General features: G+C 63.1%; 58 protein-coding genes and 1 pseudogene (2 of these 59 cut by a window edge). 39 read left to right on the top strand and 20 right to left on the bottom strand.

Going from position 1 to position 54,707, the window contains the following annotated elements; all coding sequences use genetic code 11:
• The 5 genes and pseudogenes from NKJ67_RS24220 to NKJ67_RS24200 form a co-directional block, all read left to right on the top strand.
• On the top strand, positions 1-321 hold the 3' portion of the coding sequence (locus NKJ67_RS24220) for a branched-chain amino acid ABC transporter permease (protein ID WP_352583525.1). Its footprint begins 600 nt before the window's first position; the window shows 321 of its 921 coding nt (coding positions 601-921); the start codon falls outside the window, past its left edge; its stop codon occupies positions 319-321.
• An 8-nt stretch (positions 322-329) separates the two neighbouring features.
• A complete protein-coding gene (locus tag NKJ67_RS24215) occupies positions 330-1,301 on the top strand; it encodes a branched-chain amino acid ABC transporter permease (RefSeq protein ID WP_256745579.1) in 972 nt (323 codons plus the stop codon).
• Positions 1,294-2,043 (top strand): ABC transporter ATP-binding protein, encoded by a 750-nt coding sequence (locus NKJ67_RS24210; protein ID WP_127321152.1) that lies wholly within the window; start codon positions 1,294-1,296, stop codon positions 2,041-2,043. Before NKJ67_RS24215 ends, NKJ67_RS24210 begins: the two co-directional genes overlap by 8 nt.
• Positions 2,040-2,726 (top strand): ABC transporter ATP-binding protein, encoded by a 687-nt coding sequence (locus NKJ67_RS24205; RefSeq protein WP_127271619.1) that lies wholly within the window; start codon positions 2,040-2,042, stop codon positions 2,724-2,726. Before NKJ67_RS24210 ends, NKJ67_RS24205 begins: the two co-directional genes overlap by 4 nt.
• Before the next feature lie 33 nt (positions 2,727-2,759).
• Positions 2,760-2,894, top strand: a pseudogene (locus tag NKJ67_RS24200) (iron chelate uptake ABC transporter family permease subunit); the annotation flags it as partial.
• Between the two features lie 37 nt (positions 2,895-2,931).
• Here the strand turns inward: NKJ67_RS24200 and NKJ67_RS24195 are convergent.
• The 6 genes from NKJ67_RS24195 to NKJ67_RS24170 are packed head-to-tail and all read right to left on the bottom strand — an operon-like array spanning position 2,932 to position 8,729.
• Positions 2,932-3,867 (bottom strand): phosphatidate cytidylyltransferase, encoded by a 936-nt coding sequence (locus tag NKJ67_RS24195; protein WP_127267053.1) that lies wholly within the window; start codon positions 3,865-3,867, stop codon positions 2,932-2,934.
• Entirely contained in the window at positions 3,867-4,529 is a 663-nt protein-coding gene (locus NKJ67_RS24190; protein WP_127267052.1) for a lysophospholipid acyltransferase family protein, read from the bottom strand. Before NKJ67_RS24190 ends, NKJ67_RS24195 begins: the two co-directional genes overlap by 1 nt.
• A complete protein-coding gene (locus NKJ67_RS24185) occupies positions 4,526-4,969 on the bottom strand; it encodes a hypothetical protein (RefSeq protein ID WP_352583521.1) in 444 nt (147 codons plus the stop codon). The genes NKJ67_RS24190 and NKJ67_RS24185 overlap by 4 nt, the downstream gene beginning before the upstream one ends.
• Positions 4,966-6,291: a phosphatase PAP2/dual specificity phosphatase family protein gene (locus NKJ67_RS24180; RefSeq protein ID WP_352583519.1), complete on the bottom strand. Its 1,326-nt coding sequence runs from the start codon at positions 6,289-6,291 to the stop codon at positions 4,966-4,968. The genes NKJ67_RS24185 and NKJ67_RS24180 overlap by 4 nt, the downstream gene beginning before the upstream one ends.
• Before the next feature lie 5 nt (positions 6,292-6,296).
• Positions 6,297-8,081 (bottom strand): bifunctional alpha/beta hydrolase/class I SAM-dependent methyltransferase, encoded by a 1,785-nt coding sequence (locus NKJ67_RS24175; RefSeq protein ID WP_502905234.1) that lies wholly within the window; start codon positions 8,079-8,081, stop codon positions 6,297-6,299.
• A gap of 39 nt (positions 8,082-8,120) precedes the next feature.
• Entirely contained in the window at positions 8,121-8,729 is a 609-nt protein-coding gene (locus NKJ67_RS24170; RefSeq protein WP_127381491.1) for a CDP-alcohol phosphatidyltransferase family protein, read from the bottom strand.
• 194 nt (positions 8,730-8,923) lie between these two features.
• Here NKJ67_RS24170 and NKJ67_RS24165 point away from each other — a divergent pair, with 194 nt between their 5' ends.
• The 3 genes from NKJ67_RS24165 (at position 8,924) to NKJ67_RS24155 (ending at position 12,420) form a co-directional block, all read left to right on the top strand.
• Positions 8,924-9,403, top strand: coding sequence for a MarR family winged helix-turn-helix transcriptional regulator (locus NKJ67_RS24165; RefSeq protein WP_027038640.1), 480 nt, complete (start codon positions 8,924-8,926; stop codon positions 9,401-9,403).
• Positions 9,400-10,581: an HlyD family secretion protein gene (locus NKJ67_RS24160; RefSeq protein WP_127271614.1), complete on the top strand. Its 1,182-nt coding sequence runs from the start codon at positions 9,400-9,402 to the stop codon at positions 10,579-10,581. The genes NKJ67_RS24165 and NKJ67_RS24160 overlap by 4 nt, the downstream gene beginning before the upstream one ends.
• A gap of 306 nt (positions 10,582-10,887) precedes the next feature.
• Positions 10,888-12,420 (top strand): DHA2 family efflux MFS transporter permease subunit, encoded by a 1,533-nt coding sequence (locus NKJ67_RS24155; protein ID WP_127269394.1) that lies wholly within the window; start codon positions 10,888-10,890, stop codon positions 12,418-12,420.
• A gap of 2 nt (positions 12,421-12,422) precedes the next feature.
• Here NKJ67_RS24155 and NKJ67_RS24150 read toward each other — a convergent pair whose 3' ends face one another.
• Positions 12,423-12,896, bottom strand: coding sequence for a CAP domain-containing protein (locus NKJ67_RS24150; RefSeq protein WP_352583514.1), 474 nt, complete (start codon positions 12,894-12,896; stop codon positions 12,423-12,425).
• A 206-nt stretch (positions 12,897-13,102) separates the two neighbouring features.
• Between NKJ67_RS24150 and NKJ67_RS24145 the strand changes: the two genes are divergently transcribed.
• On the top strand, positions 13,103-13,675 hold the full coding sequence (locus NKJ67_RS24145) for a GNAT family N-acetyltransferase (RefSeq protein ID WP_127269392.1): 573 nt from the start codon (positions 13,103-13,105) through the stop codon (positions 13,673-13,675).
• On the opposite strand, the gene NKJ67_RS24140 is transcribed toward NKJ67_RS24145, so the two are convergent.
• Positions 13,672-14,034 carry a winged helix-turn-helix transcriptional regulator gene (locus tag NKJ67_RS24140; protein ID WP_256745576.1) on the bottom strand — a complete coding sequence of 121 codons (363 nt, stop codon included), beginning with the start codon at positions 14,032-14,034 and terminating at the stop codon, positions 13,672-13,674. The genes NKJ67_RS24145 and NKJ67_RS24140 overlap by 4 nt on opposite strands.
• Positions 14,035-14,140: 106 nt before the next feature.
• On the opposite strand from NKJ67_RS24140, the gene NKJ67_RS24135 reads away from it, so the two are divergent.
• Positions 14,141-14,857 carry a glutathione S-transferase family protein gene (locus NKJ67_RS24135; protein WP_256745575.1) on the top strand — a complete coding sequence of 239 codons (717 nt, stop codon included), beginning with the start codon at positions 14,141-14,143 and terminating at the stop codon, positions 14,855-14,857.
• 136 nt (positions 14,858-14,993) lie between these two features.
• Here the strand turns inward: NKJ67_RS24135 and NKJ67_RS24130 are convergent, their stop codons facing one another.
• Positions 14,994-16,217, bottom strand: coding sequence for a TadE/TadG family type IV pilus assembly protein (locus NKJ67_RS24130; RefSeq protein WP_256745574.1), 1,224 nt, complete (start codon positions 16,215-16,217; stop codon positions 14,994-14,996).
• A 300-nt stretch (positions 16,218-16,517) separates the two neighbouring features.
• Here NKJ67_RS24130 and NKJ67_RS24125 point away from each other — a divergent pair, with 300 nt between their 5' ends.
• Positions 16,518-17,342: a DUF2189 domain-containing protein gene (locus NKJ67_RS24125; protein WP_256745573.1), complete on the top strand. Its 825-nt coding sequence runs from the start codon at positions 16,518-16,520 to the stop codon at positions 17,340-17,342.
• A gap of 10 nt (positions 17,343-17,352) precedes the next feature.
• Here the strand turns inward: NKJ67_RS24125 and NKJ67_RS24120 are convergent, their stop codons facing one another.
• On the bottom strand, positions 17,353-17,985 hold the full coding sequence (locus NKJ67_RS24120; protein WP_256745572.1) for a LysE family translocator: 633 nt from the start codon (positions 17,983-17,985) through the stop codon (positions 17,353-17,355).
• Positions 17,986-18,116: 131 nt separating this feature from the next.
• Positions 18,117-20,102 (bottom strand): pilus assembly protein TadG-related protein, encoded by a 1,986-nt coding sequence (locus tag NKJ67_RS24115; protein ID WP_352583510.1) that lies wholly within the window; start codon positions 20,100-20,102, stop codon positions 18,117-18,119.
• Between the two features lie 230 nt (positions 20,103-20,332).
• Here NKJ67_RS24115 and NKJ67_RS24110 point away from each other — a divergent pair, with 230 nt between their 5' ends.
• Positions 20,333-21,193, top strand: a complete 861-nt coding sequence (locus NKJ67_RS24110) for a TIGR01459 family HAD-type hydrolase (protein WP_352583508.1) — start codon at positions 20,333-20,335, stop codon at positions 21,191-21,193.
• Between the two features lie 6 nt (positions 21,194-21,199).
• Positions 21,200-22,180: a bifunctional riboflavin kinase/FAD synthetase gene (locus NKJ67_RS24105; protein ID WP_256745570.1), complete on the top strand. Its 981-nt coding sequence runs from the start codon at positions 21,200-21,202 to the stop codon at positions 22,178-22,180.
• A gap of 18 nt (positions 22,181-22,198) precedes the next feature.
• Here NKJ67_RS24105 and NKJ67_RS24100 read toward each other — a convergent pair whose 3' ends face one another.
• Positions 22,199-22,753, bottom strand: coding sequence for an HdeD family acid-resistance protein (locus NKJ67_RS24100; RefSeq protein ID WP_352583506.1), 555 nt, complete (start codon positions 22,751-22,753; stop codon positions 22,199-22,201).
• A 194-nt stretch (positions 22,754-22,947) separates the two neighbouring features.
• Between NKJ67_RS24100 and NKJ67_RS24095 the strand changes: the two genes are divergently transcribed.
• From NKJ67_RS24095 to NKJ67_RS24085, 3 genes are all read left to right on the top strand, one after another.
• Entirely contained in the window at positions 22,948-23,754 is an 807-nt protein-coding gene (locus NKJ67_RS24095) for a MipA/OmpV family protein (RefSeq protein WP_127331538.1), read from the top strand.
• A 233-nt stretch (positions 23,755-23,987) separates the two neighbouring features.
• A complete protein-coding gene (ileS, locus tag NKJ67_RS24090; RefSeq protein ID WP_352583504.1) occupies positions 23,988-26,948 on the top strand; it encodes an isoleucine--tRNA ligase in 2,961 nt (986 codons plus the stop codon).
• 205 nt (positions 26,949-27,153) lie between these two features.
• Positions 27,154-27,834: a hypothetical protein gene (locus NKJ67_RS24085; protein ID WP_127271160.1), complete on the top strand. Its 681-nt coding sequence runs from the start codon at positions 27,154-27,156 to the stop codon at positions 27,832-27,834.
• 36 nt (positions 27,835-27,870) lie between these two features.
• Here NKJ67_RS24085 and NKJ67_RS24080 read toward each other — a convergent pair whose 3' ends face one another.
• Positions 27,871-28,320 (bottom strand): nucleoside deaminase, encoded by a 450-nt coding sequence (locus NKJ67_RS24080; RefSeq protein ID WP_292631799.1) that lies wholly within the window; start codon positions 28,318-28,320, stop codon positions 27,871-27,873.
• Positions 28,321-28,601: 281 nt separating this feature from the next.
• Between NKJ67_RS24080 and NKJ67_RS24075 the strand changes: the two genes are divergently transcribed.
• The 5 genes from NKJ67_RS24075 (at position 28,602) to NKJ67_RS24055 (ending at position 35,502) form a co-directional block, all read left to right on the top strand.
• Positions 28,602-30,707 carry a pseudouridine synthase gene (locus NKJ67_RS24075; protein ID WP_352583502.1) on the top strand — a complete coding sequence of 702 codons (2,106 nt, stop codon included), beginning with the start codon at positions 28,602-28,604 and terminating at the stop codon, positions 30,705-30,707.
• A complete protein-coding gene (rsmD, locus tag NKJ67_RS24070; RefSeq protein ID WP_352583500.1) occupies positions 30,707-31,261 on the top strand; it encodes a 16S rRNA (guanine(966)-N(2))-methyltransferase RsmD in 555 nt (184 codons plus the stop codon). The genes NKJ67_RS24075 and rsmD overlap by 1 nt, the downstream gene beginning before the upstream one ends.
• A gap of 139 nt (positions 31,262-31,400) precedes the next feature.
• Complete coding sequence (locus NKJ67_RS24065) at positions 31,401-32,789, top strand: M16 family metallopeptidase (protein WP_352583498.1); 1,389 nt, start codon at positions 31,401-31,403, stop codon at positions 32,787-32,789.
• 190 nt (positions 32,790-32,979) lie between these two features.
• The gene (locus NKJ67_RS24060; RefSeq protein WP_502905233.1) at positions 32,980-34,359 is read left to right on the top strand and encodes a M16 family metallopeptidase; all 1,380 of its coding nucleotides are present in this window, start codon (positions 32,980-32,982) and stop codon (positions 34,357-34,359) included.
• Between the two features lie 273 nt (positions 34,360-34,632).
• Positions 34,633-35,502: a patatin-like phospholipase family protein gene (locus NKJ67_RS24055; protein WP_352583494.1), complete on the top strand. Its 870-nt coding sequence runs from the start codon at positions 34,633-34,635 to the stop codon at positions 35,500-35,502.
• A 71-nt stretch (positions 35,503-35,573) separates the two neighbouring features.
• Here the strand turns inward: NKJ67_RS24055 and NKJ67_RS24050 are convergent, their stop codons facing one another.
• Positions 35,574-36,086 (bottom strand): dihydrofolate reductase family protein, encoded by a 513-nt coding sequence (locus NKJ67_RS24050; RefSeq protein ID WP_352583493.1) that lies wholly within the window; start codon positions 36,084-36,086, stop codon positions 35,574-35,576.
• A gap of 173 nt (positions 36,087-36,259) precedes the next feature.
• Between NKJ67_RS24050 and NKJ67_RS24045 the strand changes: the two genes are divergently transcribed.
• From NKJ67_RS24045 to NKJ67_RS24025, 5 genes are read left to right on the top strand one after another with little or no spacing between them, the layout of a single operon-like run.
• A complete protein-coding gene (locus NKJ67_RS24045) occupies positions 36,260-36,448 on the top strand; it encodes a hypothetical protein (protein WP_352583491.1) in 189 nt (62 codons plus the stop codon).
• Positions 36,445-37,503 carry a DNA cytosine methyltransferase gene (locus tag NKJ67_RS24040; protein WP_352583489.1) on the top strand — a complete coding sequence of 353 codons (1,059 nt, stop codon included), beginning with the start codon at positions 36,445-36,447 and terminating at the stop codon, positions 37,501-37,503. Before NKJ67_RS24045 ends, NKJ67_RS24040 begins: the two co-directional genes overlap by 4 nt.
• Positions 37,500-38,702, top strand: a complete 1,203-nt coding sequence (locus NKJ67_RS24035; RefSeq protein ID WP_352583487.1) for an ATP-binding protein — start codon at positions 37,500-37,502, stop codon at positions 38,700-38,702. Before NKJ67_RS24040 ends, NKJ67_RS24035 begins: the two co-directional genes overlap by 4 nt.
• Positions 38,644-39,507 (top strand): hypothetical protein, encoded by an 864-nt coding sequence (locus NKJ67_RS24030; RefSeq protein ID WP_352583485.1) that lies wholly within the window; start codon positions 38,644-38,646, stop codon positions 39,505-39,507. Before NKJ67_RS24035 ends, NKJ67_RS24030 begins: the two co-directional genes overlap by 59 nt.
• Positions 39,504-39,950 carry a very short patch repair endonuclease gene (locus NKJ67_RS24025; RefSeq protein WP_352583483.1) on the top strand — a complete coding sequence of 149 codons (447 nt, stop codon included), beginning with the start codon at positions 39,504-39,506 and terminating at the stop codon, positions 39,948-39,950. Before NKJ67_RS24030 ends, NKJ67_RS24025 begins: the two co-directional genes overlap by 4 nt.
• Here the strand turns inward: NKJ67_RS24025 and NKJ67_RS24020 are convergent.
• Entirely contained in the window at positions 39,943-40,515 is a 573-nt protein-coding gene (locus NKJ67_RS24020; protein ID WP_352583481.1) for a hypothetical protein, read from the bottom strand. The two genes, NKJ67_RS24025 and NKJ67_RS24020, sit on opposite strands and share 8 nt — an antisense overlap.
• A gap of 157 nt (positions 40,516-40,672) precedes the next feature.
• Positions 40,673-41,242, bottom strand: a complete 570-nt coding sequence (efp, locus tag NKJ67_RS24015; protein ID WP_027038615.1) for an elongation factor P — start codon at positions 41,240-41,242, stop codon at positions 40,673-40,675.
• 117 nt (positions 41,243-41,359) lie between these two features.
• Between efp and epmA the strand changes: the two genes are divergently transcribed.
• Positions 41,360-42,400 (top strand): EF-P lysine aminoacylase EpmA, encoded by a 1,041-nt coding sequence (gene epmA, locus NKJ67_RS24010; RefSeq protein ID WP_352583478.1) that lies wholly within the window; start codon positions 41,360-41,362, stop codon positions 42,398-42,400.
• Between the two features lie 113 nt (positions 42,401-42,513).
• Positions 42,514-43,764 carry an NAD(P)/FAD-dependent oxidoreductase gene (locus NKJ67_RS24005; protein ID WP_352583476.1) on the top strand — a complete coding sequence of 417 codons (1,251 nt, stop codon included), beginning with the start codon at positions 42,514-42,516 and terminating at the stop codon, positions 43,762-43,764.
• A 23-nt stretch (positions 43,765-43,787) separates the two neighbouring features.
• Here the strand turns inward: NKJ67_RS24005 and NKJ67_RS24000 are convergent, their stop codons facing one another.
• A complete protein-coding gene (locus NKJ67_RS24000) occupies positions 43,788-44,204 on the bottom strand; it encodes a VOC family protein (protein ID WP_013532348.1) in 417 nt (138 codons plus the stop codon).
• Between the two features lie 167 nt (positions 44,205-44,371).
• On the opposite strand from NKJ67_RS24000, the gene NKJ67_RS23995 reads away from it, so the two are divergent.
• From NKJ67_RS23995 to lpxK, 6 genes are all read left to right on the top strand, one after another.
• A complete protein-coding gene (locus NKJ67_RS23995) occupies positions 44,372-45,715 on the top strand; it encodes a TldD/PmbA family protein (protein ID WP_352583474.1) in 1,344 nt (447 codons plus the stop codon).
• Positions 45,702-46,517 carry a 3'(2'),5'-bisphosphate nucleotidase CysQ gene (locus NKJ67_RS23990; protein WP_352583473.1) on the top strand — a complete coding sequence of 272 codons (816 nt, stop codon included), beginning with the start codon at positions 45,702-45,704 and terminating at the stop codon, positions 46,515-46,517. Before NKJ67_RS23995 ends, NKJ67_RS23990 begins: the two co-directional genes overlap by 14 nt.
• A 103-nt stretch (positions 46,518-46,620) precedes the next feature.
• Positions 46,621-46,866: a DUF4170 domain-containing protein gene (locus NKJ67_RS23985; protein WP_127257990.1), complete on the top strand. Its 246-nt coding sequence runs from the start codon at positions 46,621-46,623 to the stop codon at positions 46,864-46,866.
• 5 nt (positions 46,867-46,871) lie between these two features.
• Positions 46,872-47,663 (top strand): lysophospholipid acyltransferase family protein, encoded by a 792-nt coding sequence (locus NKJ67_RS23980; protein ID WP_013532344.1) that lies wholly within the window; start codon positions 46,872-46,874, stop codon positions 47,661-47,663.
• Positions 47,660-48,976 (top strand): lipid IV(A) 3-deoxy-D-manno-octulosonic acid transferase, encoded by a 1,317-nt coding sequence (gene waaA / locus NKJ67_RS23975; RefSeq protein ID WP_027038607.1) that lies wholly within the window; start codon positions 47,660-47,662, stop codon positions 48,974-48,976. Before NKJ67_RS23980 ends, waaA begins: the two co-directional genes overlap by 4 nt.
• A 1-nt stretch (position 48,977) precedes the next feature.
• On the top strand, positions 48,978-50,003 hold the full coding sequence (gene lpxK, locus NKJ67_RS23970) for a tetraacyldisaccharide 4'-kinase (protein ID WP_352583470.1): 1,026 nt from the start codon (positions 48,978-48,980) through the stop codon (positions 50,001-50,003).
• Positions 50,004-50,101: 98 nt separating this feature from the next.
• On the opposite strand, the gene NKJ67_RS23965 is transcribed toward lpxK, so the two are convergent.
• The gene (locus NKJ67_RS23965; protein ID WP_031213688.1) at positions 50,102-50,335 is read right to left on the bottom strand and encodes a DUF2093 domain-containing protein; all 234 of its coding nucleotides are present in this window, start codon (positions 50,333-50,335) and stop codon (positions 50,102-50,104) included.
• Positions 50,336-50,460: 125 nt separating this feature from the next.
• On the opposite strand from NKJ67_RS23965, the gene NKJ67_RS23960 reads away from it, so the two are divergent.
• Entirely contained in the window at positions 50,461-51,048 is a 588-nt protein-coding gene (locus NKJ67_RS23960; RefSeq protein WP_352583468.1) for a hypothetical protein, read from the top strand.
• 42 nt (positions 51,049-51,090) lie between these two features.
• On the opposite strand, the gene NKJ67_RS23955 is transcribed toward NKJ67_RS23960, so the two are convergent.
• The gene (locus NKJ67_RS23955; RefSeq protein WP_127320850.1) at positions 51,091-52,017 is read right to left on the bottom strand and encodes a LysR substrate-binding domain-containing protein; all 927 of its coding nucleotides are present in this window, start codon (positions 52,015-52,017) and stop codon (positions 51,091-51,093) included.
• Between the two features lie 91 nt (positions 52,018-52,108).
• Between NKJ67_RS23955 and NKJ67_RS23950 the strand changes: the two genes are divergently transcribed.
• The 4 genes from NKJ67_RS23950 (at position 52,109) to NKJ67_RS23935 (ending at position 54,599) form a co-directional block, all read left to right on the top strand.
• Positions 52,109-53,002 (top strand): DMT family transporter, encoded by an 894-nt coding sequence (locus tag NKJ67_RS23950; protein WP_292659481.1) that lies wholly within the window; start codon positions 52,109-52,111, stop codon positions 53,000-53,002.
• Positions 53,003-53,087: 85 nt separating this feature from the next.
• Positions 53,088-53,963 (top strand): alpha/beta fold hydrolase, encoded by an 876-nt coding sequence (locus NKJ67_RS23945; protein WP_352583465.1) that lies wholly within the window; start codon positions 53,088-53,090, stop codon positions 53,961-53,963.
• Between the two features lie 57 nt (positions 53,964-54,020).
• Entirely contained in the window at positions 54,021-54,347 is a 327-nt protein-coding gene (locus NKJ67_RS23940) for an antibiotic biosynthesis monooxygenase family protein (RefSeq protein ID WP_352583555.1), read from the top strand.
• Positions 54,348-54,359: 12 nt separating this feature from the next.
• Entirely contained in the window at positions 54,360-54,599 is a 240-nt protein-coding gene (locus NKJ67_RS23935) for a hypothetical protein (RefSeq protein ID WP_127398926.1), read from the top strand.
• Positions 54,600-54,625: 26 nt separating this feature from the next.
• Here the strand turns inward: NKJ67_RS23935 and mutL are convergent, their stop codons facing one another.
• Positions 54,626-54,707: the final stretch of a DNA mismatch repair endonuclease MutL gene (gene mutL, locus NKJ67_RS23930; RefSeq protein WP_352583553.1), read on the bottom strand. It continues 1,787 nt past the right edge of the window; only the last 82 of its 1,869 coding nucleotides appear in the window; the start codon falls outside the window, past its right edge — the gene reads right to left on this strand; it ends in the stop codon at positions 54,626-54,628.

Here is a 54,707-nt window from a genome sequence, read left to right as displayed (position 1 = left end):
GCCCTTGCCGGCCTTGCCGGCGCGCTGGTCGGTGCGCTGCAATCGGTGCAGGTCGGCATGGGCGAGCCAGCACTCATCCTCGCCTTCGTGGTCATCGTCATCGGCGGCATCGGCTCGATCAAGGGCGCGCTGTTCGGTGCCATCTTCGTCGGCCTCGTCGACACGATGGGCCGCTTCCTCCTGCCCAAGGCGCTGGCGTTGATGATGCCGACGGCACAGGCCGGGCTGATCGGTGCCTCACTCGCCTCCATGCTGATCTACATAGTCATGGCCCTGATCCTCGCTTTCAGGCCAAGCGGCCTGTTTGCGGCGCAGTCGTAAGGGCCACCATGAGCCGCGAAACCATCATCAATATACTGCTGGCACTTCTGCTGCTAGCGATCCCGTTCAGTGCGTCTGCAATGGGCGAGCAATTCTACGTCACGCTTGCCACGCGCATTACGATCCTTGCGCTCGCTGCTGTCGGGCTCAACATCGCGCTTGGTCTTGGCGGGCTGGTATCCTTTGGCCACGCCGCCTTCTTCGGCCTTGGCGGCTATGCCGCCGGCATCCTGGCGACCCATGCCTTCAACGCCGAACCGCTGTTGTTTGGCCTGCAAGGCACGACCTCGATGCCGGTCATCTGGTCGGTGGCTATCCTGGTTTGCGGCCTTGTCGCCTTGCCGATCGGCGCGATCAGCCTGCGCACGACGGGCGTCTATTTCATCATGATCACGCTCGCTTTCGCGCAGATGATCTACTACTTCGCCATCTCCTGGCCGGCCTATGGCGGCGAGGACGGGCTGTCGATCTATGTCCGCAATGGCTTTCCCGGTATGAACACGGCGCAGTCCCTGACCTATTTCCTGATCTGCTATGTCGTGCTGATGGCAGCACTTGGTCTGTTCTGGCTGCTGCGCGGATCGCGCTTCGGTGCCGCATTGCAGGCGGCACGGCAGAACGCGACCAGGCTGTCCGCCGTCGGCATCGCACCCTTCAACATCAGGCTCGTTGCCTTCGCCATCTCTGCCATGGTCACAGGCCTCGCCGGCGCGCTGTTTGCCGATCTCAACCGCTTCGTCAGCCCCTCGATGCTGTCCTGGCACATGTCGGGCGAGCTGATCGTGCTCATCATCCTTGGCGGCAAGGGTCGGCTGTTCGGCCCGGTTGCGGGCGCGATGCTTTACGTGCTGTTCGAATTCGCGCTTGGCGGCTTCACCGAACGCTGGCAGTTCTTCCTTGGCCTGATCCTGCTCGGCGTCGTTTTGTTCGCGCGCGGCGGGCTGCTTGGCCTTTTGGCTGGAGAGGCGCGTCATGGCTGAGCTGGTCCTCGAAATACGCGATCTCAAAAAGACTTTCGGCGCGCTGAAGGCCACCGACGGCGTCAGCCTCGATCTCAAGCCGGGCGAAATCCACGCGCTGATCGGCCCCAATGGAGCCGGCAAAAGCACGCTGATCCACCAGATCTCGGGCTCGCTCCGGCCAGACAGCGGCAGTATCCGCTTTCTCGGCCAGGATATGGCCGGGCTCGACATGGCGGCCCGCGGGCGGCTTGGGCTCGGCCGCAGCTTCCAGATCTCATCACTCGCGCAGGAGTTTTCCGCGCTGCGCAATGTGATGCTGGCGGTGCAGGCACGCCAGGGAACGAGCTTCCGCTTCTTACGCCCCGTGATGAGCGACAAGAGCCTGACAGAACCGGCGATGGCGATGCTGGAGCGCGTCGGCCTTGCCGGGCGCGCCTACGTGCCAGCCGCTGAGCTGTCGCATGGCGAACGCCGTCAACTCGAAATCGCCATTGCGTTGGCCCTTGGATCGAAGGCCTTTTTGTTCGACGAGCCGATGGCCGGCATGGGGCCAGACGGATCGAAAGCGTTGACGAAATTCCTCGACGGCCTGCGCCACGAAGCGCCGATCCTGCTCGTCGAGCACGACATGGATGCCGTCTTCGCGCTTGCCGACCGTATCTCGGTCCTCGTCTATGGCCGCGTCATCGCCACCGGCACGGTGGACGAGATCCGCAACGATCCCGAAGTGCGCCGGGCCTATCTCGGAGAAGCTGCGTGAGCCTGCTGGAACTCAACGGCGTCGAAACCTTCTACGGCGCATCGCAGGCGCTGTTCGGCGTCTCGCTCGACGTCAGGGCGGGTGAGGTCGTGGCGCTCATGGGCCGCAACGGCATGGGTAAGACGACGACGATCAATTCCATTCTCGGCCTCGCGAAACCGCGCTCAGGCTCGATCAGCTTTGGCGGCCGCCAAGTCGCCGGCATGCGCCCGCACCGCATCGCGCGCCTTGGCCTGGGTCTGGTGCCGGAGGGAAGGCGCTGCTTTCCCAATCTGACCGTACTGGAGAACCTGCTGGCCGCAGCACGCGGCAGCGCGTGGACATTGGAAAAAGTTGTCGAGCTGTTTCCGCGTCTCGGCGAACGCCGCGACCAATATGCCGGTACACTGTCGGGCGGCGAGCAGCAGATGGTAGCCATCGGCCGCGCGTTGATGACCAATCCGAGCCTGCTCATTCTGGACGAGGCGACCGAGGGTCTGGCACCTGTGATCCGCCAGGACATCTGGGCAGCAATCCGCAAGCTCAAGTCGAGCGGACAGTCGATCCTTATCGTCGACAAGACGCTTGCCGAGCTTCTACCTGTGGCCGACCGCTGCTTCGTTCTGGAAAAGGGCATGACCGTCTTCGAAGGCACGCCCGAGGCGCTGACGCCAGAAATTCAGGACCGCTATCTCGGGGTATGAAAAAAGGGTGTCAAACGGCTTCCAAACTGACCCGGCGCGGTGCTGTTGCTGGCCAGCGATCTTCTGGCCCGAACGCTGCTGCTGCCGCAGGAGCTGCCGATCGGCATCATAACCAGCTCCGTCGGCGCGTTCTTCGTCGTCACCATGCTGATCCACAACCGGCTCTGAGCGCGCCAATGAACCGCTCTTGCAACAGGCCGCCGGCTCAGACCGTCCAGAAATAGCGCACGATGTGGAAGAACACCGGGGCGGCGAAGACCAGGCTGTCGGTGCGGTCCATCATGCCGCCATGGCCTTCGATCAGATGGCCCCAGTCCTTGACGCCCTGGTCGCGCTTGATGGCCGAGGCGACCAGCCCGCCGAGAAATCCCATCGAGCAGGCGACGAAGGCCACGGCTGCTGCCTGCAGCGGCGAGAAGGGTGTCACGAACGATAGCAGCGCGCCGAGCAGGCTCGCCGACACCAGTCCGCCGATCAGCCCTTCCCAGGTTTTCGACGGCGAGACGTTCGGCGAAAAACGGTGTTTTCCAAACAGCTTGCCGAAGATGTATTGCAGCACGTCGCTGCCTTGCACAACGATGATCAGGAACGCGATCAGCAGCAGGGTGCGGCCTTCGAAGCCCGGCACCTCGAGTGTCAGCAGGGCAGGCACATGGCTGACGCAATAGACCGAGATCATCACCGCCCATTGCTGCGCGGCGATGCGCTCGAGGAAGCGTTCAGTGTCGCCATGCAGCGCCGTGATGGCCGGCATCAGCAGGAAGCAATAGACCGGAATGAAGATGACGAAGAGCCCGTACCAGGCGGTCCACACCAGCCAGTATTGAAACGGTATGATGATGCCGAACATGCCGAGCAGCACCCAATGGTCGCTGCGGCGGGTGTGCGTCAGCGTCACGAATTCGCGCAGCGCGGCGAAGGAGATCAGAGCGAACAGGATGGTCATCCCGTAACGCCCGAAGAAGAATGCGACCGTCATCAGCGCCACCATCACCCACCAGGCGTTGATCCGCTGGCTGAGATTGACCAGCGTCGAACTAAGCGGCTTCGGCGCTCGCGCCGAAAGGATGGTCGCGACGATGCTGGCGGTGGTCAAAACCGCCAGCAGGCCGATGATCAGGATGGAGATTTCGTGGCGCATCAATCGTCTCGCTCGGGACGCGGGTTGAGCGCCAGAAGCGCGGCGTGGGCGCGTTCGAGGAAGGCGCGGCGTTCTTCGCCCGGACCGATCGCCACCGGTGCGCCGAAGACGACGCGGCACAGCAGCGGCACCGGCAGGAACTGGCCCTTGGGCAGCACGCGCGACATGTTCTCGATCCAGCACGGGATCAGCTCGACCTGAGGCCGCGCCGTCGACAGATTGTAGAGCCCGGAGCGGAATGCCAGCAGCGGCTCTTCGGTCATGTTGCGTGTGCCTTCGGGAAACAGGATCAGCGAGTGGCCCTGGTCGAGAACCGACAGCATGATCTCGATCGGGTTTTCCTCAGGTCTCGTCCACTGCCGGTTGATGAGCACCGACGACAGCATGTCCTGCGCGATGAAGCGGCGCAGCCGCGACTTCCCCCAATATTCGCCTGCGGCAACAGCATGGGTGATCGCGCGCTCGCTTTCGCTGAGACAGGCCGACAGCAGGATAAAGTCGCCATGGCTGGTGTGGTTGGCGAAATAGATGCGCTGGCGGTCGGAGGGCAGGCTGCCGTTCCAGATCGGACGCACGCCCGTCACCATCCGGGCCAGCGCCGAGAGGCCGACGGAGGTTACCGTCTGCAGCAAGGTGAAGGTCTTGAGCGAAAGCCTGTTCATCGCGGCGCCCAAAACCCTGACGCCAGAAGTGCTGCGGCAAACAGAGCCAGGGCGGCGCGCTGCTTGAACAGCAGGCGACGCGTGCCGGCGATGCGGTCATCGAGCGAGCGTGTCGCGGGCGGGGCCATTTTCAGGCGCATGCGCGCCAGCATGTCGTCCACCGCGGCACCGCCGGAAGCTTCGTCATCATGGCTAGCCATGACCCGGAACAACAGGGCGTCGAATGCCAGCAATGCCGACAGCGCCAGAACGGCGACAGCGCTCGCGGCTGTGATCGACAGCGCAACGGCCGCCGGCAAAGTCTCGAAGCCGCCGCGCGTCGAGGCAGCCAGCGGCGCAAGGATATTTGCCGCCACCACGATTGCGGCCGGCCACGCTGCCTGCCGCATCAGCATGCCGGCGAAGCGGTCGGTGCGGTCCTGGTAGGCATTGCCGGTCATGACGCCGCGCGCTCTATGGCCTCGGCAAGATGAACCGGCCGGCCGAGGGCCGCGAGCATTTCGCGGGCAAGCGCCGGCGTCTTGGCCCTGCCGGTCGCCACCAGCCATTCGGCGACGACGCCGGCGCTGCGCTGGAAGCCGAGCGCGCAGCACACCAGCACGGTGCCGTCGCGGCGCGCACTCTCCAGCGCGCCGGCTGCCTGTTGCCGTATCGCCACTGGCGGCGGCAACAGGTCGACCATCGGAAAGCTGATCCAGCGGCAATCGGCTGCCGCAGGCCTCTTAAGTTCGGCGGCGAGATCGATGACCGTGCCGAAGCTGCTGGCCTCGCGTGCCGTGGGAAAGCGCCCGAGAAAGACGCCGTCAGCAATCGCCACCTGAGGAGTAAGACTGCGCGTCCAGGCCCATATGTTGGCCCTGGCGCCGAGACGGTAAGGCAAGAGCAGGACACGGCTTGCGAGCGTGATGCTGCCATCGGCGGATTTCTGGAACACTTTTTCGCCTGCTCCTGCATAGGCGAAGGCGACGATGGCCAGCGCCAGCGCCGGCCAAAGCAGGAAGAGCGCGACGGCGCAGAACAAGGCGCCGAGCGCTGCACCGGCCAGCGCGAGGACCGCGCCCAGCGCGTAGAACCGCGCCAGCCGCCGCGCTTTCACATCGTTGGTCAGCCGGAAGCCTGAAAACGGCAACGCGCCGCTGCGCGGAAACAGCCACAGCGCAAAGAACCCGAGCAGCGCGCCGGTCGGAATGTCGATGAAGTGATGCTGCCAGGTCGTCAGCACCGAGGCACCGATCAGGAAGCTCCAGCCATGCCAGAGCGGCAGGAGCAACCCGCGGAGCCGGTGGCGCCAATGATCCCAGATGATCACCAAAAGGGCGATGTGCAGCGAGGGTGCCTGGTTGAACGGCTTGTCGAAACCGCCGAGCACGGCAAACAGGAAGCCCGGCAGGCCGGTCGTCGCCGGTCGCACGAATGTCGCGGTCAGCGGGAACAGGATGAAGCAGATAACGGCGACGACCTGCGCGGTGAGATAGCGCCCGGCCAGGCGGTCGACGCCTTGCCTGTCGTTGTTGAGCAGCAGCGACAGGCCGTAGAACAGGTTGATCGACCAATAGGGCACGATGGTCCAGGCGACGAAGGGAATGCTGTGTTCCCACGAGAACACGATGCTGCCGACCTCGTCGCGCCGCGAGGCCAGCCAGTTGGCGAAGCCGTAGCTGAGGTAGAAGAACGGCGCCAGGAAGGCCAGCCAGAGCGCGGCCCTGACGACCACCCGTCCATAAGGCTCGGTGCGCGCGATGGGTGCAAGCGACGAGGCCATGCTGCTCAGCGGCGCCGCGCGACCGAGACGGTGAAGATGCCCCATTGGTCGATGCGCTGGTCGAGCTTTTCGAAACCGGCGGCTTCGACGAGCTGGTCCATCTCACCCTGCGTGCGCCGCCGCATCACCCAGGCCTCGCCTCCGCGATGCGAAGTCAGGCTGCGGGCGATCATCTCGAGCTGCGGATGCCAGGGCTGGTTGGTGTAGAGCAACAGGCTTCCCGGCTGCATGGCGCTGGCCAATCCACCGAGCGAGCGGGCTATCATCGCATTGTCGGAGAACAACTCGTAAAGGCCGGAAACGATGGCAAGATCCGGAGCTGGATCGATCGAAGCGAGCATGTCGGCATCGAAGGCATCGGCGCGCTGGAATGAGACATCAGCCGGCAATTGCCGCTCGGCGATCAGCTTGCGGCCAAGCTGGACGTTGAGGTCGGAATAATCCTGCAGGCGAACGCTCGCCGGCTGATCGGGGCTCTTCACGATGGCATCGAGAACATAGCGGCCATGGCCGGCCGCGATGTCGAGAATGTGCGCCGGCCGGCCAGCGGCCTTGAGCGTCGCCAGGCAAGAGCCGATGAGCTCTTCGAGATGCAGCTTGCGCTGGCGGATGCCGCGCCAGCCAATGGCCTCCAGGAAAATGCGGTCGACGACGCGGCCAAGAGGCGTAAGCCCGCGCGCATTGTTCTCGTAGACGTAGTCCAGCGTCGAGCCGGAATCGAAGCCGGTGGTCACGCCGGCCTTCATACCTTGCGAGACCCAGGCGCCCATGCGGATGGAGGCACGGCTGAATGCCCAATAGAGGCCCTTTGGCGACATCAGAGCGAGCGGCGAGGCAAGCCTATCGGCCTCGTCGCGTGTGTAGCCGGCAATGTCCGCCTGCTTAAGGTCGACCGGCGCATCGGGTGCCTCGAACTGCCTGGCCAGGAATGGCCGGATCAACTCGAGGGCCTTTGCCCGGTCGCGCTCGCCCAGCGTGTCGTGGAAGAAACCAGGCAACACATGGCGTTCCTTGGTGCGGCTGCCGAGATTGACGAAGAACTCGTGCTGCGGGCCGTGGCGCACCACCCAGTCGCTGCCCGAAAGCAGAAGCTGGGTCGGCACGGTGATGGCGCGGGCGTCACTGACGATGCGGGCGGCATGCTGATAGAGTTCGACCAGTATGTTGGAAGCGATCGGCCGCGTGATCAGCGGATCGCTCTCGAAGGAGGCGATGCGCACTGGATCGTGGGTCAGGAATTTCGCCTTGACGTAGGAATTGACGAAGAAGCGGCCCTTGATCTTCTGCCAGAGCGCGATGCCCTCCTTGGCGAAGGGCACGTAGAGTTTTACCGAGAAGGCCGGTGAGGCCACCACCATGGCGCGCAGCTTCGGCGCATAGTCATGCACCCAGGCGGCAGCCAGCACGGCGCCGAAGGATTGTGCGATCAGCGCGATATCCCGAGTGGCAAAGCCATCCCTGGCAGCGATCTCGCGCATGAAGCAGTCGATGTCGCGCACCAGCGCCGAGAAGGAGGGCGCATAGCCGCGCTCGCCGGACGAGCGGCCATTGCCGCGGGCATCCCAGGCATAGAAGGCGTGGTCCGGCATCTGCAATTCATCGACAAGATGGGCCATGCGACCGCCATGCTCGTGGCCGCGGTGGAAGAGCACCACCGCGCCCTTGGCATCGGCGGAGGCCGCCGGCCAGAATCGGTAGAAGATCTCCGTCCCGTCATGGCTGCGGAAAACCCGCTCCTGTGCTTGCCGCGCAAGGCTTTCCGTGGCCGCGGCGGCGATCGGTTCGTGCATCATGGTCTTCCCCTCTGGCGGCATGGCGAGCCTCGATGCTCAGCTGGCGCTGCCAATAATGCCGGCGCGTATCCGGTTTATGGCGGTCAGCAGCGAAAGCGTTGCCATGGCCGGAAACACAAACGGCGTTATCGATGCCGGCCACAGCCCGGCGGCACACAGCGTGGCGACGACGCCGAGCGCCAGCGCCCTGTCGCTCTTGCCGAACGGCCCGGCATAATTACGCCCGACCTTGGCAGCGATGCCGAGCACGCCGGCGAACTCGGTCAGCACGGCCGATATCGCGAAGGCGACGACGCCCCATGCGCCAAATTCGGGAAAGACGGCAAAAGGGAGAATCAGCGCGAGGTCTGAAACGACGTCGCACAACTCGTTCAGATACATGCCAAGCGTCGAGGCTTGGCCATGCTCGCGCGCCAGCATGCCGTCCACGGCATTCAACGCCATGCGCACGAACATCACCAAGGGGATAAGCAACAGCAGCCAGCGCCATTCGTGCCAGATCGCAATGGCCGCGCCGGCGGCTATCGACATCGCGGCCGCCAGGATGGTTATGCTGTTTGCCGTGACCCCGATTGCCGCCAACCGATTGACCAGCGGCCGCAGTCGACCCTGGAAGGCCGGCTTGAGAGCGTAAAGCGTCGGCATTGCGTTGATCCCCCGATCCTGTTCAGCGGCTGTACATCAATATGCCAGACGCGACCAGTGTAGAGGCGGCGCGGCCATCTGCGTTTGCAAATCGATAACCATGATTGGTCCGGCAAAGCTGTCATGCACATTTGCCGGCTTCTCGTGCAACGCGGCGTCTTGAATAGTGAGCACGCTTATTATATATGCCGCTCATGGTTTCCGATGGCATCGACAGATTGGGCTTCTTGATCCACGACGTGCAGCGCTTGATGCGCAAGCGCTTCGAGGCGAGGGCCAGTGGCTTGGGGCTTTCTTCGGCGCAATGGCGGCTTCTGGTCCGCGTTGCCAAGGAAGACGGTGTCGCGCAGGCGCGGCTGGCCGAACTTCTCGAAATCGAGCCGATCAGCGTTTCGCGCCTGGTCGACCGCATGGAAGAGGGAGGCTGGATCGAGCGTCGGTCCGACGCCGCCGATCGTCGCGTCCGCATGATCTTCCTGACGCCCAAGGCAAGCGATGCCTACGCCGTGATCAAGAGCATTGCCGGAGAAGTCTATGAGGAATCGCTGGTCGGCGTGAAGCCGGAAGCCCGTCGCGTCCTCATCGAAGGGCTCGAGGCGATGGTTCGCAACCTGACCGACGACGAGACGCCGTCCATTGAAAAAGTGAAGAATACAGAAGGCGCAGCAGCATGAACGCGGTAGCCAAGATAGACGAGAAAGTGACCGAACTGGACATGGAAGCGCCGGCGCAGCCGGCCGCGGCCCCGCCGGCGGTTGCTCCCCCGGTGCAGCCGGCCCCAGTGCCCGTGAAGAAAAAGCGCCGGCTGGGCCGCTTCCTGCTGATGGTCGCGCTGCCTGCGGCATTGGCTGTCGGCGGCGGCTATGTCTGGGTCACCGGCGGCCGCTATCAGGAGACCGAGAACGCCAATCTGCAGCAGGCCAAGGTGTCGATCGCTTCCGACACGGCCGGCCGCATCGTTAAGGTCGACATCTTCGATAACCAGCTGGTCAAGCAGGGTGACGAGCTGTTTGCCATCGACCCCGAGCCCTACCGGATCGCGCTGGCGCAGGCCGACGCCGCGGTTGCGGGCGCGCGTCTCAATGTCGAGCAGTTGCGCGCGGCCTATGGCCAGTCGATGGCTCAGCAAAAGTCCGATGCCAGCCAGGTCGCCTTCGCCCAGTCGCAGTTCGATCGCGCCGCCGACCTCGCCCAGAAGGGCATCAACGCCAAATCGTCGCTCGACGAAGCCAAGAACGATCTCGACAAGGCCAAGCAGCAGCTGGCGGTTGCCGAGCAAGGGATCATCAGCGCCAAGGCAGGCCTTGGCGGCAATCCCGACATCGAGACCGACAAGCACCCGACCGTGATGGCCGCGCTCGCCGCGCGTGACAAGGCGGCCTACGACCTGGCGCAGACCACGGTCAAGGCGCCGGCGGACGGCATCGTCAGCCAGGCCTCGTCGTTCAAGGTCGGTCAGTATGTCGGTTCCGGCACGCCGCTGTTTTCGCTGGTCGAGACCGGTGACACCTGGATCGATGCCAATTTCAAGGAAACGCAGCTCACCCACATGAAGCCCGGCCAGAAGGCGGAGATCGTGGTCGACACCTATCCAGGGCGCACCTTCGAGGCGACGGTCAAGGCGATCGGCGCCGGCACGGGAGCCGAGTTCTCGCTGCTGCCGGCCCAAAATGCCACCGGCAACTGGGTCAAGGTCACACAGCGTATCCCGGTTCGTCTCGAACTGATCGATGCGGACGCCAAGATGGCGTTGCGCACCGGCATGAGCGCCACCGTTACCGTCGACACCGGCGTGGCGCGTGGCCTGCCCTCGATCTTTGGTCACGCCACGGCTGGCGAGGCCGCGCAGTAACGTCAACAGATTGCCGCAGGACCAGCGGCGGAGGTGAATAGCAGGATTGGTCTGATGGGAGGAGCTGGAAGGATCAGCGTTTTGGCGCTGCCGCGTCGCGGCCTGGCCGAAATCTGAAATCTCCGAGGCAGACTCGTCGGTCCTCATGTTTCCGGGCGGCAGGCATCCGCTCATCAGAGACTTTCAGTCGATGTAACCCCCACATCGACGATCGCGTCCCACCGCGACGAGGGTCTCTCAACGGAAGGCGTTGCCGCCCGGAAACCCCTTGTACACGTTTTTGTTACCTGCTGGAAGTTCCACGCCATGAGCACGCCCGAACCCTTCAAAGAAGTGCCGCATCGCGGCCTGATCACGGTCGCGCTGATGCTGGCGACGGTCATGCAGGCGCTCGACACGACGATCGCCAACGTCGCTCTGCCGACAATGACGGGCGATCTCGGCGCCTCGCCGGACAACATCAACTGGGTGCTGACCTCCTACATCGTTGCCGCCGCCATCATGACGCCGGTCACCGGCTGGCTGGCCGACCGCTTCGGCCGCAAGGAACTGTTCCTGACGGCAGTGGTCGGCTTCACCATATTCTCGATGCTGTGCGGCATCGCCTGGAGCCTGGAGAGCATAGTGTTCTTCCGGCTGATGCAAGGCGTGTTCGGAGCGGCGATCGTGCCTCTGTCGCAAACCTTCCTGCTCGACATCAATCCCAGGGAACGCCATGGCCAGGCGATGGCCATTTGGGGCGCCGGCATCATGCTGGGGCCGATTCTGGGCCCGACGCTGGGTGGCTGGCTGACCGAGAATTTCAACTGGCGCTGGGTGTTCTTCATCAACCTGCCGGTCGGCATCGTCGCCTTTCTCGGCATGGCCGCCTACTTGCCGGCCGTTGCCCGGCGGGTGCGCGGCTTCGATTTCTTCGGCTTCGCCATGATATCGCTCGGCGTCGGCGCGCTTCAGCTGCTGCTCGACCGCGGCGGCGAGGTCGACTGGTTTTCCTCGGTCGAGATCTGGATCGAACTTGGTCTTTCGCTCACCGGCTTCTGGGTGTTCATCATTCACACCATGACTGCGGAACACCCTTTCATCGATCCCAAGATCTTCCTTGACCGCAATTTCGTGACCGGGCTGGCGTTCATCTTCGTCATGGGTGTGCTCATCCTGGCGAGCATGTCGCTGCTGCCGCCAATGCTGTCGACCATCTTCGGCTATCCGACCGTCACCATCGGCGTCGTCATAGGGCCTCGCGGTGTCGGCACCATGATTTCGATGCTGGTCGTCGGCCGGCTGATGAGCAAGATCGACGCCCGGATCCTGGTCGTTATCGGTTTCCTCCTGACCGCGCAGTCGCTCTACACCATGTCCAGCTTCACGCCGCAGATGGACAACTGGCTGATCATCAGCTCCGGCGTCATCCAGGGGCTGGGCATGGGAATGGTGTTCGTGCCGCTGTCGACCGTCGCCTTCGCCACGCTTGACGTGCGCTTCCGCACCGATGCCACGGCCCTGTTCAGCCTGGTGCGCAATCTTGGCTCGTCCATCGGCGTGTCGGTCGTGACGGTTCTGATGGTGCGCAACACGCAGGTCAACCACGCCGAGCTTTCGGCCTTCATCAACCCGTTCAACCCAAATCTTTGGGCGGTCTCTCCGGCAGCCGCGAGCGGCGATCCGACGGCGCTTTCGCAGGTCGATCGCATGGTCAATCTCCAGGCGATGATGATTTCCTACGTCAATGACTTCAAAATACTCATGGTCATGACGCTGCTTGCCATCCCGTTTGTTTTCCTGCTGCGCAAGCCCAAGCAGGCGCCTGCCGGCGGCGCGCCGGCAGCGCATATGGATTAGCTCTATTTCCCGAGCACCAGGCTCCAGTAACGGAGCTTGCTGTCGCTGCCATCGCGCACATAGGCAAGGCCGAAGCGGGTGAAGCGCGGGTCGAGCATGTTGCGGCGATGGCCTGGTGAATGCACCCAGATGTCGAACAGTTTCTCGAGGTCGAAACGACCCTCGGCGATGTTCTCCGCCGCGGCACCGGAAATTCGATTGTCCCTGACGCGCGAGGCGAAATCCTTGCCCCAGCCGGTGGTGTGGCTCATGCGGCGGCGCTGCGCCATGTAGCCGGCCTGCTGCAGGGCAGCCTGTTCGAGTTGCCGGTCGGCGACCAGCGGCGCGAGCCCCGCCGAGGCGCGGATGCTGGCCAGCGTGCTGGTGGCGGAGGAGGAGACCCCGGCGCCTTCGCCTGACGGTAGTGAAACGGTGCTGCAGGCGGCGAGGCCCGCCAAGGCTGCGAGGCCGGTCAGCACCATGCGCCTGCTCGGCATCGGGCGCGGTTCGATGGAATGGGAATGATCAATGGCCATTCCTGTCTGAATAGTCGCGATCATGGCTTTTGACGGGCAAGCGGTGAAAATTGCGCGAGAACCCATACGTTTGGTTTTTCGCAAAAAAATGCATCGCGTAATGTTGAAGTGTTGAAGCGCCCCCTTTCGGGCAATAGTCCAGGTGTCCCGAGTGAGGTGAGAATCCGATGCCAAAAACTGCCCGCACCTTCCCGACGCTCTCTACAGCCCGTCTGCTGCTGCGCGCTCCGGCCCTCGAAGATGCCGATGCCTTCCGGAATATCCTGTCGATCCCCGAGGTCACCCGGTTCTCGAACTGGCGGGATGCGCCGTCCAAGGCGGTGGCGGATCGGGCAATGAGATGGATGTGCAAGGTCTTTCCTACTGGCAAAGGCTGCGCCTGGATCATCGAGGATCGCGCTTCGAAGACCATGGCCGGTGCGATTCGCTACAATTGGTTCGTCCCTAAATCGAAGTGCGGCGAGATCGGCTACGAGTTGCATCCGGACTTTTGGGGCAGAGGTCTGATGACCGAAGCGGCTGCTGCCGTCGCTCTTTGCGGCCATCGGTTTTTCCTGCTCAATCGCATCGAGGCGTGGACGCTGCCGGGCAATACCGGATCGGACCGTGTGCTGGAGAAAGCCGGCTTCCGCTACGAGGGGACGCTACGGCAGAAAGCCCGGTTCAAGGGCGCCTACCACGACTTCAGGATGTTTGGACGACTGGCCGGCGATCATCCTGCCTCAATCGATCAGAATTAACCTGCCGCCATGCCGGCGTAAGTCTCCAGTGTCGATGAAGTCTGACGATCGTCTTCCGTATGCACCCACCAGGCGCCCAGCGCGTCGATGAGCGGTACAAGTTTGCGGCCAGGCGCCGTGAGGTCATAATCGACCCGCAACGGATAACCCGGACGCACCGTGCGCCGCACGATGCCGGCCTCTTCCAGCTTGCGCAGTTCCAGCGTCAGGATGCGATGCGACACCGTCGGGTTGTCACGTCTCAGGTCGCTGAACCGCTTGGTCCCGTCCTTCAGATAATAGAGCAGCAGTGTGGGCCAGCGACCGCTGAGCACGCGCATGGTCTCTTCGATCGGGCAGCGTGAGACGACGTCTTTCATGGGCGGATCCTGGTTACAGAATTGTGCGTAATTTACATGGGACGACAAGCGTTTAGGGTCAAGTTTCGCTGCGCGGCGTGATCCTCTCAATCACGGAAGAAAACAAATGGAACCTATCCTCCTTTACGGCTTCCCGGCGGGAAGCTCGATGGGGCTTGTCGCTGCCTTTGAACGCGTCGGGCAACCCTATCGCCTGTGCCGCGTCGACATGCTCACCGAGATGAAAAACGATGCCTATGCCAGCATCAACGACCGTCAGGAAACGCCGGTGCTGATCACCGACGAAGGCCGGGTGCTCACCGAGACAATGGCCATCGCCTCGTGGCTCGAAGCCCGCGACACACAGCGCCGCATCAGCTTCGAACCGCGCACGCCGCAAGCCGACCGCATGCACCAGCTGATGGCCTTCGTGAACACCGGTTTCACCGCCGCCTTCAGCCCGCTCTGGGTGGCATTGGAAATGGCGGCGGATGAACCGGCGCTGAAGGCGACCTTGCGGGAGTTCGGCCGCAAGGTCGTTGCGGAACGTCATGATCGGCTCGAGGCGATGATCGCCGACACGGATTTCCTGGTCGGCGACCGGCTGACGCTGGCCGATACCACGCTGATCGGCGTGGCGCGCTGGGCGGAATTTCACCAGGCTATCGACGGCGCTGCCTATCCCAAGCTGGCCGGATTGCGCCTTCGCATCGAATCCGATCCGGCCGTGGGTTATGCGCTGGCTGTCGAGGATGGCGAACAGCCCGCCGGTTCTGGCGCCTGCCTTGGCCACGTCCCCCTGACTGAGGTGATCGATCGCTTCGCGGCGGCGGCGAAATCGTAGCGACACTCTGTTTTCAACCAGGATGTGCCTTTGTGAGAGGCGCTGATCTGCCGGAGTGCGGTCGCCGCCGCACTCCGGCATTGTTAAAGGGGACCGCCATTTTTCTCAACGCTACCGCTTGGGCCGCCTGTCGTTCTCATTTCACCAGAGTGATCATCCGATCGGCGTACATTGTGCGATTTCCAAGCGCCGCCGCGCAGTCCGACTTGACGGACGAGTTTCCGGTCATCTGAATCGTATTGCCGACAAGCCTGAGACAGTCGCCCTGGGCGCTCATATCAGAGTTGCCGGCGTAGGAAATGGGCGCGTCCGGCGCGTAGATGAAACCGCTGAGCACGGAATTTGCGCCGCCATTCAATGTCAGAGCAGACGTGTTGCCGTGATCCTGGAAAATGGTGATGCCAGCATAAGGGCCGCTGGTGGGCGGGGAAAGGTTCACCTTCTCATTGGCATTTATGTAGATCTCAGCGCTTTCCATGAGGAATATAGTCACGCCCTGGCCAGCCAGGCTGCCGTTCCCCCCTGGCTTTATGGTGGTGCCGCGCATGATGTAGACGCCCGGATCAAGCGTGATGTCCCCCGACAATGTCTTGTCGCAATACGTGCCGGGCGACAGCGTGTAGGTTTTGCCGTTCGGGACAGGCAAACACAATGTGTAAGGGGGAGGAACGACGTCGGCCAATGGATCAAAGGACGCGTACCTATGTTCGTGCGGCGTTCCGCAGGCGAGACTGGCGCTGGGTGGCAACAGCCCGCTGGTGCCGCCGACGGTTGAGACACAGCCGGCTGAAACCAGTGCGGAGCCACCCCTGTTGACGGAATCGGACGCGTCCGAGTTCGCCGCGATCACGCAATTGTCCATCGAGACGTTGGTCGAGCCCTGGAGGTTCACGGCGGCGGACGCATGCGGATCGAGCGCCAGCACGCAGGCCTGTGCGCCAGGTTTTACCTTGACCGAGGCCGAGCGGGAGGCCTGCCAGGGGGCCGAGGTGCTGATGAAGCTTGGGCGGCTTATGCTGGACGACAGCGAGATAAAGTAGGCGCTTGGGCTGCCGCTTGCCGTTGCCGCGAAAGCGGAGACGCTGCCCAAATATTCCTGCTGGTCGGCCGCGCTCATATTGGCGGCGAAGAATTGCAGCCCAAGCTGCTGGACATCGCCGGCCGCCATATCGGGAGAGAACTTCGTGCCGATGGCGAGCCCCGCCGCGTCCAGCGAGTTCTGCAGTTGCGAGGCGTCATGGCTCGTGCCGATCAGATCAACGGCGCCGGCCAAACCAATCATTATCGGCAGCATCGCGATGGCGGTCGTCATGGCAAAGTTGCCGTGCTCCGAAGACCAGAAGCCTCTCAATGCGAACATGGTTCCTCGCCGAACCTCGTAAAGCTCAGGTGATACGCCAGAGATCCCTACGAGTAATTTAAGTAAATGCTAAAATACGTAAATGCTAAAATGCAGAACAATGGTTGGCTAAAACGAAAGACTGCCGAGGCACGCCATATGAGAGGCCATACGGAGAGTTGAACACTACGAGGAGTTGCGCCCCAGGCAATTGACGCGGCGACAATCGCCGCCAACTCTGCTATCATGCCTCTTGATCTTGAAGTGGCAGCTCTGGCGGCCATCCAGGCGGTGACCGCCCCGACACACGGGAGGAAGGTTATGGCCGGCTTTCATGTCATGGCGGACGCACGTGGAACGCATGTGCAGCCAACGGTGCGCCGCATCACCACGTCGGACCTTTGGGATGCGCTGCGCCTCGGCTTCGAGGATTTCTGGGCAAAACCATCGCACTACGTGTTCCTGTGCCTGATCTATCCCATCGTCGGCCTGATCCTGACGCAGTGGACGTCCGGCGCCAATGCCATCCAGCTCATCTATCCCCTGATGTCGGGTTTCGCGCTGGTCGGGCCGTTTGCGGCGCTCGGCCTTTACGAGATCAGCCGCCGGCGTGAGCTCGGCATGAACACCTCCTGGTGGCACGCGTTTGATGTGCGGCGCTCGTCCGCTGTCCCGTCGATCGCTGTCATCGGCGTCATGCTGGTGGCGCTGTTCCTGTTGTGGCTCTATACGGCGCAGTCGATCTACACCGGCCTGTTCGGCGACCAGCCGCCAGCCTCGATCGGTGGCTTCGTCCGCGACGTGCTGACCACCAGCAAGGGCTGGACGCTGATCCTTGCCGGCAATGCCGCGGGCTTTGTCTTCGCCGTAATCGTGCTGGCCACTACCGTGGTTGCCTTCCCGCTGCTGCTCGACCGTGACGTCGGCGCCGTTTCGGCGATCGAGACCTCGGCCCGGGCAGTGATGGCCAACCCGCTGCAAATGGCGCTGTGGGGCTTGCTGGTCGCCGTGCTTCTGGTGATCGGTTCGATCCCGCTGTTTGCCGGGCTCGCCGTCGTCATGCCGGTGCTCGGCCATGCCACCTGGCATCTCTACCGCAGGGTGGTCGAGCCGGAGCGGGCACAGCAGATAAGGCGGCCGATGTAGATCAGCACTCTCAGCGCTGCGCCTCTGTCGCCATCTTCAGCGCAAGTGCCGTCAGCACGGTGCCCATCATCCAGCGCTGGATGACCAGCCACAAAGGCCGTCCGGCAAGAAAGGTGGCGATCGAACCGGCCGTCACCGCGATGACGGCATTGACGCTGAGGCTGATCGAGATCTGCGTCGCGCCGAGCATCAGGAGCTGCGACAGGACGTGGCCCTTGTCGGGGCTGATGAACTGCGGCAACAGCGACAGATAGAGCACGGCCACCTTCGGATTGAGCAGATTGGTCATCAGACCCATGGCGAAAAGCTTGCGCGGCCGGTCCCTCGGCAGTTCGCGCACTTCGAACGGCGAGCGTCCGCCCGGTTTCACCGCCTGCCAGGCCAGCCACAGGAGATAGAGCACGCCGGCAAAGCGCAGCGCATCATAGGCGTAGGGCACGGCGAGCAGCAGCGCGGTGATGCCGAATGCCGCCGCCAGCACATAGAAGACAAAGCCGAGTGCCACGCCGCCAAGCGAAATGAGCCCCGCCTTCGGCCCCTGCGACAGGGAACGCGAGATCAAATAGATCATGTTGGGGCCAGGCGTCAGCACCATGCCGAGGCAGACCAGCGCGAAGGCGAGATGATTGGCTGTTTCGGGCATCTGTTCTTCCCCAGCGCGCCGCGAATGGACGCGCGATCCGGCAGGCGGCCAAGATGTGCCTGTCCCGGCAGGCGCGCGCAAGTGCATGGCGGCGCCAGCTATTGTTCCAGCTAGCCGCCGGTGCCTACGGATCAGCCGACGATGCGCAGGTTCGACAGTTCGTTGCCGATTTCCTTGAAATCGTTCGACAAGCTGGCGCCGGTAGCGTTCCAGAACAGTTTTGCCGGCTTGCTCGCGTCCGTCGGGTCCTTGCGGAAGCGCGAGTTCGACGAGCAGGATTTCAGCGCCTCGATCGCCTGCTGGTCGGCGATTTTAGTCGTCGACAGATCGAGCGCCACAGTCATCACCATGATGTTGGCTGCCTTGGCGTTGTTGCAAAGCGTCGCCATCTGCTCGTTGAGCGCGTTGGTATAATTGCCGTTAGAATAATCGAATTGGCCAATGGTGCTCGATGTGCCCATGAACAGGCGGCCCACCGACGTGCCGTTGTAGCCGGGTTTGAGATAGCCGAAGGATGCATAGGTCGACTTCGAATCGGCGGGGTCGGAATAGCCGAGCGAGGAAGGCGTGTAGTAGGTGTTGGCGCCGTCGGTCAGCACGATCACGACCTTGTCGTTGCCTCTCTCGGTTTCCGGGCGGCCTTGCGTGAAGGGCTCGCCGCTCGAAACCACGCGCCATCCCCAGGCCATGCCTTCGGGAACATTGGTGCCGCCATCCGGCTTCATCAGGTCGATCGCGGCCTTGATCGCGGTGAGCCCAGTGGCAACGCTGACATCGGTCAGCGGCGTGATCGGGTTGGTGGAGCAGCTGTAGTTCGGCCCGTTGCCGGCGGCCAGCGCCGGCGCATTGATCGGCCGCGGCTGGAAATATTTGGCCATGTTGCGCAACCGGGATTGGCCGGTGCTGCTTGTCGGGTCGTCGTTCCACCAGCTGTTCACGGCGCCGTAGGTCGTCGGCGTGGCCTCATCGGGATCTTGGGTGAGCCTCCAATGGTTGCCGGGTTCGTCGGGGGCGAACATCGGCACGAACATCGTCGCCGGATCGCCAACCCCTATGCCGGTGTTCGCCGAGCCGCCGGACGGCGCGGCGTCGTTAGCATTGTAGGGATAGGGCCTGGCCTCGACGCAACCTTGCCAACTGGCGAACGGGCCATAGGAATCGATGTAATCATATTCGTCATGGCTTCGTTTGCAGGTGTTGTTCGAGTTGTATTCGTCGCAAACCACGCGCTTGCTGTTGGTGACACGCTCATGGTTGGTGACGACCTTCATGTCCCGGTAGAGCGAAAACCGGGTCAGCATCTGGCCTTCGTCGGTACCCCATCCGGTGCCGCGCTTGTACCAGATACCGTTGGTCTGCTGGGCGTATTTGTCGACCGCGTTCAGCGTCGACCAGTCGAAATTCTCGTTCGATACCGGCGACAATCCTTCGGTGTCCATCCAGGACGCGTTACCGTTGCCGGGGCCGACATTGACCGAGGCGGCAAACGGCACCAGGCCGAACTGCACCGGCCTGTCGACCTGCTTGATCATGGCCGCCTGCTGGGCCAGCGTGTCGACCAGCTGTTTGGCCGCGGTCTTGAGAAGGTCGATGCGCGTTTGCCCCGAGCCCGTTCCGGTCTTGGTCATCGACCCGGAATTGTCGAGCGCCAGGGCGACTTCAAGAGTGTTCTTCAGCCGCACTTCCGAGGTCACGTTGAAGCTGATCTTCTGGTTGGCGTCGGTTTCGGATTTGCCGACGAGCTGACCGAAGACCGGATAGAAATAGGGCTTGTAGTCAAGCCGCGCGCTCATTTTGAGCAAGCCACCGCCGGCGGTGTTGCTTGGCAAGGTGACGCTGAGCGTCGTGTTGGCGGGATTGATCTTGTTGAGGTTGGCATTGAAGAAGTCGAGCGCATAGGCTCTCAACTGGTCGTCGGTAGCACCCTCCGTCAGCCGGCGCGCCGTGGCGAAGTTTGCGGCATCGAGCGCATTCGAAACCGCCTGTTTTTCGCGGCTCATCTCGGTGAAGTCGACGGCTATAGCCAGGGCGCCCATGAGCGGAACCATCGCGACGACCGTCATAAGAGCATAGTTGCCGCGTTGGTCGCGGCAGAACTGACGCCAAAGTTCATGCATGTCTTGCAGCGGCCCCCGCCGGCGGATTCTCGATCGATGCCAGTTTTTCACAAAACGCTGAAGGCCGCGTTTGGGAAATCGCTCTATTGCCGGGGCAGCGCTTCACCAACCGCTAACCAATCGTGACTGGCGAAAGCTGGTGACAGGCCGGGGCGGTTCGGCTAATCCGAACCGGCTGCGGCGAACCGTCGGTGGCAGCGATCGCAACGATCATGACTGAAGGAAACGGCATGGCGGATTCGCCTGAAATCATCGGCTCGCTCGAAGACGTGTCGAAGGCCTATTCGGCAATCCTATGCGATGTCTGGGGCGTGGTCCACAATGGTGAAACGCACTTCCCGGTGGCGGCTTCCGCACTGGCAAGGGCTCGAGAGGCGAAAATCCCCGTCGTCCTGATCACCAATTCGCCGCGCAGAAGTGCCGATGTCGTGGCGCAGATGAACGCGATCGGTGTTCCACCGTCAGCCTACGACCGGGTGGTTACCTCAGGCGACGTGACGCGGGATCTGATCGCCGAAGGGCCGCGCAAGATTTTCCATATCGGCGCCGACCGGGACTTCACCCTCTATGAAGGTCTCGACGTCGAGCTTGTCGAGGAGTTCGAGGCGTCCGGCGTCGTCTGCACCGGCCTGTTCGACGACGAGGTCGAAAAACCCGAGGATTACACGGAGCTCCTGCGGCGGCTGCGCGCCAGGAACCTGCCTTTCATCTGCGCAAATCCCGACATCGTGGTCGAGCGCGGCGAACGCATCATCTGGTGTGCCGGCGCGCTGGCGCGTGACTATGCCCAGCTTGGCGGCCGCACATTGATCGCTGGAAAACCTTACGCGCCGATCTACAATCTCGCGATGAACGAGGTTGCCGAGATTCTTGGCCAGCCGGTCGAGCGCGGCCAGGTGCTTGCCATCGGCGACGGCATGATGACCGATGTGAAGGGCGCCGCCGACAATGGCTTCGATGTTCTTTATGTCTCCGGCGGCATCCATGCCCGCGACTATGGCGATGCCCTGCAACCGGATCCGGCAAGACTGGCGGCGTTCCTGGAAAAGCATGGCTATGGTCCGGTGGCTGTCATTCCCAGACTTCGGTAGGTGACGATGGCAGCCTTCCAACGCGTCCTGGCAACCGCGCCGCTTCCCGCCGACCTGCGCGGCGGCGTGGTGGCGATCGGCAATTTCGATGGCGTCCATCGCGGCCATCAGGCGGTGCTCGAGCGCGCCTCTGCCGAGGCCGGACGGCGCGGCGTACCGGCCCTGGTGCTGACGTTCGAACCGCATCCGCGCAAGATCTTCAGGCCTGATATCCCGTTGTTCGTGCTGACGCCGCCGCCGATGAAGGCGCGGCTCCTGTCGCTGCTGGGCTTTGCCGCGCTGGTCGAGCAGCCGTTCACGCACGACTTCGCCTCGCTGTCGGCGGAAGCGTTCGTGACGGATGTGCTGGAAACGAACCTTGGCATTACCCACGCCGTGACCGGGTTCGATTTCCACTTCGGCAAGGATCGTCAAGGCGGCCCGGCCTACCTGATGGCGGCGGGTGAGCGTCACGGCTTCGGCGTCACGCTCGTCGACGCCTTCCGGGACGAGGGCGCCGAGGTGGTGTCGTCCAGCCGCATCCGCGGATTGCTGGGCGAGGGCGAGGTGGCTGAAGCCGCCGGCCTGCTAGGCTACCGCTTCACCGTCGAAAGCGAGGTGGTCGGCGGACAGCAGCTTGGCCGCACCCTTGGCTTTCCAACCGCGAATATGAGGCTGTCGGCTGAAGCCGCACTCAAGGAGGGCATCTATGCCGTCCGCTTCCGCCGCGCCGACGGCACGCTTCACGACGGCGTCGCCAGCTTCGGCCGTCGCCCGACCGTCGACGACAATGGCGCGCCGCTGCTGGAAACCTTCGTCTTCGACTTCTCCGAAGACCTCTATGGCGAGGTCTGTCAGGTTTCCTTCTTCGGTTTCCTGCGCCCGGAGGTGAAGTTCGAAGGGCTCGATGCGCTGGTCGCGCAGATGAAGCGCGATGAAGCCGAGGCACGCGCGCTGCTTGCCGGCGTCAAGCCGCTCTCCGATCTCGATGCGGCCATGGCTTTTTGAGTCCAGGCGTGATTCCGGCTACTTTTTCAGCGCCAGACCAACGGCGATGAAGGTCCAGCCCTGAAAGATCAGGTCGATCGCAAGGAACAGACCGAGCACCCACAGGCTGTTGACCGGCCAGCCCATGGCGATGATCAGACCTGCAAGCGCGCTGATGACACCGGCGGCGACGAGCCAGCCCCAGCCGCGTTCCGGCCGGTGGCTGTAGCCGACCCAGGCCCTGAGCACCCCTGACGCGACCAGCGCGATCGCCAGCAGGAACGTCAGCACCGCCGAGGCAAGCAACGGATTGCCGAAAGCGAAGAAGCCGGCGACGGCGTACAGCAGTCCGCTGAGCAGCCAGTAGAAGAAGCGATTCCAGGACTTGACGCCGAACGCGTGCACGATCTCGATGATACCCGCCATCAGCATCAGCCATCCCACGACGTAGGCGGAAGCCACCGTGGCGACGAACAGATTGGCGAAGGCAATGCCGCCGAAGATGAGCAGCAGCACACCGAGTGCGACAAACCATCCCCATTTTGTCCGTGTCTGTTCGATCCCGATTTTCAAGGCGTCGCCATGCAGGGTCATTGTCGCGGTCTCCATCGAGGGCTGCGGAATACTGCGGATGGAAGGTAATCCGGGCGCGAGCCAACGTCCAGCCGATGACCGGCAGCGGGATCGCGGCAAAGCGCGAGCATATGTCTCGGGTTTAAATCAAATTTTACCAAACGGCCGTCAAAGCTGTCATCGGCAATCATATGCGTTGTGTTAGTGGAGTGGCCATGAGTTCGGTCGGAAGAATCTCTCTTGTGTTGGCCGCCGCGGTGCTGGGTGGGACGGGCGCTGCCAATGCGGGCGAGGGCAGCTGGCTGTCCGGCGACTGGTATCTGACCGTAGGTGCCACCGGCATGGTGGCGCCGAATTTCGAGGGCGGCAAAAAGTACCTGCTCAGCGCCTCGCCGATCATTTCGCTGGGCAAGGCCGGACCTGCTGCCCGCTTTGTCTCGCGCAACGACAACATCTCGCTGGCGCTGGTCGATGATGGCGGTTTCCGCGCTGGCCTGACCGGCAAGTTCCTGTTTTCCCGCGATGACGACAACGCCGATGAGCTGAAGGGCCTCGATCCGGTGCGCTGGGGCGGGGAAGTCGGCGGCTTCTTCGAATTCTATCCGACCGACTGGCTGCGCGCCCGCGCCGAGCTGCGCCACGGCATTCGCGCTCACAACGGCTTTGTCGCCGACATCGCCGCCGACGCCTTTTACGATGTGACGCCGACCGTCAGGATTTCGGGCGGCCCGCGTGTTTCCTTTGCGTCAGGCAATTATTTCGACGCCTATTACGGCGTCAACGCGCAGGAAGCCGTGGCCTCGGGCTTGAGCGAATATCATCCCGGTGGCGGGCTGAAATCGACCGGCCTCGGCGGCGCCATAACCTGGAAGGTGACCGAGCCGATGACCGCCAGCCTGTTTGGCGAATATTCGCGCCTGATGGGACCGGCGGCCGATTCCAGCCTGGTCAAGGAGCGCGGCGACCGCAACCAGTTCATGATTGGCGTGTCGACCACCTACCGCTTCGATTTCACGATGTAAGTGAATCGAACGAGACGCTTTATTCCTGCCGTGGCTTCGGCTAAAAGCCCAGCCATGACCAGCTTTTCGCGCCTTTTCGCGATCGCGATACGAATTACAGGCCCGGTGTTCCGGGTGGCCTGAGCGCCGCCGGAGCCGCCGGGAGTTTCTGCGCGCCCCCTCGCGCTTTTTCCATAACATGATAGTTCACGCCCGAGCTTGTACGCCCGCCGGGCAATGCAAATGGCAGACCAATGACCGATACAACTGAAACGATCGACTATTCCAAGACGCTTTACCTGCCGCAGACGGACTTCCCGATGCGTGCCGGCTTGCCGGAGAAGGAGCCGCTGCTGGTCAAGCGCTGGCAGGACATGGATCTCTACCGCAAGCTGCGCGAGAGCGCTGCCGGCCGCACGAAATACGTGCTGCATGACGGGCCGCCCTACGCCAACGGCAACATCCATATCGGCCACGCGCTGAACAAGATCCTCAAGGATGTCATCACCCGCTCGTTCCAGATGCGCGGCTACGACTCGAACTATGTGCCCGGCTGGGACTGCCACGGCCTGCCGATCGAGTGGAAGATCGAGGAGCAATACCGCGCCAAGGGCAAGAACAAGGACGAGGTGCCGGTCAACGAATTCCGCAAGGAATGCCGTGAGTTCGCCGCGGGTTGGATCGCTGTGCAGGGGGCCGAGTTCCAGCGCCTCGGCGTCATCGGCGATTTCAAGAACCCCTATACGACGATGGCTTTCCATGCCGAGGCGCGCATCGCCGGCGAGCTCTTGAAATTCGCCATGTCGGGCCAGCTCTATCGCGGCTCCAAGCCGGTGATGTGGAGCGTGGTCGAGCGCACGGCGCTGGCCGAGGCCGAGATCGAGTACCACGACTATGAGAGCGACACGATCTGGGCGAAGTTTCCGGTCGCCAGCTTGGCCCGCCCTGTCGATGGCGAGACCAAGCTGACGGAGGGCGCACTCGATCTGCTGCAGGCACATGTCGTCATCTGGACGACGACGCCATGGACGATCCCCGGCAACCGTGCCGTCAACTATTCGCCGCGCATCAACTATGGCCTCTATGAGGTCACGGCAGCCGAGAACGCATTCGGCCCGCAGCCGGGTGAAAAACTGATCTTTGCCGATGCGCTGGCCGAAGACTCCTCGGTCAAGGCCAAGGTCACCTTGAATCGTCTCCGCAGCGTTTCGGCGCAAGAGCTTGGAAGCCTTACGCTTTCGCATCCGCTCAAGGGTTTTTGCGGCGGCTACGACTTTGCCGTTCCGATGCTCGCCGGCGACCACGTCACCGACGATGCCGGCACCGGCTTCGTCCACACCGCGCCCGGCCACGGCCGCGAGGACTTTGACGCCTGGATGGATGCGGCGGTGGATCTGCGCGCACGCGGCATCGATCCCGCCATCCCGTTCACCGTCGACGATGGCGGTTTCTTCACCAAGGACGCGCCGGGTTTCGGCCCCGACCGGGAGGGTGGACCGGCGCGTGTCATCGACGACAACGGCAAGAAGGGCAACGCCAACCAGGCCGTCATCGACGAGCTGATTAAGCGCAACGCGCTGTTCGCGCGCGGCCGGCTGAAGCACAGCTACCCTCACTCCTGGCGGTCCAAGAAACCGATCATCTTCCGCAACACGCCGCAATGGTTCGTCTACATGGACAAGGACCTCGGCGACGGCTCGACACTGCGCAGCCGGGCGCTCAAGGCCATCGACGACACCCGCTTCGTGCCCGCCGCCGGCCAGAACCGCATCCGCGCCATGATCGAGGAGCGCCCGGACTGGGTGCTGTCGCGCCAGCGCGCCTGGGGCGTGCCGATCGCCGTCTTCGCCGATGCCGACGGCAATGTGCTGAAGGACGAAGCGGTCAACCAGCGCATCATGGACGCCTTCGAGCAGGAGGGCGCCGACGCCTGGTTCGCGGCTGATGCCAAGGAGCGTTTCCTTGGCAATCACGACGCTTCGAAGTGGAAGCAGGTGATGGACATCCTCGACGTCTGGTTCGATTCGGGCTCGACGCACGCCTTCACGCTGGAAGATCGTCCTGACCTGAAATGGCCGGCCGACGTCTATCTCGAAGGCTCCGACCAGCATCGCGGCTGGTTCCATTCGTCGCTGCTGGAAAGCTGCGGCACCAGGGGCAGGGCGCCTTACGACACCGTCGTCACCCATGGTTTCACCATGGACGAGGATGGCCGCAAGATGTCGAAGTCGCTGGGCAACACCGTGGTGCCGCAGGACGTCATCAAGCAGTCGGGCGCCGACATCCTGCGTCTATGGGTGGTGACGACCGACTACTGGGAGGACCAGCGGCTCGGCAAGAACGTGCTGCAGACCAACATCGACGCCTACCGCAAGCTGCGCAACACCATCCGCTGGATGCTGGGTACGCTTGCCCATGACGATGGCGAAGAGGTGCCGCTGGAGAAAATGCCGGAGCTGGAGCGGCTGATGCTGCACCGGCTGGCCGAGCTCGATGAGGTCGTGCGCTCGGGCTACGACGCCTTCGAATTCAAGCGCATCACCCGCATGCTGCTCGATTTCATGGTGGTCGAGCTGTCGGCGTTCTATTTCGACATCCGCAAGGACGCGCTCTACTGCGACGCGCCGTCGAGCCTGAAGCGCAAGGCTTCGGTGCAGGTGGTGCGCCATCTCTTCGACTGCCTGGTGAAATGGCTGGCGCCGATGCTGCCTTTCACCATGGAGGAGGCCTGGCTTGACCGTCATCCCGACGCCGTCTCGGTGCATCTCGACCAGTTCCCGCAAATCCCGGCGGACTGGAAGAACGAGGCGCTGGCGGAAAAGTGGCGCCAGGTGCGGCAGGTGCGGCGCGTCGTTACCGGCGCGCTGGAGATCGCGCGCGCCCAGAAGGTGATCGGATCGTCGCTGGAAGCGGTGCCGGTCGTCACAATCAACGACGCAGCGCTCGAAGCCGCGATTTCAGATGTCGACATGGCCGAGATGGCGATCACCAGCGATCTGGTCATCGCTCATGGCGAGGCATCGGCTGGTGCCTTCGCGATCGACGACGTCAAGGGTGTCGCCGTGGTGGTCGAGAAGGCCGAGGATCGTGGCCTGTTAAAATGTGCACGCTCCTGGCGCTACACCGCCGATGTCGGCCAGGATCCGGAATTCCCGGATGTTTCGGCCAGGGATGCGGCGGTGCTGCATGAATTGAAGGCGCTTGGCCGACTTTAACGGTTAGTCGGCTGGATCGGTGCACAAATGCCACGCCGGGCGGGCGAAAACCGCCCGCGCGTTGCCCTTAACGAGTGGTTGAGGTAAACACGCGAAACTCCGGAAGACAAATTGTCGCCGGATTTCCGTCGCAAGTGCTTGGACGATGGGGACCGGCCACAAGCTGGTGGCAATCGAGAGGCTGTCTAGAGTGGGACTTTTTGGCATGACCGAGAGATATAATGCGCGCTTGGCGCTGCTGGCGCCGCTTGTCGCGTCGGGCCTCGCTTTGTCGGGCTGCATGGGCTCTCCGACCTACGGCACCGACAAGACCGCCGGCGAACAACTGGCCGGCGATATTTCGGGCGCTTTTTCATTCGCGCCGAAGCGCAAGGAACAGATCGACTACAAGCCGCGTCCGACGCTCGTGAAGCCGGCGCCAGGCCAGAAGGAAGCGCTGCCGGCACCGCAGGACAGCATCGAGACGGCGAGCGCCGAATGGCCCGAATCGCCCGAGCAGCGCCGCGCCCGCTTGCGCGCCGACGCCACCGCCCATCAGAACGACCCGGCCTATCAGTCGGAGATCATCGACGACGTGCAGACGGACCCGGCCTCGGTCAAGAGGGCGATGGCGGAGTCAGGGTCGAGCCACCCGCCGGCATGGACACCGGCCGATTCCGACAAGGGCCGTGCCGCCGAGATCCAGCGCCGCCTTGCCGACAGCAAGCAGGGCGATCCGAACACCCGCAAATATCTGAGCGAGCCTCCAGTGCAGTATCGTGTCGCGGCCGGCACGGCGCCGCAAGATCAGCTTGGCGAGGACGAGTACAAGAAGGAACGCCGCCTCAAGAAAGAGGCGGAAGGCAAGAAGGGCAGCGGCTGGTTCGACTGGATGCCGTCTCTGTAAGAACACCACGTTGTGTCGCCGGGCGTTGCGCCCGGTTCAGCCGCGCCGTTCCCGGAAAAATTCCTTGAGCAATAGACCCGCTTCGGTCTCGCCCATGCCCGGATAGATGTCGGGCGCGTGGTGGCAGGTCGGCGAGGCGAAAAAACGTACGCCATTGACCACGGCACCGCCCTTGTCGTCGGCGGCGCCGAAATAAAGCCGGCGCAGCCGGGCGAAGGAAATGGCGCCGGCGCACATGGCGCAAGGTTCCAGCGTCACATAGAGATCATGGCCGGTCAGCCGCTCGGCCGACAGTTTGCGGCAAGCTTCGCGGATTACCAGCATCTCGGCATGCGCGGTCGGGTCGGCAAGTTCGCGTGTGCGGTTGCCGGCGCTGGCGACAACACCAACGCCATTGGCGATGACGGCGCCGACCGGCACTTCGCCTCGCAAGGCGGCAGCCTCGGCCTCCTTCAGCGCCAGCGCCATGAAATCGGGCCGCTTCACGCGATTTCCACTCCGATTATCTCCTCGCCACCTGACGGAGCAAGTTCGTTTCGAATGAACCGCACTTGCTCCAGGCTTTTGATTTTCGTTTGTCTTTTTGGAAAAACCGGTCTCCACTTTTCCCTGACAAACTCCAGTGATCCTGTTATTGAGCGCAGGACCTCGAAAATCGGGACTCGGTTTTCGAAAATGATCATGCGCCACATCAAAAGTGCTACAGCGTTCGTTGCGCGCCCGAAAGGATGCGCCACGCTGTAGCAGCGCAAACGGATAAAGGCCACATGGACGACAACGACAAGAAATTCCGACCCAGGAAGGGTCCGGCCAAGAGTGGGCCGAAACCCGCGGGACCGCGCAGCCGTGATGGCGCCGCGGGCAAGGGCGGCAAGCCGTCCTTTGGCGCCAAGAAACCTTACGCACCGCGTGGCGATCGGCCGATGGCTGCCGATGGCGAGCGGCCGAAGCGCGATTTCAAGGGCGGGGACAAGCCTTTCAACAAAGGCCCGCGTCCCGAAGGCAAGCCTTTTGAAAAGCGCGAGGGGCCGCGCAAGCCTTATGCACCGCGCGGCGATCGCCCGGTGGCCGCCGAAGGCGAGCGCAAGCCCTATGAAAAGCGCGAGGGGCCGCGCAAGCCTTATGCACCGCGCGGCGACCGGCCGATGGCCGCCGAAGGCGAGCGCAAACCGTATGAAAAGCGCGAAGGGCCGCGCAAGCCTTATGCGCCACGTGGCGATCGCCCGGTGGCCGCCGAAGGCGAGCGCAAGCCCTATGAAAAGCGCGAAGGACCGCGCAAGCCCTATGCACCGCGGGGCGACCGACCGGCTGCGGCGGCAGCGGGCGGCGAAAAGCGTTTCGACCGTCCCAAGCGTGATTTCAGTGACCGCGCGCCGCGCGACGCCGGCGATCGCCCGAAGCGTGACTTCGCCGACCGCCCCAAGCGCGATTTCGGCGACCGGCCGAAGCGGGATTTCAACGATCGGCCGCAAGGCGCGGCAGGCGGCAGCTTCCAGCCACGCCCGCGTCCCGCCGAGGGCGCGGAAGAGGCAGGCGAGCGCATCGCCAAGCGGCTGGCACGCGCTGGCCTGGCCTCGCGCCGCGATGCCGAGGAGCTGATCGCTGCCGGCCGCGTCAAGGTCAATGGCCGCGCCCTGACTTCACCGGCCTTCAACGTGATGCCTGATGACATCATCCATCTCGACGGCATGGAAATCCCGCCGATCGAGCGCACCCGGCTGTTCCTGTTCCACAAGCCGGCCGGCGTCGTCACCACCAACCGCGATCCCGAGGGCCGCAAGACCGTCTTCGACGTGCTGCCGGCTGAATTGCCGCGGCTGATGACCATCGGCCGGCTCGACATCAACACCGAAGGCCTGCTGCTGCTCACCAATGATGGCGGCCTGTCGCGCGTGCTCGAACTGCCGGCCACCGGCTGGCTGCGCCGCTATCGCGTGCGCGTCCACGGCAAGGTCGAGGAAAGCGCGCTTGCCGGCCTGCGTGAAGGCATTGCCGTCGACGGCGTGTTCTACGGTGCCATCGAAGCGACGCTCGACCGTGAGCAAGGCACCAATGCCTGGCTGACGATCGGCTTGCGCGAGGGCAAGAACCGCGAAGTCCGGAATATCCTGGGCTCGCTTGGCCTCGACGTGACGCGGCTGATCCGTATCTCCTACGGGCCATTCCAGCTCGATGACCTCGCCGAGGGCCATGTGCTGGAGATCAAGGGCAGGGTGTTGCGCGATCAGCTTGGCGAGCGCCTGGTCGAAGAATCCGGCGCCAATTTCGACGCCGATGTCACCAAGCCATTTTCCAACAAGCCGGTGCGGCGCACCGAAGTTCGCGAGCCGGAGCCGGAGCGGCCGAAATTCACCCGCGACGGTGAGCGCCGCCCGATCGGCGAGGGCGGTTTGATCAAGAACCGCAAACGCCGCGAAGGCAGCCGCGACGAGGCTCTGGGCAAGCTGTCGACAAGCCCTGACAGAAGCGCGGAGAAGAGTTTTGGCGAACGCGGCCCGCGTCCCGAACGCAGCTTTGGCGACAAGCCACGCGGCAGTTTTGGCGACAAACCGCGCGGCGGCTTCGGCGACAAGCCGCGTGGTGCTTTTGGCGGCAAGCCGGGCGGCGGGAAAAAGTCCGAGCGCGAGCAGCGGCCGATCGAGCCGCCCGGCCAGCGCAAGGCCAATGTCTGGATGGCACCGGGCGCGCGGCCGATCGGCAAGGGCAGGGCCGATGCAGACGCAGCCAAGGCCGCTGAAGCAAAGGCGCGAAAGGCATCGTTCAAACCGACCTATGGCAAACCGGCCGGCGCAAAGCCGTTCGGCAAGCCGCGCGGCGACCGTCCGACCAGCACACGCGGTGAGCGGCCGCGCGGCGGCCCCAAGGGCAAGTAATGCGGATCGTCGGCGGTGAGTTTCGCGGGCGTCCGCTGGCCACGCCGCGCAGCGACGCCATCCGGCCGACGACCGATCGCACCCGCGAGGCGGTCTTCAACGTGCTGGCGCATCGCTTTGCCGAGCAGTTGGACGGCGCGCGTGTGCTCGACCTGTTCGCCGGCACCGGTGCGCTCGGGCTGGAAGCCCTGTCGCGCGGTGCCTCCTATGGCGTCTTCATCGAGGAATCGGCCGAAGGCCGTGGCCTGATCCGCGACAATGTCGAGGCCTTCGGCCTGACCGGCCGCACCAAGATCTTCCGCCGCGATGCCACCGGCCTTGGCGAAGCGGGCACGCTGGCGCCGTTCGGCCTCGTCTTTGCCGACCCGCCCTATGGCAAGGGCCTTGGCGAGCGCGCCTTGCAGTCGGCGAAAGCCGGCGGCTGGCTTCGCCCTGGCGCGCTGTGCGTGGTCGAAGAGGCGGCAGTGGCGCCCTTCGACCCGGGCCCCGGCTTTTCCGTGCTGGACGAGCGCAACTATGGCGAGACCGTCATCCGCTTTATCGAGGCGGCCTGATACGCCTTCGCGATTGGCGGTTCCTCTCCCCCGCTTCACGGGGGCGAGGAACCGAGCACCGCCTCTAAAATGACCAACAATTAACTTTGCTTGTCGCCAGTACCTTGCCTATCGTCTGCAGACAGAACCGGAGCCGTTGATGACATCCAGGATTGAATGGCTGCGCGGAACGCTGTTGGCGTCCTCTTTGGCTTTTGTCATGACCAGCCCGGTGCTGGCCGAGAGCCCCGTCTTGCCCAACACGGTTCCGGCCGAGTTCAAGGTCACGGATTTCCTGCTCGACAACGGCATGGAGGTGGTCGTCATTCCCGACCACCGTGCGCCGATCGTCACCCATATGGTCTGGTACAAGATCGGCAGCGCCGACGAGCCGCCCGGCAAATCCGGCATTGCGCATTTCTTCGAACATCTGATGTTCAAGGCGACGACCAACCATGCGGCGGGCGAGTTCGACCGCGCCATCTCCGATATCGGCGGCTCCAACAACGCCTTCACCTCTTACGACTACACCGCCTTCCACGAGACGGTGGCGCCGTCGGCGCTCGAGTTGATGATGAGCTTCGAGGCCGATCGCATGCGCAATCTCATCCTCACCGACGATGTCATCAAGACCGAGCGCGATGTCATCCTCGAGGAGCGCCGCTCGCGCATCGACAACAGCCCCGAGGCCGTGCTGGACGAGGAGGTCGATGCAACGCTGTGGCAGAACCAGCCCTATCGCATTCCGGTCATCGGCTGGATGCAGGAGATGCAGCAGCTGAACCGCGCCGACGCTGTCGCCTTCTACGACAAATACTATCGGCCCAACAACGCGGTGCTGATCGTTGCCGGCGATGTCGAACCGGACACGGTGCGGGCGCTGGCCGAAAAGACCTATGGCAAGGTGGCGCGCGGCCCCGATCTGCCGCCGCGCATACGCCCGGTCGAGCCGGAGCAGAACACCAAGCGCACGGTGACGCTCGCCGATGCCCGCGTCAGCGTGCCGAGCTTTTCCACCCAATGGGTGGTGCCGTCCTATCACACCGGCAAGCCGGGCGAGGCGGAAGCGCTCGACCTCTTGGCGGAGATCCTTGGCGGCGGCAATCGCAGCCGGCTCTACCAGGCGCTCGTCGTCCAGCAAGGTATCGCATCCAGCGCCGGCGCCTTTTTCCAGGGCACCATGCTCGACGACACCAACTTCACCGTCTATGGCGCGCCGCGCGGGGATGCCAAAATCTCCGACGTCGAAGCGGCGGTCGATGCCGAAGTGGTGCGCATCGTCAAGGATGGCGTCACGCCATCGGAGCTGGAGAAGGCCAAGGACCGCTATGTCAGATCGATGACCTTTGCCCGCGACAAGCAGGATTCCATGGCCAACATCTATGGCTCGACGCTGGCCACCGGCGGCAATGTGCAGGACGTCCAGCAGTGGACGGACCGCATCCGCAAGGTCACGACAGACGAGGTCAAGGCCGTCGCCGCGCGCTATCTCGTGCTCGCCCGGTCGACCACCGGTTATTTGCTGCCGCAGCAACAGGCGGGGAATTGATTTGATGAAGAGATCGAGCGTTGGCGCTGCCCCTCACCTGCCTGCCGGCATCCTCTCCCCGTACAGTGACGGGGAGAGGGGCGCCGTCATCGCCGGTTTCGCCAATCACCATGGTTGCAAGACGGACGCCGAGGTTGCGGCCAGCCTCCTTCTCCCCGTCACTATACGGGGAGAAGTGCCCGGCAGGGCGATGAGGGGCGGCGCCGACTTCGACAATTGTTCGTTTGGAACGACCACCCCGAGCCGCGCTATCGCCCCGCTGATCACTTTACTTCTCTCCATCCTCTTCCTCATCCTGCCGGCACTCACCGCGCGGGCCATGGACATCCAGTCCGTCACCTCGCCAAAGGGCATCACCGCCTGGCTGGTCGAGGACTATTCCGTGCCGGTTGTCGCCATCCGCTTCGTCTTCGGCGGCGGCTCGACGCAGGATCCGGTCGGCAAGGAAGGGCTGGCCAATCTGATGACCGGCCTGTTCGACGAAGGCGCCGGCCCGCTCGACAGTGAAGACTTCCAGATCAAGCTCGACGATGCCGGCGCCGAGATGAGCTTCGACGAAAGCCGCGACGGCATCTACGGCTCCATGCGCATGCTGGCCGAGCAGCGCGACCAGGCATTCGACCTGTTGCGGCTGGCGGTCAACGAGCCGCGCTTCGACCAGCTGCCGATTGACCGCATCCGCTCCCAGATCCTGTCCGGCATCATCGCCGGCGAAAACGATCCCGACACGGTGGCGCAGAACAAATGGGCGCGAGCGCTTTATGGCGATCATCCCTATTCCCGCTCCGACCAGGGCACCAAGGAAAGCATCGCCACCATCACGCGCGATGATCTCAATGCCTTGCACAAAGCGGTGTTCGCGCGCGGCGGGCTGCGTGTCGCCGTTGTCGGCGCCATCGACGCGGAGACGCTGAAGAAGAAGCTCGACATGGTGTTTGGCGACCTGCCGCAAAACCAGGCGCTGAGGCCAGTGGCCGATATCGACCCGAAGCTGGCGCAGCATATCGAGGTCGACTACGACCTGCCGCAGACCTCCCTGCAGCTCGCTTTTCCCGGCGTGAAACGCAAGGCGGCGGATTTCTTCCCCGCCGTGCTGATGAACGAGATTCTTGGCGGCGGCACCTTCACCTCGCGCCTGTTCCAGGAGGTGCGCGAGAAGCGCGGGCTGGCCTACAGCGTCAACTCCTCGCTCATCAACCAGGACCACGCCAGCGCGCTGATCGTCAGCACCGGCACCCGCTCCGACCGTGCTTCCGAAACGCTGGGCATCATCCGCGACGTGGTCAAGCGACTGGCCGAAGAAGGCCCGACCGAAGCGGAACTGGCGGCCACCAAGAAATACATGATCGGCGCCTACGCCATCAACAATCTGGACTCGTCCAGCGCCATCGCCTCGACGCTGGTCGAACTGCAGCTCGACGATCTCGGCATCGACTACATGCAGCGCCGCGCCGGCTACATCAACGCGGTGACGCTCAATCAGGTCAAGGCGGCGGCGAAGAAGCTGCTGACCGCCGAGCCGACCATCATGGTCATCGGCCCGAAACTGGCCGGAGCCGGCAAGGGATGAGCCCCGGCACGCATTTCTCTTTTCCGAACGCCGGCGCTGCCCCTCATCGCCCTGCCGGGCACTTCTCCCCGTATAGTGACGGGGAGAAGGGGGCTGGCCGCAATCTCGGCGCCCATCTTGCAACGTTTGTGATTGGCGAAATCGGCGATGGCAGCACCCTTCTCCCCGTCACTATACGGGGAGAGGATGCCGGCAGGCAGGTGAGGGGCGGCGCCAACTTCAACAATTGGCGGTCTCCGTCGCCGGCCAGAAACGAGGCAGGAGTCACGCAAAATGGCGCCTAGCTTCGGCATAGCCTTCGGCGGCGGTGGCGCGCGCGGGCTGGCGCACATCCATGTCATCGAGGCGCTGGACGAACTGGGCATAAAACCGGTGGCGATTGCCGGCTCGTCGATTGGCGCCATCATGGGTGCCGGCATGGCATCGGGTATGGCCGGCAAGGACATTCACGACTATGCCCGCTCGATCCTTAGCCGCCGCGCCGAAGTCGCGAGCCGCATGTGGCGGGCGCGGCCGGGCACCATCGCCGAAGCCATGCAGGGCGGCATCCGCGTCAGCCAGTTCAATGTCGAGCGCATCCTGAAGGCCTTTCTGCCCGACGCTATCCCCGAAACCTTCGCCGAGCTGAAGATCCCGCTCAAGGTGACGGCGACCGATTATTTCGGCCACAAGCTGGCCGTCTTCGAGGACGGCGACCTGCATTCCGCACTGGCGGCCTCAGCGGCCATCCCCGCCGTGTTCCGCCCGGTGATGCGCGACGGCAGGCTGCTGATCGACGGCGGCATCTACAACCCCGTGCCGTTCGACCTGATCGAGAACGATGCCGACATCATCATCGGCGTCGATGTCGTCGGCGCGCCGGAGGAGGCCGACCGCAAGCAGCCGACCTCCGTCGACCTGATGTTCGGCGCCACGCAATTGATGATGCAGTCGATCATCGCCAACAAGCTGAAACAATGCCGCCCCGACATCCTGGTCCGCCCGGCAGTGTCGAGATACCGCGTCCTGGATTTCCTGAAGATCGACGCCTTGATGAACGAGACGGTGGATATCAAGGACGAGCTGAAGCGGCAGGTGGAGAAGGTGGTTGAGGCGAGGAATAGTGCCGCCATCAAGAGGAGGCGGGGGAAACAGGTCGGGTGAGGTGCATCGTCCTCCCACCTGGAAGGAGAGAGCCCAACCGACCTACGATTTCGCCGTCACCGGTGCATACTCTAGCGCCACCACGCCGTTGCTAAATGGTTTGCGGAAATCAGTTCGAGCGACACCGCCGCGCCGCCTGGGAACAGCGGTTTGCCCTGGCCGACGGTGCCGGGATAGCTGAGCAGCCTGACGCGGTCGACCAGGCCGTGGCGCAGCAATTCCTGCGCGACGCTGAGGCTGCCATGCACATAGATGTTGCCGCCGCTGCCCTGTTTCAGCGTCCTGACCGCATCCGGCAGCGGTCCCCTCAGCAATTCGGCCGGCTTCCAGTCGAGCGCCTTCAAGCTGTTCGAGGCGACATATTTCGGCAGCGCGTTGAACCGGTCGGCAAAATCTCCGGTTTCCGTTGGCCAGGAGCCGGCAAAGATCTCATAGGTCGTGCGCCCCAAAAGCATGGCGCCGCTGTCGGCAAGCTCGTCTTCCTTGAACCTGTTCATTTCGTCGTTCCAGGTCACGCTGGGCAGCTTCTCGACCTCGGCAATGCCATCGACGCTGATGAATTCGGTGACGATAAGTTTTCGCATGGCGCTCTCCCTTCTTCTGTCAAAGGACGAACCGCGTGGGCGCTTTGCGACAGGCAGAGTGAAAAATATCGCGGCGCTTTGTTGCTTTTAGTTCATGTCAGGTGCCTTAAGTCCAAGTCTTGTCATATTGACTTCTTAAAAGGTGGAAGTCATGATTTTGTTGGAGGGGATGCATGGTGAGGGTACCGGACGAGGAGTCGGTTCAGATCAAGGTTTCGCCTGAGCTCAAGAAGGCGATCCGCCGCACTGCTCTTGAGCGAGACGAGACGGTTCGCACCTTCATTCTGAAGGCGTTGCGGCAGCGCGGGATAGCTGTGCCGGATGGAGACCTGGTCGATCGTCGCAAGGCGACCGGTCGATGACTCCCGCTCCGCATGCTATGGCAGCATCTGTCGTCGATCTCTTCTGTGGTGCCGGGGGCCTATCTTACGGCTTCAAGCGAGAAGAGTTCAAAATCGCGGCTGGGGTCGACATTGATGAAGCCTGCCGATTTCCATATGAGACGAACAACGGATCGCCGTTCATCCGCAAAGACGTCGCGAAGCTCACGGCAGGCGATCTGAACGCATTGTTCGAGCCCAACACGAGGCGCATTCTTGTTGGATGTGCCCCCTGCCAGCCTTTTTCTACATACAACCAGAAGAATGAAAATCCTGACTGGAAACTGCTGCAAGCGTTTGGCGCGCTGATCGACGATGCGAGGCCGGATGTGGTGTCTATGGAGAATGTACCGCGTCTTCTCAGCTTCCGGGGAGGCAAGATCTTCGACACGTTCGTGGCGATGCTGAGAGCGGCAGATTACCATATCGTCTGGGATGTGCTCTACGGGCCCGATTTCGGCCTGGCTCAGACCCGATCCCGGTTGGTCCTTTTGGCATCCCGACTAGGACCGATCGAAATGCCGGCGTCAACGCACGGCCCTAAGACGCACCGAACCGTCAAGGACGAGATCGGCACGCTACCGCCGCTAGAGCACGGCCAGGTAGATGACGTGGATCCTCTCCATCGTGCGAGCCGCCTTTCGGAAACGAATGCCAAGCGTATCGCATCGGCAAAACCGGGTGGAACATGGCGTGATTGGAGCCCCGAACTCGTAGCCTCCTGTCATAAGGTGGAGACCGGGAAAGGATACTCCTCCGTCTATGGTCGCATGACGTGGACGGCCCCGTCGCCGACAATCACGACGCAGTTCTATGGGTTCGGCAACGGTCGTTTCGGTCATCCAGAGCAGGATCGGGCACTAAGCCTCAGAGAAGGCGCGCTTTTGCAGGGGTTCCCCCGCAATTATCAGTTCGCCGCGCCTGGGGAGCGGATACAATTCAAGAAGATAGGTCGGATGATCGGTAACGCCGTTCCAGTAACGCTCGCCGGAGCTATCGCGCGTGCAGTCAAAAATTACATGGAAGGTCTTGCATGACGGCACCACGCAAGCTTGTAATGACGATCAGCTTGAATGCTTTGGAACATCTTGGAATAAATCTCTACAGCAACATTCCTGCAGTCCTGTCGGAGATCGTGGCCAACGCGTGGGACGCTGATGCAAAAAAGGTGTCAGTGACAATCGACAAGACGGCAGAGACGATCATCATCGAAGATGATGGTACAGGCATGGGCCGAGACGCCGTAATCGATCGATTTCTGACAGTTGGCTACAAGCGACGCGACGAGCTTGGGGAGGCCACTCCATCCGGGCGGAAGCCTATGGGACGCAAAGGCATTGGCAAACTGTCAATATTTTCCATCGCGCGGGTCGCCGAAGTTTACACAACAGTGAGCGGTGAGCGAACGGCTTTCCGTATGGATCGGGAGGTAATCCGCAAGGCGATCTCCGGAAAGGGGCAAGTTGCATACGAACCCGAGGAGTTGCCGAATTGGCCAAGTGACCTAAAAAAGGGCACACGGATAGTCTTATCGAAAATACCGAGGTCACTCTCAGGGATGACAGTTGAAGGGCTCAAGCGGCGTGTTGCCCGACGCTTTTCAATCATCGGTCCGAAATACGACTTTGTAGTTTCGGTGAATGGCACTGCTATCGGCCCCGAAGATCGAGCCTATCACAATGCACTGCAATATATCTGGACCTATGGGGACCAGGAAGAACTGGTGAAGCTCTGCAAGCACCTCGACCGCCCTGGCGAGGCTCGGCTGTTGAAGATCGCGAATGAGCTAACGAAACATCACATCTCCCTGTCTGGTTGGATCGGAACTGTGTTTAAACCTGATCAGCTCAAAGATGAGGATGGCGACAATTTAAACCGCCTCGCTGTCTTCATGCGCGGCAAGATGGCCCAAGAGGACATGCTCGACGATTTTGGACAGAAAGAAATCTACGCTGATTACATCATCGGTGAATTGCATTGTGAGCAGCTCGACGTCGACGATCAGGGTGACATCGCGACGAGCAGCCGGCAGTCCCTCAAGGAAGATGATCCAAGGTTCGAGGCGCTTCGCAAGGTCGTTCTCTCTGAGCTTCGCTATATCGCAGGAAAATGGAGCGATTGGAGACGGACAGACGGTGCCAAAGTTGCGGCTACCGTGCCGGCCGTGTCTGCCTGGCTTGGCAATCTTAAAAGGCGATACGAAAAAAAAGGCCGAACGATGGATTGGGCGGCTTAATACTATCCGCTCGAATGATGACGGCGATAAGCGAGAACTACTCAAAGCATCAATCCTTGCCTTCGAAAGTTATCGTCGCAAGGAAGAGTTGGATCGGCTTGAGGAGATGAAGGACGAGAGTATCGAGCATGTTCTCGATATATTTCGCAGCATCGACGATCTGGAACTCAGTTACTATGGCCAAATCGTCAAACTCAGGATAGGTGTTATCAAGACCCTTCAGGAAAAACTGAAGGCTAATGACAAGGAGCTCGTGCTGCGTGACTATATTTATGATCACCTTTGGCTTTTGGACCCAGCCTGGGAGCGGACCAAGGGATCAGAGCACGCGGAAACATTGGTCAACAAATTCCTTGAAGACAACACGTCGAAGCTAAAAGGTAAGGCTAAGACTGCTCGTATTGATATCGGCTATCGAACAACCGGCGGCAAGCACGTAATCGTTGAGTTGAAGCGGGCATCGGTAGCAGTGCCTGTAGATGAGCTAGTCGCACAAATACGTGTCTATCGAGACGGAACGCGCAAGATACTAGAGAAAACCACCTACAAAAATTGGCCGATCGAGATTATCTGCCTGCTCGGCAAAGCGCCCCCAGAATGGGCCGACGCCAGCGGTACTGGCCCTTCCGGCGTCATCGCTACATTGAAGACAGTGGACGCCCGTATCGTATTTTACGACGAGCTTTTAACTAACGCACAGTCCGCATACGCGGACTATCTAGAAGAGCACATGAAGGTCGACAAGCTCTGGGGTATTTTTGAGGCAATCGACGACTTCACGCCACCCGTCAACCCTCTGAAATGAGTTCCGTTGATCCGATCCGGAGCCGGATTATGGGGGCAGTTCGGCAAAGGGATACCGGCCCTGAGACGGTCGTCAGGCAAGTGCTTCATGGGCTGGGTCTAAGATTCAGACTCCATAGGAAGGATCTCGCAGGGACGCCCGACATCGTTCTGCCAAAGCACAAGACTGCAATCTTCGTGCATGGATGTTTTTGGCATCGCCATACTGGTTGTTCGAAAGCAACGACACCTAAGACCCGCGTCCAGTTCTGGCAGGAGAAGTTCGACCGCAACGTGGACCGTGACCTAAGAAATGAAAGCGCCTTGCGCAATCAAGGCTGGAGTGTCTTCGTGATTTGGGAATGCGAGACTAGGGACCTGGTTAACTTGCGAGAGCGTCTCTGGAGAGGGCTCATACTGCCCAGCTGCATGGAGACCAAGAATACAAAACAACTGGTCATTTAGACGCGCGTAGATTTTCTAGCAATATCTGGGCGAACCTATGGAATTTTAGTACGTGGTCTGCATACAGTTCAGCAAATTCGCCGTTCGGAATTAGTCCTAGATCAGCCTCTTTAGCCGCGTCATAAATAGCAGTGGGCTTTATGTCTTTGCTTGCGGCAAAAAGGATTGAGGGCAGAGCTTCGGCATGCGACGATTGGCCGATCGTTCCGCCGTTGCACGAACTGATCGGTATCGCACCCGCCACTGACAACGCAATGACCGCTCCGCCCATTCCAGCATCGAATGGAGATAGCTCAAAGGCGTTGGAAAGAAAGTCGTCGATTATCTCCTCGGCCTCATCAGTCGTCCAGCCGGCTTTGTCCAGATCATCTAAAAAATCCGCTTCGTGACTAAGCAGAAGCTCACCATCCTCAAAACCGTATCCACGTACGTCTATATAAGCGTGGTTTACCTCAAGGCCGTCTTCAGACGAAGCTCGTTCCTCGTCCAATTGAGCGAGTAACGAGATATCCAACGTACGTCGGATTTCAACATCGACAGCCTCAGGTTTAGTAGTTTGCGGCATGCTAATACCTCAATCACCATCCACTCAGGTTCTCAAGTCGACGGTCACATACTTACATTCCTAGACAAGGCCGCCTTCGCCAATCCTACATAAGGCATGGAACGAAGCCGATTGTGGTTATCAGAGCGCGCCGGCTATGTAAGGCCGCCGCCCGCCCTCAGTCCTTCGCCCGCTCCACATAGGCCCCATCGGCCGTCATCACCACCACGCGGGTGCCCGGCGCGATGTGCGGCGGCACAAGCGTGCGCACGCCGTTGGAGAGCACGGCCGGCTTGTAGGAGGACGAGGCCGTCTGGCCCTTGGTCGTCGGCTCGGTTTCCACCACTTCGAAGGTGGCGCGCTGCGGCAGCACCAGGGAAATGGCGATGCCGTTGAACTGCGACACCTGCACGGCCATGCCTTCCAAGAGGTAAGGCGCCATGTCGCCGACCACGGCTTCCGATACTGCCACCTGGTCGTAGCTTTCCGGGTTCATGAAATGAAAGCCTTCGCCGTCGCGGTAGAGGAAGGTGTGTTCGCGCTCTTCCACATAGGCGCGCTCGACCTGCTCGGTGGTGCGGTAGCGTTCCGAAACCTTCACCCCGTCGCCGATGCGGCGCATGTCGAGCTGCGTTACCGGCGTGCCCTTGCCGGGGTGGATGTTTTCGGCAAAGAGGATCACATAAAGCTTGCCGTCCTTGTCGACGACGTTGCCTTTGCGGAGCGAACTGGCGATGACTTTCACCACGGTTTTAAATCCTGCAAGAAGAGTTGACTGGCGTTTGCCGGCTTGTGCGGCGCTGGATGGGGGCCTAGCGCATCTTGGCCGCCGCCGCCAGCCCCCTTCCACCATGTTCCGAGCCGCATGACCGAAGCTTCGCCCTGGTGGACGCCTGACGTTCACGCCGACCGCCGCCCGCGGCTGATGCTGCGCAACGGCATCGCCGCCAGCCTGCGCGACTGGTTCGCTGCCCATGATTTCGTCGAGGTTGAGACAGCCGCCCTGCAGGTTTCGCCCGGCAATGAGGCGCATCTGGCGGCTTTCGCCACCGAAGCGGTCGGGCCGGACGGCGCAAGGGCGCCGCTCTATCTCCACACCTCTCCGGAATTCGCCTGCAAGAAGCTGCTCGCCGCCGGTGAAGTCAGGATTTTCAGCTTCGGCCCGGTCTACCGCAACCGCGAGCGCGGCCCCTTGCACCATCCCGAATTCACCATGCTCGAATGGTATCGCGTGGGCGAAGCCTATGAGAGCCTGATGCTGGATTGCGCGGCCTTTCTGGCGCTGGCCGCGACAAGGGCAGGGGCTAATCTTTTCTCTTTCCGGGGCCGCGACTGCGATCCGTTTGCCGAGCCGGAACGGCTGAGCGTCGCGGACGCCTTCACCCACTATTCCGGCATCGACCTGCTGGCCACGGTCGCCGCCGACGGCAGCACCGATCGCGACGCGCTGTATGCGGCCTTGACCCGGGCCGGCCTGCGCACGGCGCCCGACGACAGTTGGGCCGATTTGTTCAGCCGGGTGATGGTGGAAAAGGTCGAGCCATTCCTCGGGCAGGGGCGAGCGACCATCCTGTGCGAATATCCGGTGGCCGAGGCGGCACTGGCGCGGCCGAGCCCGCGCGACCCGCGCGTCGCCGAGCGCTTCGAGCTCTATTGCTGCGGCGTCGAACTCGCCAACGGCTTTGGCGAACTGACCGACGCCGCCGAGCAGCGCCGGCGCTTCGTCATCGAGATGGACGAGAAACAGCGCATCTATGGCGAGCGCTATCCGCTCGACGAGGATTTCCTCGCGGCGCTGGCCATCATGCCGCCTGCCAGCGGCATCGCGCTCGGCTTCGACCGGCTGGCGATGCTGGCCACCGGCGCGCAAAAAATCGAGGACGTGATCTGGACGCCTGTCGCCTGAGGCGCGGAACGATCTGGCCTATTCGATTCCAGGGATCAAGACTGGACCGTGACCCCGAACCAAGAGACCACATGATCGGTACCGGATTTCAAGGTCAATCGGGAAGATCTACAGTGGCTGCTTCTGAAACGGTCGAAATCGCCATTGTCGGCGCCGGAGTTGTCGGGCTGGCGACGGCACTTCGCCTTGTCGCGGACGGCCGCGAAGTCCTGCTCATCGATCCGAACGAGCCGGGCTCCGGCGCGTCATCAGGCAATGCCGGAACGATCGCCGAATACGCCTGCATGCCGGTCGGCACTCCTGCGGTGCTGCGGGCGTTGCCAAAGCTGCTGCTTGATCCCGACAGCCCGTTTTCGCTGCGCTGGCCGGCGCTGCTGCAGCTGGCGCCATGGCTCGTTCGGTTCATGCGGCAATCGCTGCCGGCGGCCACCCGGGCCAATGCGCTGGCGCTCGCCGGACTGCTGGCCGACGCCCTCCCGGCCTGGGAAGACATGGCCGGGGAGGCCGGCCTGGAGGACCAGCTGCGCCGCAATGGCTGTCTTTACCTCTATCGCCGCGAGAGCGATTTTGCCGCTGGCGCCAGCGGCCGGGCAATGCGCGCTGGGTTTGGCATCCGCCAAGAGGTGCTGACTCCCGAAGAGGTGGCGGCGCTTGAGCCGGGCCTGCCGGCGACAGCAGCGCATGGCGTGTATTTTCCCGACTCGATCAATGTCACCGATCCGGCAATGGTGATGCGGCGGTTGCTGGGCGCGGTGAGTGCCCGTGGTGCATCGGTGAAGCAGGCTGAGATCACCGGACTGCAGGTCGAGGCTGACGGTGTCCAGCTCAGCGGACCCGGCGTTCGCATCAAGGCTGGCACGGTGGTGATCGCCGCCGGTGCACGGTCGCGCGCACTGGCCGCGCAGGCCGGTGACAGGATTCCGCTAGAGACCGAGCGCGGCTACCATCTGGAATTCCAGACCGACGCGCCGCTGCTCAACCGACCTGTCTGTCCCGTCGATCTTGGATTCTACCTGACGCCGATGGCTGGCCGCTTGCGGGTCGCCGGCACCGTCGAACTCGGCGGCCTGGTCGCGCCGCCAAATCCGCGCCGGCTGGCGCTGCTTGACCGTGGCGCCAGGCAAATTTTTCCCAGGCTCGGCTCGCCTGCCTCGCAATGGCTCGGCTTCCGGCCGTCCCTGCCGGATTCCAGGCCGGTCATCGGCGCTTCGCGCGGCAGCTCCCGCGTAATTCATGCTTTCGGGCACGGCCATCTCGGCCTGACGCTGGCTCCGATCACCGCGCGGCTGGTCGCCGACTTGATCGGCGGACGCGGCGATCCGGCTCGGCTCGCACCTTTCGCGGCGGGCCGTTTCGGCCGTTGATAGACCGATGCCCTCGATCTGAGCTAGTGCGCGAAAACCTGCTCCAGCGAGCGAAAACCCTTGAATTCCAGGGCGTTGCCCGAGGGATCGCGGATGAACAGCGTCGCCTGTTCGCCGGGCTCGCCCTTGAAACGCACCATCGGCCGTTCCAGCCAGTCGATGTCGTCGCGCGCCTCCAGCCGCGTCGCCAGGCGCTGCCAGTCGTCCATCAAGAGCACGGCGCCGAAATGCGGGATCGGCACGACAATGCCGTCGACCTTGCCGTCACTGGGGGCCTGTGCGGCCTGCGGACGCAGATGCGCCGACATCTGGTGGCCGTAAAGGTCGAAATCGACCCAGGTCGCCGATGAACGGCCGATCGCACAGCCCAGCACCTCGCCATAGAAAACGCGGGTTTCATCGAGATCACGGACCGGGAAGGCGAGATGGAAAGGCGTCATCGAAATGCTCCGTGCAAGCTGCGAACCGATTTTGCGTCACAGGGTTCGCGGTTTTGAACCGCCCACCCTGCATTTTGATTGAAGCCTATGCCATTGCACAAGCCGGACCGGAACAATAGATGGGTGGGCAACGGCCGCACACCGGCCGCACCAGCAGGATTTCAGGCATGACCGATATATCAGACGCAGCAAAATTGACCGACCGCGTCGCGGCCTTGGTCGAGGCTGCCAAGAAGGCCGGCGCCGATGCCGCCGACGCCGTGGCCGTGCGCGGCCGCTCGACCGGCGTGTCGGTGCGTCTCGGCAAAGTCGAGGCTACCGAAGCCTCCGAGAGCGAGGATGTCGCGCTGCGTGTTTTCGTCGGCGGCCGCGTGGCGAGTGTCTCGGCGACAGCGGCGTCCGACCCGAAAACGCTGGCCGAACGCGCTGTTTCCATGGCGAGAGTCTCGCCTGAGGATCCCTATCAGGGGTTGGCCGACCCGGCATTGCTGGCCAAACAGACACGCGATCTCGATCTGTTCGACGCCACCGAGGTGTCCGCCGACCAGTTGAAGGAAGCCGCATTGGCGGCGGAGGCGGCAGCGCTTGGCGTCAAGGGCGTGACCAATTCGGCCGGCGCCAGCGCCGGTGCCGGCCTCGGCGGCCTGGTGCTGGCCACCTCGCACGGCTTCCTCGGCCACTATGTCGGCTCGCGGTTCTCGCGCTCGGCCAGCGTCATCGCCGGCGAGGGCACCGGCATGGAGCGCGACTATGAATTCTCATCGCGCCAGCACTTTGCCGATCTCGATGCGCCCGAGGACATCGGCCGCAAGGCCGGCGAACGCGCGGTGCGCCGCATCGGCGCGCGCAAGGCGGCGACCGGGCCGGTCGACGTGGTCTTCGACCCGCGTGTCGCGCGCGGCATCGCCGGCCATCTGGCCGGCGCCATCAACGGTGCCTCGGTGGCGCGCAAGACTTCGTTCTTGCGCGACATGATGGGCAAGCAGATGGCCGCTTCCGCCATCACCGTCACCGACGAGCCGCTCCGGCTGCGTGGCCAGGCCTCGCGTCCGTTCGACGGCGAAGGCGTCGAGGGCGAAAAGCTGCTGATGGTCGAGAAGGGCGTGCTCAACCACTGGTTCCTGTCGACCTCGGCTGCAAGGGAACTGGGCCTCGTCACCAACGGCCGCGGCGCGCGCGGCGGCTCTTCCGTGACGCCATCCTCCACCAATCTCGCCATCGAGCCGGGCGAGCGGTCGCCGGAAGAGCTGATCAAATCGCTCAAGAGCGGCTTCTACGTCACCGAAGTGTTCGGCCAGGGCGTCGACATGATCACCGGCGAATACAGCCGTGGCGCCTCGGGCTTCTGGATCGAGAACGGTGAACTGGCCTATCCGGTCGCCGAGGTCACCATCGCCTCGAACCTGAAGACGATGTTCCTCAACATGGTGCCGGCCGATGACCTCGACCGCAATTTCGGCACCGCCGCCCCGACGCTCCTGATCGAAGGCATGACCCTTGCCGGAGCATGACCTGACCATAGCCGGGGCCATCTCCGGCGCCTCTGGGGACTTGCCGCTGCTGCGCGATGCTGCCCGCGAGGCGGGGCTCATCGCCATGCGCTACTTCGGCAACAGCCCGCAAGTCTGGATGAAGGGCGGCACATCGCCGGTCAGCGAGGCCGACCATGCCGCCGACGCCTATCTGCGCGAAACGCTGCTGGCGGCGCGGCCGGACTATGGCTGGCTGTCGGAAGAGACGGTCGACGATCCGGTCCGGCTTTCGGCACGCCGCACCTTCGTCGTCGACCCGATCGACGGCACGCGCGGTTTTCTGGAAGGCCAGCGCACCTGGTGCGTCAGCGTCGCCGTCGTCGAGCGTGGCCGTACGCTGGCCGGCGTGCTGGAATGCCCGGCGATGGAGGAGACCTATTGGGCGCTGCCCGGCCAGGGCGCCTTCCGCAACGGCAAGCGCATTGCGGTTCGCAAGCTGGCGGAAACAGCCGAGATTTCCGGGCTGAAGCAGTTGACCGACCTGATGCCGGCCGAATGGCAGGCGCGGCTGAAGCGAGCGCCCTACAGCCCTTCGCTGGCTTATCGGCTGGCGATGATCGCCAATGGCGCGCTGGATGCCACTTTCGTCAAGCCGAATGCGCATGACTGGGATATCGCGGCGGCCGACCTCATCCTGCGCGAGGCCGGCGGCCAGCTGCTCGACCAGCACGGCCGCGCTCCGCTCTATGCCGGCGAGGTGACCCGTCACGGCGCCCTTGCTGCCGGCAGCGGTGAATTGCTGGCCGTGCTCGCCGGCGTCATCGCCGGCCTGGACGCGTGAAGGCGTTTTCCCCGGCGAGATGAATTCATCTCGCCCTAAAGGTTCCAAAGTTGGCGGCTTTGGTCTAGACCTGTGACAAACTCACGATATGTGAAGGACCGACATGGCCGCGGAAGACGGAAAGAAACAGCTTTTGCATCTGGTGTTCGGTGGCGAACTCAAGAAGCTTGGCGGCACCGAATTCCGCGATCTCGAGGGCCTCGATATCGTCGGCATCTATCCCGACTATCAATCCGCGCACACGGCGTGGAAAGCCAAGGCGCAAGCCAGCGTGGACAACGCCCACATGCGTTACTTCGTCGTTCATCTGCACCGGCTGCTGGACCCCGACAACAAGGCTGCCGGTTGACTTCGATGGAGCATGACCTGGCGAAAGGGCCAGCAAGCGATGCCGCGCCCACGGGCAGGGGACGCAGCCGCACGACCAAGGCCTTCTGGCGCAAGATTCGCCAACCGCTGGCGCAGTCGCGATTCGTCAAGAACGCCATCGCCAGCCTGTTCGCCCAGTTCGTGCGCTTCGTGCGCCTCACCAATCGCGTCGTCGAGGGATCGGCACGGTTTTCGGGCGGTGCCTATACCGAATTCGAGCCTGGCATCATCGCCTTGTGGCACGGCCAGCATCTGCTGACGCCGGCCTATTACCCCAAGCGCAAGCCGCTGGTCGCCATGGTTTCGCGCAGCGCCGATGCTGAACTCAACGCGCTGATGCTGGAGAAATTCGGCATCGAGGCGGTGCGCGGCTCCGGCGGGCGTGAAAATGCCAGGCATCTCGACAAGGGCGGGGCAAAAGCGCTTATCGCCCTGAAAAAGTCGCTCGCCGTCGGCAAGAACGTTGCCATGATCGCAGATATTCCGCACGGCACGCCGCGAGACGCAGGGCTTGGCATCGTTCTCCTGGCTCGCCTCTCGGGCCGGCCGCTTGTGCCTGTCGCCATCACCACCAGCCGTCGCAAGGTGCTGGAGAAGAGCTGGGACAAGACCACCATCAACCTGCCGTTCGGCCGTTCGTCGATCGTCATCGGCCAGCCGATCTTCGTGGCGGCCGGCGCCGATGACGCCGAAATGGAGCGCAAGCGCCAGGAAGTGACGACCGCGCTCAATGCCGCGACCGCCGAGGCCTACCGTCTCGTGGATGCTCCGCGATGAGCGGCCGCTGGGCGCGAGCCATGCTGTCGGCATACCGTTTCGCGGGTGCGGCCGCCTATCCGCTGGTCGGGCCCTATGTTGCCTGGCGCACCTCGCGCGGCAAGGAAGACCGCTACCGCCGCCGCGAGCGCTATGGCGTCGCCGGACGCGCGCGCCCCGACGGGCCGGTGATCTGGATCCACGCCGCGAGCGTCGGCGAGACCATCGCCGTCGTGCCGCTGGTCGAAAGCATTCTCGACTACGGCGTCAACATCGTGCTGACGACCGGCACGGTCACCTCGGCGCAGGTCGCCGATGAGCGTCTCGGTGACCGGATCATCCACCAATACGTACCGCTCGATCTCAAGCCGGCGGTCAGCCGGTTCCTCGATCACTGGCAGCCGGATCTGGCGATCATCGCCGAATCCGAAATCTGGCCGATGACCATCCTCGAGCTTGGCGCGCGCCGTGTGCCGCAGGTGCTGGTCAATGGCCGGCTGTCCGACCGCTCGTTCAAATCGTGGAAGAAACGCGCCAACATCGCCGAGGCGTTGTTCGAGAACCTGGCTCACGTCGTGGCGCAGTCGGATGTCGATGGCGAGCGGTTTCTAGCGCTCGGCGCCCGGCCGGTCACCGTGTCGGGCAATCTCAAGGTCGATACCTCGCCGCCGCCCGTCGACGAACGGGCGCTGGCGACGCTGCGGCGGCAGATAGGCACGCGCCCGACCTGGGCGGCGATCTCGACCCATGACGGCGAGGAAGTGGTCGCGGCTGAAGTCCACGCGACGCTGCACAAACGCCATCATGGTCTCCTGACGATCGTCGTTCCGCGTCATCCCGATCGCGGCGAGGCGCTTGCGGCGCAGATTTCCGGCATGGGCCTGAAGGTCGCGCGGCGCAGCAAGGGCGACAGGATAGCTGCCGACACGGATATATTGCTCGGCGACACGATCGGCGAGATGGGGCTCTATCTCCGGCTGACCGAAATCGCCTTCGTCGGCCGCTCGCTGACCTCCGAGGGTGGCCAGAACCCGCTGGAGCCGGCCATGCTCGACACGGCGGTTCTCGCCGGGCGCAATGTTCAGAATTTTCGCGAGGCCTACCAGCGTCTCCTCGACAGCGGCGGCGCCAAGCTGGTGCGCGATCGCGACATGCTGGCCGGCGCCGTCAATTTCCTCCTGACCAACGAAGTTGCGCGTCACGAGATGATGGCGGCGGGCGTGGCGACCGTCGACGAGATGCGCGGTGCGCTGGCGCGCACCCTGAAATCGCTTGAGCCCTACATCCAGCCGCTGGTCGTCAAGTCGCGCCTGAAGGGCGCGAACGGGCGCTAGCGTGGCCTCCGAAGCACCACCATTCTGGTGGGAAGAGCCGGACTGGCGGGTCCTGGCACTGTCGCCGCTGTCGGCCATCTATGCCGCCGCCGCCGGCCGCGGCATGCGGCGGGCCAGGCGCGAGAAGATCGAAGCTCCCGTTCTGTGCATCGGCAATTTCACGGTTGGCGGCACCGGCAAGACACCGGTGGCCATCGCGCTCGCCGAGCAGGCGAAGCGAATGCATCTGAAACCAGGCTTCCTGTCGCGCGGCCATGGCGGCTCGTTCGCCGAGCCTCACGTGGTCGATATCGACCATGACAGTGCCAGGCATGTCGGTGACGAACCGCTGCTGCTCGCCGAACACGCGCCGGTGGCGGTGACGCCGAACCGCGCCGCCGGCGCCCGGCTGCTGCTGGAACGGCATGGCTGCGATTTCCTGATCATGGATGATGGGTTTCAGAGCGCCCGCATCCACATCGATTATGCGCTGGTCGTCGTCGACGCGCGCTATGGGATCGGCAATGGCCGCGTCATTCCGGGCGGGCCGCTCAGGGCCAAAATCGTCGACCAGTTGGTCTTCACCAGCGGGCTGTTGAAAATGGGCGAGGGCACTGCCGCCGACAGCGTGGTCCGCCAGGCGGCACGCGCCGGCCGGCCGATCTTCGAGGCCCATACAGAGCCAAGCGGCAAGGCAGGGCTTGCCGGCAAGCGGTTCCTCGCCTTCGCCGGTATCGGCCATCCCGAGAAATTCTTCGACACGGTGCGCGAAGCCGGCGGCGAACTGGCGTTGACGCGGCCGTTTCCGGACCATCATTTCTATGCCGAGGACGAACTTGCCGAGTTGGTGGCGACCGCACGCGCCGAAGGGCTGGTGCTCATCACCACCGCCAAGGACGCCGCCCGACTGCGCCACGGCGCCTCACAGGACTTTCTCGACCGGCTCGAGGTGCTGGAGATCGACACTGTCTTCGAACTCGATCACGTTCCCGAGCGCATCATCGACGAGACGCTCGATGCCTGGCGCCAGCGCAAGCTGAAGGGCTAAAGCAATTCCAGGAAAAGTGTGAAACGGTTTTCCGTTCCGGAATTGCGTCAAAGCAAAGAGATAGAGCGGTTCGCCGTTCCGTGAAACGGCGAACTGCTCTAACCGCGTTTACGCAGCTCCGGATGCATCTCGATTTCGCGGCGCAGCGAGGCGGTGGCGCTGATGTAGGGCTCCTGCCTGGCGACGCTCCAGTATTTCAACTCGTCGAGCGGAATGCTTTCGCCTGTCACCGCGCAACGCACGAACGCGCCGGGACTGGTAACCTGGAAGTCGCCATCCAGATAGCGGATGCGGGCTTCCTTGCCGCCGGGGCCTTCGAAACGGTTCATCATGCAGGGACGCCAGGGTTCATGAGGATTTCATCGCCATAAATTCCCGGCGAGGTCAAGCATGCGACAAGCCTGAGACAATGCTGAACGCTTATTGTGAGGCGGAAAAATGGTGTTGGTGGGCCGCAATGGACATTTCCTCCACTCGTCTTCCCGCCTTGCTCAGGGAAGTGATGACGCCGCAGGCCGTGCCCTCGGGGCAGGCTGATCCAGTCATGACGGCACTGGTCAAGGCGCTGGTCCAACCGCCGGCGCCGTCTCTGCTCGCACAACAGACAGCGCCAGCGCTGTTGACTTTGCCGGCCGCGCCAATGGCCGTCAAATCGCAGCAGATCGCATCGGCTGGCATCGTCGATGCCTATCTTGCCCAACTTGAGACGGGCGAAGAGGCGGCGTTGGCAACGATCGCGGCGAGAAAGGCAAAACCCGAAGCCGAAACGCCGCGAGCCTTCTTGCCGCCTTCGACAACGGCCAATGTTAATGCTCCTGCCAGGGTTGCGGGGCTGTCATTGCTGTCGCTTATCCCGCCGCAGGCTCCAGTCCCGCGCAACGCTGCCGCTTTGGGTGCATTGGCGGGCAGGCACAGGCCGGCCAATCAATCCCATGGTGCGGCGCCGAACCCTGAGCACTTGCTGGTGAAGGTCGGCTTTGTTTCGATAGTGGCCGGTTTGCTGGGAACCGTGATCCTTGGGTTCGTTCTGTTGTTGCTTCGCTGAGCTTCGAATCGGCTGGTTCTCGATATATGCCCGGCGGAAGGCCTACCGCTCGGCTTCGATGAACGCCTCGATCTTTTCCGGCGCCAGCCCGGCCTCCGCCGCGATGCGGCGGGCGAGGTCGGCGGCTGCGGTACGCGGCCGCCCGATCGGCCGGTCGAGCCAGTAGGACACCGGATTGAGCGCGGTGCGCTCATCGACGGGCGTGATGCGGCCCGATTGCAATTGATGCCCGGTCAGGGGTGGGCGTGCCAGCGCGATGCCGAGCCCATAGGCGGCGGCGTCGAGCACCAGATTGTAGTCCTCGAAGCGACGGTCCTGCGGGCGCGGGCGATAATCCATGCCTTGCGCGGCAAACCAGGCGCGCCAGGCCGAAGCGTCGGAATCGTTGATCAGCGGATATTTGAGCAGCCGGGCAGGGTCGCCGCGGCCGATCTCGCGGGCAAGCTCGGGTGACGCGACGGGGAAGACATGTTCCTCGAAAAGCTGCACCGAGACGCGGCCCGGAATGCCGCCGCGTCCACAGCGGATGGAGAGATCGATGCCCTCATCGGCAAGGTCGGCCTGGCGGATATCGACATCGAGCACGATGCGCAGCTTCGAGGGATTGTTCTCCAGAGCCGCCATGCGCGGCATCAGCCACAGCCCGCTGACCGAGGGGATCGAGGTCAGCCGCACCACCGCCGTGCCACGCGGCTCGACCCAGCGGTCGGAATGGGTCGATATCAGCGCAAAGGCTTCCGCCGTGCGCAGATGCAGCCGGTTGCCCTCGATCGTCAGCGAGACGCCGCGCGCCCCACGGTCGAAGACTTTCAATCCCAGCCAGTCCTCGAGCTTGGCGATCTGCCGGCTGACGGCGCCATGGGTGATGTTGAGCTTTTCGGCGGCCGCCGAAAAGCTGCCTGTTCGCGCCGCCGCATCGAAGGCGCGCAGTGTTTCGAGCGGTACCATTGTGTCCGAGCTGTGATCCATAGTCACAGGTGATCCTCGATTTGGTCGTTTGTCAACTGGCCTGGAATGGCGTTTTCTGCCTTTCAGGACCGAAGAATGCGAGGGCAGTGAGATGAACGCAATGACGGGCACGTTGAATTCGACACAGCGGATGGACACCACGGCAGCCATTGCTGTCGCGCTGACGGTGGTTGGTTGGGCCTCCGCCTTTCCGGCGATCCGCGCCGGTCTCGCTGCTTTCGGACCGCTGGAACTCGGCGCGTTGCGCTTTGCCATCGCCGCGGTGCCGGCGGCGATCTTCCTGGCCATCAAGCGCCCGGCGCTGCCAAGGCTCGACGAAGTGTGGCGCCTGGTCTTTGGCGGCGCCATCTTCGTCGCGCTCTACACCGTCATGCTCAATTTCGGCGAACTGACCGTCTCTGCCGGTGCCGCCGGCTTCATCATCAATGTCAGCCCGATCTTCACCGCCATCATGGCGATGGTCCTGCTGGGCGAGCGCTTTTCGGGCATGGCCTGGGCCGGTACGGTGATTTCCTTCGCCGGCATTGGCGTCATCGCCATGGCCGACGGGAATGGACTGTCTTTTAACACCGGTGCTCTTCTGGTGCTTGGTTCGGCCTTGTGCTCGGCCGTCAACACCATCGTCCAGAAGCCGCTGTTTGCCCGCCATCATCCGTTGACCATCTCCGCTTCGAACATGGTGCTCGGCGCACTATGCCTGGCGCCCTTCCTGCCGTCGGCCTTTTCGCAGGCGGCGATTGCCGACACAGCAGGCCTCGGCGCCGTCATCTTTCTTGGCATCGTGCCCAGCCTGATCGCCTATGCCGCCTGGGCGACCGCACTGTCGCGTCTGCCCGCCGCACGTGCCTCCAACTTCCTCTATCTGGTCTCGCCGATGTCCGCGCTGATCGGCTTCTTCTGGCTGGGCGAAGTCCCCACGCTGCTCGGCATAATCGGCGGCGCGCTGGCGCTGGGCGGTGTCATCGTGGTGAATTTGAAGAGATGAATATTGCCGGCCGTCCGCTTCCCTCATTCGGGAACGATGCCTCGGTCAAACGCGTTTAGCCGGTGTTTATTCGACGGAGGTCCGAATGCCGGGTGCAACGACGCACCGACGCATGCAACTGGGTGATCTATCCATTTTCTATCGCGAGGCAGGGCCGCCAGAAGCACCTGTCTTGCTGTTGCCGCACGGCTACCCCTGCTCTTCGTTCCAATTCCGCCGACTGATGCCGGCGCTCGCCGACCGCTGGCGAACGATTGCATTCGACTGGCCGGGCTTCGGATACAGTGGCACACCAGATCCGGCCGCCTTTGGCTATGATTTCGACGCCTATTGCGACGTGCTTTCCAAACTTGCCGATGAATTCGGTCTCGAACGCTACGCCTTGTGGCTGCATGATTACGGCTCGCAGATAGGACTCCGGCATTCGATCTCGCACCCCGAGCGGATCAGTGCCCTGATCATCCAGAACGGCGACATCTACGAGGACGTGCTTGGTCCGAAATACGCCACGATCAAGGCTTGGTGGACCGACAAGACGCCCGACAAGCACCGTCCGCTCGAGGCCGCGGTAAGTGAGGACGGGTTCCGGGCCGAGTTCATCGGAGAAGTGGCTGACGACATCGCCACGCGCGTGGCGCCCGATCTCTGGAGCCTTCACTGGCCATTGATGAACACGCCGGTTCGTCGGCAGATCGCCGTCGGTCTGATGGAGAAGCTGGAAGCCAATCTCACCTGGTTTCCGCGCTACCAGGCTTATTTGCGTGAACACCATCCGCCCACGCTGGTCCTTTGGGGGCCAGAGGACGGCTATATGCCCGCGGCGTCGGCACGGGCCTATCATCGCGATCTGCCCGATGCGGAACTGCATCTGATCGAGGGGGCGGGTCACTGGCTGCTGGAGACACATTTCGACGACGCGCTGCCGCTGGTCCGCGATTTCCTGGCTCGTGTTCACGGCTGATCTCACCCGGCGTCCGCCATGCTCAGTTTGCTGTCCGCCTGACTGAAGGAGAACCTCATCTCGACCAAACCGACGATCGCGCGCATCTGGCGCGGCCGCACCCGCCGCGACGTTGCCGACGCCTATGAGCCATACCTGCGTGCCGAGGGTATTCCGCCCCTCGAGAAGACAGCGCTTGGCGTCCAATTGCTGCGCGAGGACCGCGATGCCGAGACGTGGTTCACAACCATCTCGTATTGGGCCGACATGCAGGCGATGACCGCCTTTACCAAAGGCGAACCGACCAAAGTCCATCATCTGGACCGCGATGCCGAGTTCCTGATCGAACTGCCGGAGCGGATCGACATCCACCGGATACTCGTCGATCGCCAGGGACTGCGCTGAACGGCGAATTTGGTGGTTCGCAATCTCGCCTTCTTCGCGGTGATGTCGCTGATCTGGGGGCTGACCTGGGCGGCGATCAAGCTCGGTCTCGATGACGTGCCTCCGCTCCTGCTGGCGGCGGCACGCTATTTGCTGACCGCCGCGCTTCTGGCAACAGCGGTGCGTGGAGCCGGCGCGGCGTTCGCCCACGGGCGAACGGGGCGGACGATAATCTCGGCATTGCTGGTCAACACCAGCACCTACGAGCGGTGAAGCGATGGCCCGCAATCCGTCCGCAGCTACCGCCGCCCGAAAAGCCGTTCGATGTCCGCCAGCTTGAGTTCGATATAGGTTGGCCGGCCGTGGTTGCAGGTGCCCGAA

This window comes from Mesorhizobium sp. M0088 (assembly GCF_040322895.1).
GTDB lineage: Bacteria > Pseudomonadota > Alphaproteobacteria > Rhizobiales > Rhizobiaceae > Mesorhizobium.
The sequence above is the reverse complement of the archived record's forward strand: the minus strand, read 5'-3'. Positions and strand labels throughout refer to the sequence as shown.

Bases quoted from the DNA above. Each gene is read 5' to 3' on its own strand.
- NKJ67_RS24215 (WP_256745579.1), top strand. From the start codon at position 330: ATGAGCCGCGAAACCATCATCAATATACTGCTGGCACTTCTGCTGCTA.
- NKJ67_RS24210 (WP_127321152.1), top strand. From the start codon at position 1,294: ATGGCTGAGCTGGTCCTCGAAATACGCGATCTCAAAAAGACTTTCGGC.
- NKJ67_RS24195 (WP_127267053.1), bottom strand. From the start codon at position 3,867: ATGCGCCACGAAATCTCCATCCTGATCATCGGCCTGCTGGCGGTTTTG.
- NKJ67_RS24190 (WP_127267052.1), bottom strand. From the start codon at position 4,529: ATGAACAGGCTTTCGCTCAAGACCTTCACCTTGCTGCAGACGGTAACC.
- NKJ67_RS24185 (WP_352583521.1), bottom strand. From the start codon at position 4,969: ATGACCGGCAATGCCTACCAGGACCGCACCGACCGCTTCGCCGGCATG.
- NKJ67_RS24180 (WP_352583519.1), bottom strand. From the start codon at position 6,291: ATGGCCTCGTCGCTTGCACCCATCGCGCGCACCGAGCCTTATGGACGG.
- NKJ67_RS24175 (WP_502905234.1), bottom strand. From the start codon at position 8,081: ATGCACGAACCGATCGCCGCCGCGGCCACGGAAAGCCTTGCGCGGCAA.
- NKJ67_RS24170 (WP_127381491.1), bottom strand. From the start codon at position 8,729: ATGCCGACGCTTTACGCTCTCAAGCCGGCCTTCCAGGGTCGACTGCGG.
- NKJ67_RS24165 (WP_027038640.1), top strand. From the start codon at position 8,924: ATGGTTTCCGATGGCATCGACAGATTGGGCTTCTTGATCCACGACGTG.
- NKJ67_RS24160 (WP_127271614.1), top strand. From the start codon at position 9,400: ATGAACGCGGTAGCCAAGATAGACGAGAAAGTGACCGAACTGGACATG.
- NKJ67_RS24155 (WP_127269394.1), top strand. From the start codon at position 10,888: ATGAGCACGCCCGAACCCTTCAAAGAAGTGCCGCATCGCGGCCTGATC.
- NKJ67_RS24150 (WP_352583514.1), bottom strand. From the start codon at position 12,896: ATGCCGAGCAGGCGCATGGTGCTGACCGGCCTCGCAGCCTTGGCGGGC.
- NKJ67_RS24145 (WP_127269392.1), top strand. From the start codon at position 13,103: ATGCCAAAAACTGCCCGCACCTTCCCGACGCTCTCTACAGCCCGTCTG.
- NKJ67_RS24140 (WP_256745576.1), bottom strand. From the start codon at position 14,034: ATGAAAGACGTCGTCTCACGCTGCCCGATCGAAGAGACCATGCGCGTG.
- NKJ67_RS24135 (WP_256745575.1), top strand. From the start codon at position 14,141: ATGGAACCTATCCTCCTTTACGGCTTCCCGGCGGGAAGCTCGATGGGG.
- NKJ67_RS24130 (WP_256745574.1), bottom strand. From the start codon at position 16,217: ATGTTCGCATTGAGAGGCTTCTGGTCTTCGGAGCACGGCAACTTTGCC.
- NKJ67_RS24125 (WP_256745573.1), top strand. From the start codon at position 16,518: ATGGCCGGCTTTCATGTCATGGCGGACGCACGTGGAACGCATGTGCAG.
- NKJ67_RS24120 (WP_256745572.1), bottom strand. From the start codon at position 17,985: ATGCCCGAAACAGCCAATCATCTCGCCTTCGCGCTGGTCTGCCTCGGC.
- NKJ67_RS24115 (WP_352583510.1), bottom strand. From the start codon at position 20,102: ATGCATGAACTTTGGCGTCAGTTCTGCCGCGACCAACGCGGCAACTAT.
- NKJ67_RS24110 (WP_352583508.1), top strand. From the start codon at position 20,333: ATGGCGGATTCGCCTGAAATCATCGGCTCGCTCGAAGACGTGTCGAAG.
- NKJ67_RS24105 (WP_256745570.1), top strand. From the start codon at position 21,200: ATGGCAGCCTTCCAACGCGTCCTGGCAACCGCGCCGCTTCCCGCCGAC.
- NKJ67_RS24100 (WP_352583506.1), bottom strand. From the start codon at position 22,753: ATGACCCTGCATGGCGACGCCTTGAAAATCGGGATCGAACAGACACGG.
- NKJ67_RS24095 (WP_127331538.1), top strand. From the start codon at position 22,948: ATGAGTTCGGTCGGAAGAATCTCTCTTGTGTTGGCCGCCGCGGTGCTG.
- ileS (WP_352583504.1), top strand. From the start codon at position 23,988: ATGACCGATACAACTGAAACGATCGACTATTCCAAGACGCTTTACCTG.
- NKJ67_RS24085 (WP_127271160.1), top strand. From the start codon at position 27,154: ATGACCGAGAGATATAATGCGCGCTTGGCGCTGCTGGCGCCGCTTGTC.
- NKJ67_RS24075 (WP_352583502.1), top strand. From the start codon at position 28,602: ATGGACGACAACGACAAGAAATTCCGACCCAGGAAGGGTCCGGCCAAG.
- rsmD (WP_352583500.1), top strand. From the start codon at position 30,707: ATGCGGATCGTCGGCGGTGAGTTTCGCGGGCGTCCGCTGGCCACGCCG.
- NKJ67_RS24065 (WP_352583498.1), top strand. From the start codon at position 31,401: ATGACATCCAGGATTGAATGGCTGCGCGGAACGCTGTTGGCGTCCTCT.
- NKJ67_RS24060 (WP_502905233.1), top strand. From the start codon at position 32,980: ATGAGGGGCGGCGCCGACTTCGACAATTGTTCGTTTGGAACGACCACC.
- NKJ67_RS24055 (WP_352583494.1), top strand. From the start codon at position 34,633: ATGGCGCCTAGCTTCGGCATAGCCTTCGGCGGCGGTGGCGCGCGCGGG.
- NKJ67_RS24050 (WP_352583493.1), bottom strand. From the start codon at position 36,086: ATGCGAAAACTTATCGTCACCGAATTCATCAGCGTCGATGGCATTGCC.
- NKJ67_RS24045 (WP_352583491.1), top strand. From the start codon at position 36,260: ATGGTGAGGGTACCGGACGAGGAGTCGGTTCAGATCAAGGTTTCGCCT.
- NKJ67_RS24040 (WP_352583489.1), top strand. From the start codon at position 36,445: ATGACTCCCGCTCCGCATGCTATGGCAGCATCTGTCGTCGATCTCTTC.
- NKJ67_RS24035 (WP_352583487.1), top strand. From the start codon at position 37,500: ATGACGGCACCACGCAAGCTTGTAATGACGATCAGCTTGAATGCTTTG.
- NKJ67_RS24025 (WP_352583483.1), top strand. From the start codon at position 39,504: ATGAGTTCCGTTGATCCGATCCGGAGCCGGATTATGGGGGCAGTTCGG.
- NKJ67_RS24020 (WP_352583481.1), bottom strand. From the start codon at position 40,515: ATGCCGCAAACTACTAAACCTGAGGCTGTCGATGTTGAAATCCGACGT.
- epmA (WP_352583478.1), top strand. From the start codon at position 41,360: ATGACCGAAGCTTCGCCCTGGTGGACGCCTGACGTTCACGCCGACCGC.
- NKJ67_RS24000 (WP_013532348.1), bottom strand. From the start codon at position 44,204: ATGACGCCTTTCCATCTCGCCTTCCCGGTCCGTGATCTCGATGAAACC.
- NKJ67_RS23995 (WP_352583474.1), top strand. From the start codon at position 44,372: ATGACCGATATATCAGACGCAGCAAAATTGACCGACCGCGTCGCGGCC.
- NKJ67_RS23985 (WP_127257990.1), top strand. From the start codon at position 46,621: ATGGCCGCGGAAGACGGAAAGAAACAGCTTTTGCATCTGGTGTTCGGT.
- NKJ67_RS23980 (WP_013532344.1), top strand. From the start codon at position 46,872: ATGGAGCATGACCTGGCGAAAGGGCCAGCAAGCGATGCCGCGCCCACG.
- waaA (WP_027038607.1), top strand. From the start codon at position 47,660: ATGAGCGGCCGCTGGGCGCGAGCCATGCTGTCGGCATACCGTTTCGCG.
- NKJ67_RS23965 (WP_031213688.1), bottom strand. From the start codon at position 50,335: ATGATGAACCGTTTCGAAGGCCCCGGCGGCAAGGAAGCCCGCATCCGC.
- NKJ67_RS23960 (WP_352583468.1), top strand. From the start codon at position 50,461: ATGGACATTTCCTCCACTCGTCTTCCCGCCTTGCTCAGGGAAGTGATG.
- NKJ67_RS23955 (WP_127320850.1), bottom strand. From the start codon at position 52,017: ATGGATCACAGCTCGGACACAATGGTACCGCTCGAAACACTGCGCGCC.
- NKJ67_RS23950 (WP_292659481.1), top strand. From the start codon at position 52,109: ATGAACGCAATGACGGGCACGTTGAATTCGACACAGCGGATGGACACC.
- NKJ67_RS23945 (WP_352583465.1), top strand. From the start codon at position 53,088: ATGCCGGGTGCAACGACGCACCGACGCATGCAACTGGGTGATCTATCC.